At 60.4% G+C, this 56567-nt stretch carries 50 protein-coding genes and 3 pseudogenes (2 of these 53 only partly in view); 24 read left to right on the top strand and 29 right to left on the bottom strand.

Annotated elements, in window-relative coordinates:
* Positions 1-441 carry the 5' portion of a cupin domain-containing protein gene (locus ACP7EW_RS23355; RefSeq protein ID WP_426220075.1) on the bottom strand. 417 nt of this gene lie to the left of the window's left edge, so 441 of the gene's 858 nt are visible here — the first part of the coding sequence; its start codon is at positions 439-441; its stop codon lies off the left edge, out of view.
* Positions 442-586: 145 nt separating this feature from the next.
* Between ACP7EW_RS23355 and ACP7EW_RS23350 the strand changes: the two genes are divergently transcribed.
* Positions 587-1387 (top strand): alpha/beta fold hydrolase, encoded by an 801-nt coding sequence (locus tag ACP7EW_RS23350; RefSeq protein WP_426220073.1) that lies wholly within the window; start codon positions 587-589, stop codon positions 1385-1387.
* Positions 1388-1419: 32 nt separating this feature from the next.
* Here ACP7EW_RS23350 and ACP7EW_RS23345 read toward each other — a convergent pair whose 3' ends face one another.
* Together ACP7EW_RS23345 and ACP7EW_RS23340 are read right to left on the bottom strand one after the other, a co-directional pair.
* Complete coding sequence (locus ACP7EW_RS23345) at positions 1420-2208, bottom strand: aldolase (RefSeq protein ID WP_426220071.1); 789 nt, start codon at positions 2206-2208, stop codon at positions 1420-1422.
* Between the two features lie 3 nt (positions 2209-2211).
* On the bottom strand, positions 2212-2916 hold the full coding sequence (locus ACP7EW_RS23340; protein WP_426220069.1) for a haloacid dehalogenase type II: 705 nt from the start codon (positions 2914-2916) through the stop codon (positions 2212-2214).
* A 114-nt stretch (positions 2917-3030) separates the two neighbouring features.
* Between ACP7EW_RS23340 and ACP7EW_RS23335 the strand changes: the two genes are divergently transcribed.
* On the top strand, positions 3031-3876 hold the full coding sequence (locus ACP7EW_RS23335) for a LysR family transcriptional regulator (protein WP_426220067.1): 846 nt from the start codon (positions 3031-3033) through the stop codon (positions 3874-3876).
* On the opposite strand, the gene ACP7EW_RS23330 is transcribed toward ACP7EW_RS23335, so the two are convergent.
* Genes ACP7EW_RS23330 through ACP7EW_RS23320 form a run of 3 tightly spaced genes read right to left on the bottom strand, consistent with a single transcriptional unit; the run spans position 3862 to position 6777 of the window.
* Positions 3862-5058 carry an EAL domain-containing response regulator gene (locus ACP7EW_RS23330; protein WP_426220065.1) on the bottom strand — a complete coding sequence of 399 codons (1197 nt, stop codon included), beginning with the start codon at positions 5056-5058 and terminating at the stop codon, positions 3862-3864. The genes ACP7EW_RS23335 and ACP7EW_RS23330 overlap by 15 nt on opposite strands.
* A 10-nt stretch (positions 5059-5068) precedes the next feature.
* A complete protein-coding gene (locus ACP7EW_RS23325) occupies positions 5069-5452 on the bottom strand; it encodes a response regulator (RefSeq protein WP_016975699.1) in 384 nt (127 codons plus the stop codon).
* Complete coding sequence (locus ACP7EW_RS23320; protein WP_177128148.1) at positions 5437-6777, bottom strand: sensor histidine kinase; 1341 nt, start codon at positions 6775-6777, stop codon at positions 5437-5439. Before ACP7EW_RS23320 ends, ACP7EW_RS23325 begins: the two co-directional genes overlap by 16 nt.
* 281 nt (positions 6778-7058) lie before the next feature.
* On the opposite strand from ACP7EW_RS23320, the gene ACP7EW_RS23315 reads away from it, so the two are divergent.
* The 5 genes from ACP7EW_RS23315 to xylB are packed head-to-tail and all read left to right on the top strand — an operon-like array spanning position 7059 to position 13014.
* Entirely contained in the window at positions 7059-8591 is a 1533-nt protein-coding gene (locus ACP7EW_RS23315) for a sugar ABC transporter ATP-binding protein (RefSeq protein WP_426220063.1), read from the top strand.
* The gene (locus ACP7EW_RS23310) at positions 8584-9561 is read left to right on the top strand and encodes an ABC transporter permease subunit (protein WP_016975702.1); all 978 of its coding nucleotides are present in this window, start codon (positions 8584-8586) and stop codon (positions 9559-9561) included. Before ACP7EW_RS23315 ends, ACP7EW_RS23310 begins: the two co-directional genes overlap by 8 nt.
* A gap of 29 nt (positions 9562-9590) precedes the next feature.
* Entirely contained in the window at positions 9591-10523 is a 933-nt protein-coding gene (locus ACP7EW_RS23305) for an ABC transporter substrate-binding protein (RefSeq protein WP_028616135.1), read from the top strand.
* Between the two features lie 22 nt (positions 10524-10545).
* The gene (locus ACP7EW_RS23300; RefSeq protein ID WP_426220060.1) at positions 10546-11547 is read left to right on the top strand and encodes a LacI family DNA-binding transcriptional regulator; all 1002 of its coding nucleotides are present in this window, start codon (positions 10546-10548) and stop codon (positions 11545-11547) included.
* Between the two features lie 6 nt (positions 11548-11553).
* Positions 11554-13014 carry a xylulokinase gene (xylB, locus tag ACP7EW_RS23295; protein ID WP_426220058.1) on the top strand — a complete coding sequence of 487 codons (1461 nt, stop codon included), beginning with the start codon at positions 11554-11556 and terminating at the stop codon, positions 13012-13014.
* Positions 13015-13217: 203 nt separating this feature from the next.
* On the opposite strand, the pseudogene ACP7EW_RS23290 reads toward xylB, so the two are convergent.
* Positions 13218-13676: pseudogene (locus tag ACP7EW_RS23290) on the bottom strand (REP-associated tyrosine transposase).
* Positions 13677-13980: 304 nt separating this feature from the next.
* Positions 13981-14421, bottom strand: coding sequence for an Lrp/AsnC family transcriptional regulator (locus tag ACP7EW_RS23285; protein WP_038843286.1), 441 nt, complete (start codon positions 14419-14421; stop codon positions 13981-13983).
* A gap of 109 nt (positions 14422-14530) precedes the next feature.
* Here ACP7EW_RS23285 and ACP7EW_RS23280 point away from each other — a divergent pair, with 109 nt between their 5' ends.
* Positions 14531-15433 carry a DMT family transporter gene (locus tag ACP7EW_RS23280; protein WP_426220055.1) on the top strand — a complete coding sequence of 301 codons (903 nt, stop codon included), beginning with the start codon at positions 14531-14533 and terminating at the stop codon, positions 15431-15433.
* Here ACP7EW_RS23280 and ACP7EW_RS23275 read toward each other — a convergent pair.
* On the bottom strand, positions 15411-17390 hold the full coding sequence (locus tag ACP7EW_RS23275) for a peptidase U32 family protein (protein ID WP_426220053.1): 1980 nt from the start codon (positions 17388-17390) through the stop codon (positions 15411-15413). The genes ACP7EW_RS23280 and ACP7EW_RS23275 overlap by 23 nt on opposite strands.
* Positions 17391-17460: 70 nt before the next feature.
* Positions 17461-17841, bottom strand: a complete 381-nt coding sequence (locus tag ACP7EW_RS23270) for a RidA family protein (protein ID WP_038843294.1) — start codon at positions 17839-17841, stop codon at positions 17461-17463.
* A 327-nt stretch (positions 17842-18168) separates the two neighbouring features.
* Between ACP7EW_RS23270 and ACP7EW_RS23265 the strand changes: the two are divergent.
* Together ACP7EW_RS23265 and ACP7EW_RS23260 are read left to right on the top strand one after the other, a co-directional pair.
* A pseudogene (locus tag ACP7EW_RS23265) lies at positions 18169-18936 on the top strand (PAS domain-containing protein); the annotation flags it as partial.
* A gap of 3 nt (positions 18937-18939) precedes the next feature.
* Complete coding sequence (locus tag ACP7EW_RS23260; RefSeq protein ID WP_370737450.1) at positions 18940-19524, top strand: methyl-accepting chemotaxis protein; 585 nt, start codon at positions 18940-18942, stop codon at positions 19522-19524.
* Positions 19525-19613: 89 nt separating this feature from the next.
* Here ACP7EW_RS23260 and ACP7EW_RS23255 read toward each other — a convergent pair whose 3' ends face one another.
* The gene (locus ACP7EW_RS23255; RefSeq protein ID WP_426220051.1) at positions 19614-20936 is read right to left on the bottom strand and encodes an OprD family porin; all 1323 of its coding nucleotides are present in this window, start codon (positions 20934-20936) and stop codon (positions 19614-19616) included.
* Positions 20937-21308: 372 nt separating this feature from the next.
* On the opposite strand from ACP7EW_RS23255, the gene ACP7EW_RS23250 reads away from it, so the two are divergent.
* Positions 21309-22223, top strand: coding sequence for a LysR family transcriptional regulator (locus tag ACP7EW_RS23250; RefSeq protein WP_426220049.1), 915 nt, complete (start codon positions 21309-21311; stop codon positions 22221-22223).
* Here ACP7EW_RS23250 and ACP7EW_RS23245 read toward each other — a convergent pair.
* Positions 22208-22981, bottom strand: coding sequence for an SDR family NAD(P)-dependent oxidoreductase (locus ACP7EW_RS23245; RefSeq protein WP_426220047.1), 774 nt, complete (start codon positions 22979-22981; stop codon positions 22208-22210). The genes ACP7EW_RS23250 and ACP7EW_RS23245 overlap by 16 nt on opposite strands.
* Positions 22982-23240: 259 nt before the next feature.
* Here ACP7EW_RS23245 and ACP7EW_RS23240 point away from each other — a divergent pair, with 259 nt between their 5' ends.
* A complete protein-coding gene (locus tag ACP7EW_RS23240) occupies positions 23241-23522 on the top strand; it encodes a hypothetical protein (protein ID WP_426220045.1) in 282 nt (93 codons plus the stop codon).
* A gap of 37 nt (positions 23523-23559) precedes the next feature.
* Here the strand turns inward: ACP7EW_RS23240 and ACP7EW_RS23235 are convergent, their stop codons facing one another.
* Positions 23560-24429, bottom strand: a complete 870-nt coding sequence (locus tag ACP7EW_RS23235; protein ID WP_033902205.1) for an isocitrate lyase/PEP mutase family protein — start codon at positions 24427-24429, stop codon at positions 23560-23562.
* A gap of 190 nt (positions 24430-24619) precedes the next feature.
* Between ACP7EW_RS23235 and ACP7EW_RS23230 the strand changes: the two genes are divergently transcribed.
* Complete coding sequence (locus ACP7EW_RS23230; RefSeq protein WP_426220043.1) at positions 24620-25231, top strand: dTMP kinase; 612 nt, start codon at positions 24620-24622, stop codon at positions 25229-25231.
* Positions 25232-25614: 383 nt separating this feature from the next.
* Here ACP7EW_RS23230 and ACP7EW_RS23225 read toward each other — a convergent pair whose 3' ends face one another.
* Complete coding sequence (locus tag ACP7EW_RS23225) at positions 25615-31071, bottom strand: WGR domain-containing protein (protein WP_426220041.1); 5457 nt, start codon at positions 31069-31071, stop codon at positions 25615-25617.
* On the bottom strand, positions 31059-32261 hold the full coding sequence (locus ACP7EW_RS23220; protein ID WP_426220039.1) for a M48 family metalloprotease: 1203 nt from the start codon (positions 32259-32261) through the stop codon (positions 31059-31061). Before ACP7EW_RS23220 ends, ACP7EW_RS23225 begins: the two co-directional genes overlap by 13 nt.
* Positions 32262-32490: 229 nt before the next feature.
* On the opposite strand from ACP7EW_RS23220, the gene ACP7EW_RS23215 reads away from it, so the two are divergent.
* Both ACP7EW_RS23215 and ACP7EW_RS23210 read left to right on the top strand, forming a co-directional pair.
* Entirely contained in the window at positions 32491-33726 is a 1236-nt protein-coding gene (locus tag ACP7EW_RS23215) for a hypothetical protein (RefSeq protein ID WP_426220037.1), read from the top strand.
* 106 nt (positions 33727-33832) lie between these two features.
* Positions 33833-35011, top strand: a complete 1179-nt coding sequence (locus ACP7EW_RS23210) for a hypothetical protein (protein ID WP_426220035.1) — start codon at positions 33833-33835, stop codon at positions 35009-35011.
* A gap of 174 nt (positions 35012-35185) precedes the next feature.
* On the opposite strand, the gene ACP7EW_RS23205 is transcribed toward ACP7EW_RS23210, so the two are convergent.
* Complete coding sequence (locus ACP7EW_RS23205) at positions 35186-35935, bottom strand: SDR family NAD(P)-dependent oxidoreductase (protein WP_122727041.1); 750 nt, start codon at positions 35933-35935, stop codon at positions 35186-35188.
* A gap of 104 nt (positions 35936-36039) precedes the next feature.
* Here ACP7EW_RS23205 and ACP7EW_RS23200 point away from each other — a divergent pair, with 104 nt between their 5' ends.
* Positions 36040-36399 (top strand): winged helix-turn-helix transcriptional regulator, encoded by a 360-nt coding sequence (locus ACP7EW_RS23200; RefSeq protein ID WP_033902872.1) that lies wholly within the window; start codon positions 36040-36042, stop codon positions 36397-36399.
* A gap of 60 nt (positions 36400-36459) precedes the next feature.
* On the opposite strand, the gene ACP7EW_RS23195 is transcribed toward ACP7EW_RS23200, so the two are convergent.
* Positions 36460-37185: a methyl-accepting chemotaxis protein gene (locus ACP7EW_RS23195; RefSeq protein ID WP_426220307.1), complete on the bottom strand. Its 726-nt coding sequence runs from the start codon at positions 37183-37185 to the stop codon at positions 36460-36462.
* A 132-nt stretch (positions 37186-37317) separates the two neighbouring features.
* A pseudogene (locus ACP7EW_RS23190) lies at positions 37318-38073 on the bottom strand (HAMP domain-containing protein); the annotation flags it as partial.
* A 157-nt stretch (positions 38074-38230) separates the two neighbouring features.
* Here ACP7EW_RS23190 and ACP7EW_RS23185 point away from each other — a divergent pair.
* Positions 38231-39439: a multidrug effflux MFS transporter gene (locus ACP7EW_RS23185; protein ID WP_426220033.1), complete on the top strand. Its 1209-nt coding sequence runs from the start codon at positions 38231-38233 to the stop codon at positions 39437-39439.
* Here the strand turns inward: ACP7EW_RS23185 and ACP7EW_RS23180 are convergent.
* The 11 genes from ACP7EW_RS23180 to ACP7EW_RS23130 all read right to left on the bottom strand — a co-directional run bounded on the left by ACP7EW_RS23180 (position 39409) and on the right by ACP7EW_RS23130 (position 49167).
* Positions 39409-39717 (bottom strand): DUF971 domain-containing protein, encoded by a 309-nt coding sequence (locus ACP7EW_RS23180; RefSeq protein WP_426220031.1) that lies wholly within the window; start codon positions 39715-39717, stop codon positions 39409-39411. The genes ACP7EW_RS23185 and ACP7EW_RS23180 overlap by 31 nt on opposite strands.
* Positions 39714-40658 (bottom strand): HEAT repeat domain-containing protein, encoded by a 945-nt coding sequence (locus tag ACP7EW_RS23175; protein ID WP_426220029.1) that lies wholly within the window; start codon positions 40656-40658, stop codon positions 39714-39716. Before ACP7EW_RS23175 ends, ACP7EW_RS23180 begins: the two co-directional genes overlap by 4 nt.
* Complete coding sequence (locus ACP7EW_RS23170) at positions 40655-41485, bottom strand: ABC transporter ATP-binding protein (RefSeq protein ID WP_426220027.1); 831 nt, start codon at positions 41483-41485, stop codon at positions 40655-40657. Before ACP7EW_RS23170 ends, ACP7EW_RS23175 begins: the two co-directional genes overlap by 4 nt.
* Positions 41485-42261 carry an ABC transporter permease gene (locus ACP7EW_RS23165; RefSeq protein ID WP_426220025.1) on the bottom strand — a complete coding sequence of 259 codons (777 nt, stop codon included), beginning with the start codon at positions 42259-42261 and terminating at the stop codon, positions 41485-41487. Before ACP7EW_RS23165 ends, ACP7EW_RS23170 begins: the two co-directional genes overlap by 1 nt.
* Before the next feature lies 1 nt (position 42262).
* Positions 42263-43669 carry an ABC transporter substrate-binding protein gene (locus ACP7EW_RS23160; RefSeq protein ID WP_426220023.1) on the bottom strand — a complete coding sequence of 469 codons (1407 nt, stop codon included), beginning with the start codon at positions 43667-43669 and terminating at the stop codon, positions 42263-42265.
* A gap of 118 nt (positions 43670-43787) precedes the next feature.
* On the bottom strand, positions 43788-44033 hold the full coding sequence (locus ACP7EW_RS23155) for a 4Fe-4S dicluster domain-containing protein (protein WP_028616162.1): 246 nt from the start codon (positions 44031-44033) through the stop codon (positions 43788-43790).
* A gap of 38 nt (positions 44034-44071) precedes the next feature.
* Complete coding sequence (locus ACP7EW_RS23150; RefSeq protein WP_426220021.1) at positions 44072-45802, bottom strand: fumarate reductase/succinate dehydrogenase flavoprotein subunit; 1731 nt, start codon at positions 45800-45802, stop codon at positions 44072-44074.
* Positions 45799-46554 (bottom strand): GntR family transcriptional regulator, encoded by a 756-nt coding sequence (locus ACP7EW_RS23145; protein WP_426220019.1) that lies wholly within the window; start codon positions 46552-46554, stop codon positions 45799-45801. Before ACP7EW_RS23145 ends, ACP7EW_RS23150 begins: the two co-directional genes overlap by 4 nt.
* Before the next feature lie 144 nt (positions 46555-46698).
* On the bottom strand, positions 46699-47286 hold the full coding sequence (locus ACP7EW_RS23140; RefSeq protein WP_426220017.1) for a hypothetical protein: 588 nt from the start codon (positions 47284-47286) through the stop codon (positions 46699-46701).
* A 45-nt stretch (positions 47287-47331) separates the two neighbouring features.
* Positions 47332-48246, bottom strand: coding sequence for a site-specific integrase (locus ACP7EW_RS23135; RefSeq protein WP_426220016.1), 915 nt, complete (start codon positions 48244-48246; stop codon positions 47332-47334).
* 108 nt (positions 48247-48354) lie between these two features.
* Positions 48355-49167: a M949_RS01915 family surface polysaccharide biosynthesis protein gene (locus tag ACP7EW_RS23130; RefSeq protein WP_426220014.1), complete on the bottom strand. Its 813-nt coding sequence runs from the start codon at positions 49165-49167 to the stop codon at positions 48355-48357.
* Between the two features lie 401 nt (positions 49168-49568).
* Here ACP7EW_RS23130 and arnC point away from each other — a divergent pair, with 401 nt between their 5' ends.
* The 7 genes in view from arnC to ACP7EW_RS23095 are tightly spaced (each overlapping or abutting the next) and all read left to right on the top strand, a layout consistent with a single transcriptional unit that may run on beyond the window.
* Positions 49569-50603, top strand: a complete 1035-nt coding sequence (gene arnC / locus ACP7EW_RS23125; protein WP_068933143.1) for an undecaprenyl-phosphate 4-deoxy-4-formamido-L-arabinose transferase — start codon at positions 49569-49571, stop codon at positions 50601-50603.
* Positions 50600-52603, top strand: coding sequence for a bifunctional UDP-4-amino-4-deoxy-L-arabinose formyltransferase/UDP-glucuronic acid oxidase ArnA (gene arnA / locus ACP7EW_RS23120; RefSeq protein WP_426220012.1), 2004 nt, complete (start codon positions 50600-50602; stop codon positions 52601-52603). Before arnC ends, arnA begins: the two co-directional genes overlap by 4 nt.
* Positions 52603-53487 (top strand): 4-deoxy-4-formamido-L-arabinose-phosphoundecaprenol deformylase, encoded by an 885-nt coding sequence (arnD, locus tag ACP7EW_RS23115; RefSeq protein ID WP_426220010.1) that lies wholly within the window; start codon positions 52603-52605, stop codon positions 53485-53487. The genes arnA and arnD overlap by 1 nt, the downstream gene beginning before the upstream one ends.
* Positions 53484-55139, top strand: coding sequence for a lipid IV(A) 4-amino-4-deoxy-L-arabinosyltransferase (gene arnT, locus ACP7EW_RS23110; RefSeq protein ID WP_426220008.1), 1656 nt, complete (start codon positions 53484-53486; stop codon positions 55137-55139). Before arnD ends, arnT begins: the two co-directional genes overlap by 4 nt.
* Entirely contained in the window at positions 55136-55483 is a 348-nt protein-coding gene (arnE, locus tag ACP7EW_RS23105) for a 4-amino-4-deoxy-L-arabinose-phosphoundecaprenol flippase subunit ArnE (RefSeq protein ID WP_426220006.1), read from the top strand. Before arnT ends, arnE begins: the two co-directional genes overlap by 4 nt.
* Entirely contained in the window at positions 55480-55881 is a 402-nt protein-coding gene (gene arnF / locus ACP7EW_RS23100) for a 4-amino-4-deoxy-L-arabinose-phosphoundecaprenol flippase subunit ArnF (protein ID WP_426220004.1), read from the top strand. The genes arnE and arnF overlap by 4 nt, the downstream gene beginning before the upstream one ends.
* On the top strand, positions 55878-56567 hold the 5' portion of the coding sequence (locus tag ACP7EW_RS23095) for a UDP-glucose dehydrogenase family protein (RefSeq protein ID WP_426220002.1). Its footprint extends 690 nt past the window's final position; 690 of the gene's 1380 nt are visible here — the first part of the coding sequence; its start codon is at positions 55878-55880; the stop codon falls past the right edge of the window. The genes arnF and ACP7EW_RS23095 overlap by 4 nt, the downstream gene beginning before the upstream one ends.

Here is a 56567-nt window from a genome sequence, read left to right as displayed (position 1 = left end):
AATCACCATCAGCTCGAACAGCCGGTTCATCACTGCCTCGCGTCCGCAGTGTTCAGCGAAGGCTTCATCGAACAGCCAGTCCAGTGTGCTGGCGATCATCGGGATCTGCCTGAGCGGCATCACGATGGTGTCGGTCAGCGCCACGGACAGCGGGTTATCGATCCCCCCATCAAAACGCAGCGAAGCCGCCACCACCTGGGCGCCATCGGCTTTGGCCGCCACCAGCCGATGGGGCAGGGGACGCGGCACCAGCACCAAACTGGGCTCGGGAATGCGCAGGGTGCCGTCGGGCATTTCCAGGCTGGCCTGGCCATCCTTGAGCAGGTAGACCCGGCCGCGCTGCTGCAGATCGCGGGTGTCGAGGGCGCCGTGCAGCGGCCCACTGTGAAAGGTATCGGCACCGATGCCGAAGTGCACCAGCAGTGTGGACAAACGATCCATGACTCACCTGATTTCAATTAATGATCTGCTTAGACGATCTGCGCCATATCGTCGACTATTAGCCTCCATTTGTAAAACGCGCTTCGGCATCATGGCCTCACGTTCAACGCCTTGAGCGCCCACCCCCCCAACGGACCAAACGTTCATGAAAACCTTCAAGTTCTCCCGCGTCGTCGCCGCCCTGATCACCGGCGCACTCGCCCTCGGTGTCGCCACTGCCAGTATTGCCGCCCCACAGAAAGCCACCGTCGTGCTGGTGCACGGCGCGTTCGCCGACGCCTCCAGCTGGAACGGCGTGATCGCCGGGCTCAAGGCTGAAGGCTACCCGGTGGTCGCCGTGGCTAACCCGCTGCGCAGCGTCAAGACCGACTCGGACTACGTGGCCGATATCGTCGAACACACCCAAGGCCCGGTGATTCTGGTCGGCCATTCCTACGGTGGCTCGGTGATCTCCAACGCCGTGCATGGCAGCAGCAAGGTCAAAGCGCTGGTCTACGTCGCCGCGTTTGCCCCGGAAAAAGGCGAGACCGCGTTTGAGCTGTCCGGCCGTTACCCTGGCGGCACCCTCGGCCCGACCCTGGACAAACCCGTGATTTCCAAGGACGGCGTGACCGACCTGTACATCCAGCAAGACAAGTTCAACAGCCAGTTCGCCGCCGACGTGGCGCCCAAGGAAGCCCAGTTGATGGCAGCCGGGCAACGCCCGATCACCGAAGCTGCGCTGAAGGAACCGTCGGGTGACCCGGCCTGGAAAACCGTGCCGTCCTACTTCATATACGGTTCAGCGGACAAAAATATTCCCGAGGCCGCGCTTAAATTCATGGCTGACCGTGCGGGCTCCAAGGAAACCGTGGACGTGAAGGGCGCTTCCCACGTGGTAATGGTGTCGAACCCGGCGCGGGTGGTGGCGATCATCAATGATGCGGCCAAGGCCAACGCGCAGTAACCAAAAGAGTGGGGGCCCAGGCCCCCATTTTGTTATTGATCGAACAGTGAACCGCGCTGCTTCAACCGCCGCATCGCACTGTCCAGATGCGCCCGCGCACTGGCCGGGTCGCCTTCACGCATCTGCTCATACGCCACCTGCGCCACCGCCGGGTCAATCGGCTTGAGCGGCTGCCCGCTGGCCATGGCTTTCAACTGCACCTCGGCCGCCCGCTCCAGGTAGTACAGATCATCCCAGGCTTCGGCGATGTTCGGCGCAGCCACCATCACTCCATGATTCTTCAGGAACAGAATGTCAGCATCGCCCAACGCTGCAGCGATACGCTGACCTTCACGGTTATCCAACGCCAGGCCGTTGTAATCCTCATCCACCGCCGTGCGCCCATAGAACTTCAACGCCGTCTGCCCCAGCCACAGCAAGGGCGGGCCTTGCAGCAGGCACAGTGCCGTCGCATTCGGCATATGGGTATGGAACGCCGCCTTGATGCGCGGCTGCTGTTGATGCAGCTGGGCGTGGATGTAGAACGCCGTGGCTTCCGGCGTGCCGTCGCCGTCGATCACGTTGCCGTGAAAGTCACACACCAGCAGACGGGACGCAGTGATTTCCTCGAAGGCGTAGCCGAACGGATTGACGAAAAACACATCGTCATGCCCCGGCACCGTCGCTGAAAAGTGATTGCAGATGCCTTCTTCCATGCCATGCAGCACCGCCAATTGCAGGCAAGCCGCGAGTTCTACGCGGGCGTCGATGGCGGCCAGGCTATCGAGATTCAAGCGCCCGGCGCGCGGGCCAAGGGAGGAGGGCGTGAAGGTATGGGCCATGGTTCACCACCCCAAGGACTTGAACAGTTCGGGAACGCCGTCGAGGGTTGGCAGGATCGCGTCGGGTGTGTAGTCGGCCAGCAATTGGCGACCGGTGCCACGGTCGATCCATACGCAGCGAAAACCGATATCGCGCGCGGCGGCGTGATCCAGGTGCGGGCTGGCGCAGATGTGCACCACCTCATCCAGGCTCACGCCCAGCTGTTCATGGGCATAGTCGAACAGACGGCGATTGGGCTTGTAGGCACCGGCTTGCTGGGCGGTGATCACCCGGTCGATGTGGCCACCCAGTTGCGCCACATTGCCGGCGATCACGTCATCGTCGGTGTTGGAAACGATGCACAGTTTGTAGCCCAGGGCCTTCAACTGTTTGAGCGTATCCACCACTTCGGGAAACGGTGGCATTGCGCTGATGCTATCAGTGAGCGTCGCACCATCGTGGTCATTGGCAGGCAAGCCCAGCTCCTTGAGCGCGAGTTGCAGGCTCAGCCCGGCCAGGGTGCGAAAGCTGCGGTGCGGTGGGGTTTGCTCCAGGGCGTGTTCGTGGTGGTCGTAGACGCTGAGCAGCGTTTCGCGGTCGACCTGGTGTTCGCCTTTCTGATCCAGGATCCGGTCGATGGCGGCACGCAGGCCTTCATCCCATTGGATCAGGGTGCCGTAGCAATCAAAGGTCAGCCACAACGGGCGAGGGGAGTGTTCGAGTGGCATGGAGCACCTGTAAAAAGAGTGGGTGGTCGATGCAGCATAGGAAACCTCGCTCTTAGTAGGAAATTAAATTAACCTCTACATCACAGTTGAATTGTCGATAAGAAGGTTGCCGCCATGTTTGATCTGGAACTCTTGCACACGCTGGTCTGCGTGGTCGACGAAGGCAGCTTCACCCGTGCGGCCGAGCGCGTGCACCGCACCCAGTCCACGGTCAGCCAGCAGATTCGCAAGCTGGAAGAAAGCGTCGGCCAGGTGTTGCTGGTGCGCGACCGTTCGGGTCAGCAAGTCAGTGCCACCGAACACGGCGAACTGCTGACCCATTACGCGCGCCGTCTGTTGAACCTGTCCCGCGAAGCCCGCGATGCCTTGGACACTGAGGCCAGCGTAGTGCCGGTGCGCCTGGGCGTGCCCGAGGATTTCGACGCGACGCGCATGGCGTCGATGCTTTCGGGTTTCGTACGTGCCCGCCCCGAGGCGCGGCTGGAGACGGTCAGCGGCATGAGCACCGACCTGCGCCGACAATTGGAAAGCGGCGAAATCGACATCGCCCTGGTCAAGCGCGAAGCCGGCAGCGGCGAGTGCCACGCCATCTGGCCGGAGCCCTTGGTGTGGGTATGTGGCCAGGGCCAGAATATGCAACTCGACACCTTGCCCCTGGCGCTGTTTCCCCAGGGCTGCATCTACCGCCAGCGCGCCATTCGCACCTTGGACAAGGCCCGGCGCAGTTGGCGCGTGGCGTTTGGCAGCCACAGCCTCACCGGGATCCAGGCGGCGGTCACGTCAGGGTTGGGCATCAGCATCCTGCCGAAAAGTGCCGTACTGCCCAGCCACCGCATCTGCACCGAGCTTCCTCCTGTGCCGCCGTCGGAACTGGCGTTGGTCAGCGGCGCCGAGCGCCTGAGCGCGACTCACCGTGGATTGATCGAGTGCCTGCGCGAGGAGATTTCACGGAGTCTGTGAACGCTCCAGCAGCAGCCGCTCCAGGGTGGCCACCGGCAATGGCCGGCTGAACAGGTAGCCTTGGATCTGATCACAGCCGGCGTCTTTCAAGAACGCCAATTGCGCCTGGGTTTCCACGCCTTCGGCGACCACCCGCAGGTTGAGGCTGTGGGCCAGTTCAATGATGGTGCGGGTGATTGCGGCGTCCTGGGGGTTGCTGGTGACTTCGCGGATAAACGCGATGTCGATTTTCAGCGTGTCGATGGGAAAACGCCGCAGGTACGCCAGGCTTGAATAGCCGGTGCCAAAATCGTCGATGGAGATTTTCACGCCCATGGCATGCAAGCGTTGCAGGCTGGCGATGGTGTGTTGGGTGTTTTCCATCAGCGAGCCTTCGGTCAGCTCCACTTCCAGCCAGTGCGGCTCGACGCCGGTTAGCGCGAGGATACGTGCGATATCGGCAATCAGGTCGCCTTCTATGAGTTGATGGCCGGAAACGTTGACCGACACCTCCACAGCGCCAATAGCACTGCGTTGCCAGTCCGCAATCTGTTGGCAAACGGCCTCGATCACCCAGCGTCCCACCGCTACGATCAGGCCGAGGCTCTCCAATACCGGTACGAACACCGCGGGGGAAACGGCGCCATGCCCCGGTCGGTCCCAGCGCAGCAGGGCCTCAAGCGCGCAAAGCTGGCCCGTCGCAAGCTCGACTTTAGGCTGGTAGTGCACGATGAACTCATTGCGTTCCACGGCCTGGCGCAGGGCGGTTTCCAGGTCCCGACGGTCGACGTCGGGTTGCAGGGCTTGGCGTAGGTTATCCGCCCGCTCGCCGTGAGCGGTGAGCCGCAGCAGGTTGCGCACACGCAAAGACAGTTCGATACGCTCGATCGGTTTGCTGATGAACTCTTCGGCACCGCTTTCCAGGCCACTGACGCGCGCACCAGGATCACTGAGGGCCGACAGCATGATAATGGGAATACCCGCCGTAACGTCGTCACTTTTCAATTGGCTGGCCACCTCATACCCATCCATCCCCGGCATCATGATGTCCAGCAGGATCAGGTCGGGCGCCTGCTGCGCCACCACCTGCAGCGCCTCTTCGCCGCTGCTCGCGCTGACGGTCTGGTAGCCTTCGTGGTGCAACAGCGTTTCCAGGAGCTTGCGCACCTGAGGTTCATCATCAACGATCAGCAACGTGGCCATGGGTGCATTCTCATCTGAGAGGGTCGTTGTGGGTTTGCAGCAGCGTATCGATCACCTGATACAGCTCCTTGTAACGCAGGGGTTTGATCACATAGGCGTCGCAGCCGGCCAGCCGGGTCTTTTCGCGGTCTTCCTTCATCGCCATGGCGGTCAGGGCGATCACCGGAATGTGCGCCGTCAGCGGGTCCTGCTTGAGCAGAGCCGTGGCGGCCAGGCCGTCCATGCCAGGCAGTTGGATATCCATCAGGATCAAGGCCGGTTGCTGTTCGCGGGCCTGGGTCAGGCCGGTCTCGGCATCGGGCGCCCACACGGTTGTATGGCCGGCGTTCACCAGCAACAGGCGCGCCAGGCGCATATTGGCTTCATTGTCTTCAACGATCAGGACGTGGGCCATGGAGCCTCCGCCGCGCGGTGCAGTGGCAACCACGCCACAAACCGCGCGCCACAGCCTTCGCGACTGGCCACCGCAACACTGCCACCGTGCAAGTCGGCCAGTTGCTTGACCATCGCCAACCCCAGGCCCGTGCCTTCGAATTTGCGCGCCAGGCTGCTGTCGATCTGGCTGAAGGCCTTGAACAGCTTGCCCATATCGTCCTCGGCAATGCCGATACCGGTGTCGCTGACGCTCAACTCCAGGAATTGCTGCTGAGGGCTCGCGGGCAAGGCAAAGCGATACACCGGCCAATCGCCGGGAATTTGCCCGACCTGTTCGCGGGTGACCTGGCGCACCGTCAGCGTTACCGAACTGCCGTGTTCGCTGAACTTCACCGCGTTGGCCAGCAGGTTGTAGACGATCTGCTTGGTCTTGCGCAGGTCCAGTTCCAGGTGGCCGAGGTCGTCGGGACATTCCAGCTTCAATTGGATACGTTGCAGCGCGGCCTTTTCTCGCACGATCAACAGGCTGTTGGCCAGAAGGCCCGCCAGCTCAACGCTTTCCAGTTCCAACTCCATCATTCCGGCCTCGACCTTGGACAGGTCGAGAATGTCGTTGATCAACGACAGCAAGTGCTGGCCGCTGGTGAAGATGTCCCCGATGTACTCGCGCTGGGTCTCGCTCATGTCACCGACCAGGCCGTCCTTGAGCGCCTCGGAAAAGCCGATCACCGCATTCAGCGGCGTGCGCAGCTCGTGGGACATGGTGGCGAGGAACTCGGACTTCATGTGGCTGGCGTGCTCCAGTTCCAGGTTCTTTTCTTCCAGGGCGCGCTCGAAGCCTTTGCGCTCGGCTTCTTCCTGCTTGCGCGCGGTGTTGTCGGTGCCGATCAGCAGGTAACCGATGATGGTGTCATGCCGGTTGCGCAGGGCGGTCACCGAAACCATGGCCGACAGGCGACTGCCGTCCTGGCGGATGTAGGTCAGCTCGTAGATGTCTTCGATGCCGCGGGAAGCCTTGAACACCAGGGCTTCGAAACCCGGCGTAATGGGCGTGTCCAGTTCCAGGCTGAGGGCAGCGGCGCGGGTGATCAGCTCGACAGGGTCGGAAATATCGGCGGGGGTGATGCGGTTGACCACGTCGGCGGCGGCATAACCGAGCATGCGTTCGGCACCGACGTTGAAGATCTGGATCACGCCTTTTTCATCGGTGGCGATGCTGGAGAAGTAGGCGCTGTTGAAGATGGCATCTTGCAGCGCGCCGGTCTTGAGCAGGGTTTTCTGCCGTTTGAACTCGACGATTTTTTCGGCGCGCGATTGCGGCTGTTCGGGTAACGGTGTGTCCATCGCTTGGGCGTTCCGTGACGTTCAGGCCCGCCACCGTCAACCGACAATGGCGCAGAGCATGCTCACAGAAGATCGCTGGGGGGCGATGAGGAGGAGATGAGGTCCTTGGACAATAGCAGACAAACGGTAAAACCGATGCTTTGCGTGCCTATTCAATAAATTGGCTTGATGAAACGTTTCTTCACGCACAAAAACCGATAGGCAAGCGCTTGCGTAAAGAAATGTTTCTACATTAGAGTCGGACCACTGACGACAAAAATAATAAAATCAGGAGCTCATTCATGAGCCTTGAACCCTTGCTTGAAATGCAGGGCATCAGCAAAACCTTCAACGGTTTGCGCGTGCTCAAGAATGTCGACCTGAAGGTCTACCCCGGCGAAATCCATGCCTTGATGGGGGAGAACGGCGCCGGCAAGTCCACGCTGATGAAAATCCTCTCCGGCGCCTATCAAGCCGACCCCGGCGGTGAAATCCGCATTGCCGGTGAACCCATTACCTGTTTCGACCCCGCCACCGCGAAAACCCTCGGCATTGCCGTTATCTATCAAGAATTGAGCCTGTGCCCCAACCTCAGCGTGGCCGAGAACATCTACCTGGGCCGCGAACTGCGGCGTGGCTGGACCATCGACCGCAAGGGCATGGAGGCGGGGTGCGTCGAGGTGCTGCAACGCCTCGGCGCCGAATTCACACCCGCCACACGGGTCAGCAGCCTATCGATTGCCGAGCGCCAGTTGGTGGAGATCGCCCGCGCCCTGCATGCCCACGCCAAGATCCTGGTGATGGACGAACCGACCACGCCGTTGTCATCCCGCGAGACCGACCGGCTGTTCGCGCTGATCAAGCAGTTGCGCAGCCAGGGCCTGGCGATCATCTATATCAGCCACCGCATGGCCGAGATCTACGAGCTGTCGGACCGCGTTTCGGTGCTGCGGGACGGCCAATACATCGGCGAGTTGACCCGCGACGCGCTGTCGGCCGAAGTGCTGGTAAAAATGATGGTGGGCCGCGACCTGTCAGGCTTCTACAAAAAGGAACACGCCGCCTACAACCCCGGCAACCTGGTGATGCGCGTGCGCGACATGGCCGACGGCAAGCGCGTGCGCCATTGCAGCTTCGACCTGCATGCCGGTGAAGTGCTGGGCATTGCCGGCCTGGTCGGGGCAGGGCGCACCGAGCTGGCGCGGCTGATCTTTGCCGCCGACCCACGCACTTCGGGCACCTTGGAAGTGGTCGGCAAGACCGTCACCCAACTGCGCACGCCGGCGGACGCGATCCGTGCCGGCGTGGTCTACCTCACCGAAGACCGCAAGGCCCAGGGCCTGTTCCTCGACATGAGCGTGGCGGACAACATCAACGTCTGCGCCTGTGTGCCGGATGCCCATGCCGGTGGCGTACTGGATCGCGGGCATGCCTTGCAGCGTTCAAACGATGCGATCAAGTCACTGTCGATTCGCGTGGCCTCGGGCAAGGTCAATGTCGGCGCGCTGTCCGGTGGCAATCAGCAGAAAGTGCTGCTGGCGCGCCTGCTGGAGGTCAAGCCGCACGTGCTGATCCTCGACGAGCCTACGCGTGGCGTCGACATCGGCTCCAAATCCGAGATCTACCGCATCATCAATCAATTAGCCCAGGCCGGTGTCGGCATCGTGGTGATCTCCAGCGAGCTGCCGGAAATCATCGGCACCTGCGACCGCGTGCTGATCATGCGCGAAGGCCAGCTCGTCGCCGAAGTCGGCGGCGCCTCCGGCCAGGCTATTTCCCAGGAACGCATTATTGACCTCGCCACCGGTGGCGATCAGGTGGTTGCCCATGGCTGAGTTGAATATCGCGACAATTGGTAAAGCAGAACGCGCACGCGAGTTGATGCGCACGGTGGGCATGTTGCCGGTGCTGATCCTGCTGCTGGTGGGTTTTGCCCTGGCCAGCGAGAACTTCCTGACGGTGCAGAACCTGTCGATCATCACCCAGCAGGCGTCGGTGAATGTGGTGCTGGCGGCGGGCATGACCTTTGTGATCCTCACTGCCGGTATCGACTTGTCGGTGGGCGCGATCCTGGCGGCCTCGGCCGTGGTGGCGTTGCAGGCGTCGATGTCGCCGCAGTTCGGCATGTTCGGGATTGCCGCCGGTATTGGCTTTGGCCTGCTGCTGGGGTTGGTCAATGGCGGCTTGATCGCCTTCATGCGCCTGCCGCCGTTTATCGTCACTCTCGGCGCACTGACGGCCATGCGCGGGCTGGCGCGTTTGCTGGCAGATGACAAGACCGTATTCAACCCGGACCTGCCGTTTGCCTTTATCGGCAATGACTCAGTGCTCGGCGTGCCGTGGCTGGTGATCATTGCCGTGGCCGTGGTGGCGCTGTCCTGGTTCATCCTGCGCCGCACGGTGATGGGCGTGCAGATCTACTCGGTGGGCGGCAACCCGGAAGCGGCGCGCTTGTCGGGGATCAAGGTGTGGAAAGTGCTGCTGTTCGTCTACGCCATGTCCGGCGCGTTGGCCGGGCTGGGCGCGGTGATGAGCGCTTCGCGGTTGTTTGCCGCCAATGGCCTGCAACTGGGGCAATCCTATGAGCTGGATGCGATTGCAGCAGTCATTCTCGGTGGCACCAGTTTTACCGGCGGCGTCGGCACCATCGGCGGCACGTTGATTGGTGCGCTGATCATCGCCGTGCTCACCAACGGCCTGGTGCTGCTGGGTGTGTCGGATATCTGGCAATACATCATCAAGGGCATCGTGATCATTGGCGCGGTGGCGCTGGATCGTTATCGCCAGTCCGGTGCGCGGACCTGATTCCTACAACAATCACAAGAGAGACCCGCATGAACCTTAAACGTATCTTTCCCGTCATTGCCTTGGCTGCCCTGATGTCCCAAGCCGTCGAAGCCCGTGAGTTGAAGGCCCTCGGCATCAGCATGGGCTCGCTGGGCAACCCGTATTTCGTGACCCTGGCCGATGGCGCCACGGCGCGGGCCAAGGAGCTGAACCCCAACGTCAAGGTCACCTCAGTGTCGGCTGACTACGACCTGAGCAAGCAGTTTTCGCAGATCGACAATTTCATTTCGTCCAAGGTCGACCTGATCCTGATCAACGCCGTCGACCCCTCTGCCATGGCCTCGGCCATCAAGAAAGCCCGTGACGCCGGCATCGTAGTCGTCGCCGTGGATGTGGACGCCAAGGGCGTCAACGCCACCGTGCAGACCGACAACGTCGAAGCCGGCAAGCTGGCCTGCCAGTACCTGGTGGACAAGCTCTCCGGCAAGGGCAATGTGATCATCCAGAACGGCCCGCAAGTCACCGCCGTGACCGACCGCGTCAAAGGCTGCAAGGCCGCGCTGGCCGCCGCGCCGGATATCAAGGTGCTGTCCGACGACCAGGACGGCAAAGGCTCCCGCGAAGGCGGCTTGAACGTGATGCAGGGTTACCTCACGCGCTTCCCGAAAATCGACGGTCTGTTCGCGATCAATGACCCACAAGCCATCGGCAGCGACCTGGCGGCCAAGCAGCTCAAGCGCAGCGGCATCATCATCACCTCGGTGGACGGCGCGCCGGATATCGAGAATGCCTTGAAGACCGAGACGCAGATCCAGGCGTCGTCCAGCCAGGACCCCTGGGCCATGGCGCAGACCGCAGTGAACGTGGGCAATGACATTCTCAATGACAAAGCCCCGGCCGAAGCGGTTACCCTGCTCACGCCAAAACTGATCACCCGTGACAACGTCGCGACGTACAGCGGTTGGTCGAGCAAACATTGATCCACTGAGAAGGAACAGCGTCGTGGTCACCATGGATGACGTGGCAAGCAGGGCGGGGGTGTCGACGTCGACGGTGTCCCACGTGTTGAACGGCACCCGCAAGGTCAGCCCGGCCACCGTACTGGCGGTGCAGCAGGCGATCCAGGCGTTGGGCTACATCCCCAACACCCTGGCGCGCTCGCTGGCCCGGTCGAGCACCAACACCATCGGCGTGGCGATCTCGGCGTTGTCCAACCACTATTTCAGCGAGACGGTGCACGCGATTGAAACCGCGTGCGCCCAGCACGGCTACATGATGCTGTTTGTCGACACCCATGATGATCCGGAGCAGGAGCTGAAAGTGGTCATGGCGCTGCATCATCGGCGGGTCGATGGGATTGTGCTGGCGCCTTCCAACGGCTCAAAGGCCCTGGATTATCTGCGCACCAACGAAATTCCAGCGGTGTTGGTGGACCGCATGATGAGTGAAGACTTCGACCAGGTTGGGGTGGAGAATGCCCAGCCTACCCAGGCGCTGGTTGAACACCTTATCGCCCATGGCCATCGGCGGATCGGCTTTATCGCCGGGCGTGAAGGTTTCAGCACCACCGATGAGCGTGTTACCGGTTACCGCGCCGCATTGCAGGGGGCGGGGCTGGTGTTTGATCCGGAGCTGCTGGTCAATGGCGGCTCCAATACTGAGCCTGCGCGCCAGGCCACGGTGCAGTTGCTGGGCCTGGCGGCACCGCCGACGGCGATCATGGCCGGCAACAACCTGATGACCCTGGGCGCCATGCAGGCCCTGCGTGATGCGCAGATCGACGTGCCAGCGCAGATGGCGCTGGTGGGTTTTGATGATTTCGACTGGGCGGATTTTTTCGTGCCGCGCCTGACCTTGATCGCGCAGCCCGTGCAGGCACTCGGTGTCCAGGCGGTGAACCTGTTGTTGCAACGCATGGCATCGCCCCACGCGCCGACCCAGAGCCTGCGCCTGGCGCCGACCCTGCAATGGCGTCATTCATGTGGCTGTAATGGAGTGGAATGACCCCGTATGAGCAATCCCGTTTCCCTCGGCATCGACCTCGGCACCTCGGAACTCAAGGCCATCCTCATCGACCTCGACGGTACGGTGCTGGCCCATGCCGGCGTGCGTTTGAGCGTGTCGCGGCGTCATAGCGGCTGGTCCGAGCAAGACCCGCAGGATTGGTGGCAGGCCTGTGTGCAAGCGCTGGCCCAGTTGCGCACACATGAGGCATTTGCGCGTGTGGCCTGTATCGGCCTGTCCGGGCAGATGCACGGCGCGGTGTTGTTGGGGGCGGATGATCGGGTGTTGTACCCGGCGATTCTGTGGGATGACTCCCGTGCGGTCGCCGAGGCCGAGCAGTTGGGCCCGGAATTCTCCGGCATCATCGGCAGCTTGCCGATGGCCGGGCTGACGGCGCCGAAACTGCTGTGGCTGCAACACCATGAACCTGAAGTGTTCAGGGCCATTGACTGTGTGCTGTCGCCCAAGGACTACCTGCGGTTGCGCCTGAGTGGCGAGCGCATCAGTGAGATGTCGGATGCTGCCGGCACGTTATGGCTGGATGTGGCACGACGCGCGTGGTTCGCGCCCATGCTGCGCGCTACGGGACTTGCGCCGGAGCAAATGCCCCGGTTGATCGAAGGCGGTGCCGCGAGCGCTTGTTTGACGGCGATGGACCTTGGATTGTCGGCTGACGTCGTGATTGCTGGCGGCGGTGGCGACAACCCGGTGGCGGCTGTCGGTATCGGTGCGATCAATGCTGGCGACGGCTTCATCACCCTAGGCACCAGCGCAGCCATCGTCGCAATCACCGACCACGCCGCCGGCAACCCGGCCAGCGCCGTGCACAGTTTCTGCCATGCGCTGCCCAGCCGTTGGTACACCATGGGCGCCATGCTCGCCGGGGCCAGTTGCCTGCGCTGGGTCACACGGCTGACGGGCACTGCGGATGAACAGACGTTGCTCGACCAGGTGCAGGCGCAATTGCCGATCGAACAACCCGTGCCACTCAGCACGCCTTTGTTTCTGCCCTACCTCGCCGGAGAACGCACCCCCCACAACGACCCACTGCTGCGCGGCGGTTTCATGGGCCTGGGCCACGACTGCACACCCGCGATGCTCGGTTATGCGGTGATGGAAGGCGTGGGGTTCGGTTTGCTGGATGCGCTGCGCGCCGTGCAATCGGCCGGCGCCGACGTCGGGGCCTGCGCCTTGGTGGGCGGCGGGGCGCGCAGCGAGTATTGGGCGCAGTTGCTGGCCAACATCCTGCAGCGGGAGATCTTCACGTTACACGGCAGTGAGTTGAGTGCCTGCATCGGGGCTGCGAAGTTGGGGTTTCTGTCGATCGGGCAGGGGGAAGGTTTGTTGCAGGCGGGGATGGCGGTGAAGGCGCGATATTTTCCGGATGCCAAGCAGCAGGTGGTACTGGAAGTGCGTTACCGCAAGTTCCAAGGCTTGCTTACTGCGGCAAAAGCGCTGCATGACTGACGGCTGCCGCTTCCTGTGGCGAGCAGGCTTGTTGTGGCGAGCGGGCTTGCCCCGCGTTGGGGCGCGAAGCGGCCCCTGTCAAGACCACCGCAGTGTGTCAGGCAATACCGCATTGCCTGGACTTGGGGCTGCTTCGCAGCCCAACGCGGGGCAAGCCCGCTCGCCACAACAAGCCTGCTCACCACAATAGGTTTATAAACACTTCATAACCAGGCCGCATCCCATAATGGATAGTCACCAATGTGCTCAACCAACTCCGCGCGCAGTGGGTTGGCAATGATGTAACGAGCCATTTTCAACAGGTCCTCGTCCGCGCGTACAGCCCGGTCGTGGTAACCCCGCTGCCAAAACTTTTCCTGACTGCGACGGGCTTTGTTAATGCTCAAGGTACTGCGTGACTTGGTCTGGCGCATCACATCAGGAAGCGTTGCGTTATTGAGGTCAAACAACCAGTGAAAGTGGTCTGGCATGACCACCCAGGCGAGGGAGTTCACCAGACCCGCGTCATGGGCTCGCTTGAATTCAGCGACTAATAACCGCCCTAGCTTGAAATCGTTGAATAGGGGCTGGCGTCGATGCACTACAGCAGTGACCAGATAAGATCAGCCTGATTCTGAATAGCGACCACGACTTAAAAGATGAGAGTTGGGCTGGCGAGGCAATCCGTTGCTCCTTTGAATGGATAGGGATTTTTCACGCTAGCAGCGCAGATGACTCTGTCGCGTTGAGTTCAGTGTCTTTGTGTTACTTCAGTTCTGTGGTGAGCAGGCTTCCTGTGACGCACGGGCTTATTGTGGCGAGCGGGCTTGCCCCGCGTTGGGGCGCGTAGCGGCCCCTGTCTGACCACCGCAGTGTGTCAGGCGAAACCGCGTTGCCTGGACTTGGGGCTGCTTCGCAGCCCAACACAGGGCAAGCCTGCTCGCCACAACGAGCCGGCTCACTATAGGAAATCTGTTTCTTTATTCATCAGTCCCCCAGCGGCGGCAGACGGCGTTTCACCGGGGTTTTCTTGACGATTGCAGTGTTGGTTTCGGCGTAGGCATTCAGCTTGTCGAGCAGGCTGTCCAGATGATCCATGGTGCGCACATGCAGGCGTGCGATGAAGCAGTCGTCGCCGGTCACCTTGTCGCACTCGGTGAATTCGGGAATCGCCTGGATCTGCCGCTCCACCTCATGCAATTTGCCGGGCAGGGGGCGGATGCGCACGATGGCTTGCAGCAGGTAGCCGAAATGCTTGGGGTCGATGTCGACGGTGTAGTGGGTCAGCACGCCGCGTTCTTCGAGACGGCGCAAACGTTCACCGACGCTGGGCGAAGACAGCCCGGTAATGCCGGCCAGGGCCTTGAGGGACAGGCGCGAGTCGTCCATCAATGCCGCGATGAGTTGCTGGTCGATGGTGTCAATCATGGTGTCCACCTAATAAGTAAAGGCAATCCAGCAATTTGGCCTTTTTTATGCGCTGGAGCCGCTGCTGAGCAGATTGCCATAATTGAGCCTCACTTGAGGAGCTTCAATCATGAACACATCCATCCGTCGCGGGTCGTGGGAAATGATCGCCGCCATGCTGATCTCGGGCACCATTGGCTGGTTTGTATTGGTGTCTGGCGTGTCGGTGATCGAAGTGGTGTTTTGGCGTTGCGTGATCGGCGGGCTGACGCTGTTGCTGGTCTGCGCACTGCTGGGTTACTTGCGCCTGGACCTGCTGAGCTGGGCCAAGCTCGGCCTGGCGATGCTCAGCGGCGTGGCGATTGTCGGCAATTGGTTGCTGCTGTTCGAATCCTATTCCCGTGCGTCGATTGCCATCAGCACGGCGGTGTACAACGTGCAGCCGTTTATGTTGGTGATGCTGGCGGCGGTGTTCCTGGGAGAAAAGATCACCGTGCAGAAACTCGCGTGGTTGAGTGTGGCGTTCCTGGGGATGCTCGCGATTGTCACCGCCCATGGCGACCAACCGACTGGCGACGACTACTTGGTCGGCATCGCCCTGGCGCTAGGCGCGGCGTTTCTGTACGCGATTGCGGCGCTGATCATCAAGCGTCTAAAAGAAGTGCCGCCGCATCTGATGGCGTTGATCCAGGTGACCACCGGCGCGCTGTTACTTGCGCCGATGGTGCCTTGGAACAGTCTGCCGGCCACCACCAATGCCTGGACGGCTTTGGTGACGCTGGGTGTGGTGCATACCGGTTTGATGTACGTGCTGCTGTACGGCGCGATCCAGAAACTGCCCACGGCCATTACCGGTGCGCTGTCGTTCATCTACCCGATTGCGGCGATCTTCGTCGATTGGATCGCCTTCGGGCATCGCCTGGGTTGGCTGCAATGGCTGGGTGTGGCGGCAATTCTGCTGGCGGCGGCGGGGTTGCAGCGGGGCTGGTGGTGGCCCCGCTCCCAGAGCGTCAGTGCGTACCCTGGAAAATGATGTTTTCCGGGTTGAAGTGCTCCACTGCGCTGCCCGGCTGCGGCAAACCGAGGATATGCCCCTTGATCTTGCCCACCACGTGCATCTCGCACGGCTTGCAGTCGAACTTCAGGGTCAGCACTTCATCGCCGTGAATCAGTTGCATCGGCGCGACCTTGGTTTTCACGCCCGTGACACCCTTGGCCTGTTTAGGGCACAGGTTGAACGAGAAGCGCAGGCAGTGCTTGGTGATCATCACCGGCACTTCACCGGTTTCTTCATGGGCTTCGAAGGCGGCGTCGATCAGCTTCACGCCGTGACGGTAATAGAAATCACGGGCTTTCTGGTTGTAGACGTTGGCCAGGAACGACAGATGCGCTTCCGGATAGACCGGCGGCGGGGTGGTCTCGGCTTTGCGTCCACCACGCGGGTGAGCGGCCACACGGGCAGCGGTCAGCGCTTCGATCACTTCGCGGCGCAAGGCCTTGAGCTGTGAGTTGGGGATGAAGAACGCCTGCGGCGCATCCAGTTGGATGTCGGTCGCGTGGTATTCGGTGGTGCCCAACTGGCCGAGCAGGTCGCGCAGGGTGTCCAGCGCCTGTTCCGGCTTGTTGGCCACGCCGAACGGGCCGGGCAGGGTGACGCTGGCACTGATGCCTTCTTCGCTGGTGGCGGTGACTTCCAGCTGTGCTTCGCGCAGACGAGCAGCCCAGGTCAGGCCGATACGGCGTTCGGATGAAGTCTTGAGCAGAGCCTGTTGCCAGTTGTGGTCCAGGTTACGGTTCAGCGGGTGGTTCGGGCGCAACTGGTGCAGGCCGGCCGGCATTTCATTCGGCTCGACGCGGTAGCGGTAGCGCTTCTCGCCATCTTCCTCGAACTCGCCTTTAGGCTCCGCGATGTTGGCGCGGAAACCCACCACTTCGCGCTTGATCAGCACGTTCAGGCCATCGCCATTGGACAGCGGCTCATGGGTGACCACTTGCAGGTCACGCTTGCCGGCTTTTTCCACCACTCCCACCGGCAGGCCGGTGAAGGTTGGAGTGTCGAAGGCGCCGATGTCGACCTTGCGATCGGTAACAAAATAGTCGGTGCTGCCACGGTGGAAGGTTTTTTCCGGGTCCGGCAGGAAGAAGTGCGCGGTGCGGCCGCTGGAGGCGCGAGCCAGGTCCGGGCGGTCTTCAAGCACGTCATCCAGGCGCTGGCGGTAATAGGCGGTGATGTTCTTCACATAACCCATGTCCTTGTAACGGCCTTCGATCTTGAACGAACGCACGCCCGCTTCGACCAGCGCACGAATGTTGGCGCTCTGGTTGTTGTCTTTCATCGACAGCAGGTGCTTTTCAAAGGCCACGACGCGGCCCTGGTCATCTTTCAAGGTGTACGGCAGGCGGCAGGCCTGGGAGCAATCGCCCCGGTTGGCGCTGCGGCCGTTCTGTGCGTGAGAGATGTTGCACTGCCCGGAGAATGCCACGCACAAAGCGCCGTGGATGAAGAACTCGATGGCGGCATCGGTTTCGTCGGCGATCGCGCGGATTTCCTGCAGGTTCAGCTCACGGGCCAATACCAGCTGCGAGAAACCGGCCTGGTCGAGAAACTTGGCGCGGCCCAGGGTGCGAATGTCGGTCTGGGTGCTGGCGTGCAGCTCGATGGGCGGAATATCCAGCTCCATCACGCCCAGGTCTTGCACGATCAACGCGTCGACGCCGGCGTCGTAGAGCTGATGGATCAGCTTGCGCGCGGGTTCCAGTTCGTTGTCATGCAGGATGGTGTTGATGGTGGTGAAGACGCGCGCGTGGTAACGGCGGGCGAATTCCACCAGGGACGCGATATCGCTCACTTCGTTACAGGCGTTATGGCGCGCGCCGAAGCTCGGGCCGCCAATATACACGGCGTCGGCGCCATGCAGGATCGCCTCGCGCGCGATGGCGACATCGCGGGCAGGGCTGAGCAATTCCAGGTGATGCTTGGGCAAGGACATAGTTTTTTTAGTCAGGCTTGTCACGGTTGAGGCGCGCATTGTAGCTGTGAAATGCCTGACCGGCACCCACTCAGGCTTGAGCGGCCATCGCAGTGACTTCCACGCGCATGCCCTCTACCGCCAACGCGGCAACGCCAACCGCCGCACGCACGGGCCAGGGCTTGGCAAAGAAGCGCTTGTAGACCTCGTTGAAGGCGCCGCGATCAGCCATGTCCGTCAGATAAATGGTCAGGTGCATCACCCGGTCCATGGAGCTGCCGGCCTTTTCCAGGGCGACTTTCAATGCTTGCAGGGTGCATTCGCTTTGCAGGGTGATATCCCCCAGCTCCAGGCTGCCATCGGCGCGGGTCGGGATCTGGGTGGACACCAGGATGCCGTTGAAGCCGATCACATCCGAAGAAATCGAGTCGGCATCGGGATCCGGGGTGTAGTGCAGGTCGTGGTTGGCCATGGGCGCCTCTCATTGGCAGGTTCAGAAAGGCGCCCATGGTCCCCGAAAAATACCGCAGGGGCAAACTACGCCCAGCGGCGGAACAATACGCTGGCATTCTCGCCGCCAAAGCCGAAGCCGTTGGATCAGTGCGTTTTGCAGGCTGGCCCTGCGGCGAGCAGCGGCATGCGGGAGCGGTTCGCACTGCTCGACGCAGAGCCTTGAGTTACGGGGCCTCCAGCAATAATTTGGCGCCAAAAAATAAACATTTCTAGCGCATAAAGTCGCGTATTTCCCAGCCGATAGCCAATCAAGAAATCGGTTTTTCCGGACGGTTGAGGGTACGTCATGTTCAATAAAGCACTCAAAACAGAACTGGCGGCCAGGACGGCCGAATACACTGAGTACAAAGGACTGATTGTCGCGCTGGAACGCTCCATGGCCGTGATCGAATTCGACCTCAATGGCAAAGTGTTGCGGGCCAACGATAACTTTCTCAAGACCTTGGGCTACAGCGCGGATCAATTGACCGGCAAATCACACCGCGACTTTTGCTTGCCGGCGCTGGTCAGCAGTTCGGCCTACAGTCAATTCTGGAGTGATTTGAAAGCCGGCAAGTTCGTGTCAGGCACCTTCAAACGGGTTCATGCCAACGGCAAGACCATCTGGCTGGAAGCGAGTTACAACCCGGTCCTGGATGAACGCGGACACGTGCTGAAAGTGGTCAAGTACGCCTTGGACGTCACCGACAAAGTGGAGGTGGAAGCGGCCACCTCCAGCAAACTGGTCGCTCTGGACCGGGCCATGGCCGTGATCGAGTTCGATCTTGGCGGCCAAGTATTGGACGCGAATACAAACTTCTTGAACGTGATGGGGTATTCGCTGGCGGAACTCAAAGGCAAGCACCACCGCTTGTTTTGCGAGCCGACCCTGATCAACAGCCACGAATACACCGACTTCTGGCGCCGCCTGAACAATGGCGAATTCTTTACTGGGCAATTCAAGCGCCTGGGCAAACATGGCCGGGTGGTATGGCTGGAAGCCAGTTACAACCCCGTCTACGACGGCGACGGCAAGCTCATCAAGATCGTAAAGTTCGCCAGTGACATCACCGAGCGCGTGGAAAAGTTCGAAGAAGACTCCCGGGGCGCGTCGCGGGCCTACCATATTTCCTCTGAAACGGAACGCTTTGCCGAGCATGGCACCCAGGTGATCCAGGAGACGGCCAGTGAAATGCGCCGCATCGCCGACAACATCGGCGCCTCCGCGCGGCTGGTGGGGCAGTTGGGCGATCGTTCCGAGCAGATTACAGCCATCGTCAACACCATTCGCGGGATCGCCGACCAGACCAACCTGTTGGCGCTCAATGCGGCGATCGAGGCGGCGCGCGCGGGGGATCAGGGGCGAGGCTTTGCGGTGGTGGCCGATGAAGTCCGGCAACTGGCCGGGCGCACCAGCCGCTCGACGGCGGAAATTGCCGAGATGATCGGCATGATCCTCTCGGAGACCCGTGACGCAGTGACCAGCATGAATGCCACCCAGGAGGGCGCGCAACGCGGAGTCAGCCTGGCTGATCAGGCGGGTTCGGTGATCCTGCAGATTCGCACCAGCACCAGTGACGCGGTGGAGGCGGTGAGCATGTTCGCGTCGAAGCTGGATGAGTCAGAAGTCATTCCCAAGACCGCAGTGGGTTGGGTCGGCTGATTTAGCGAGGGCGCTAGCTGTGAAAAGCTCGCGTGCTAGGAGGGGGCTTTCTGTGGTGAGGGAGCAAGCTCCCTCACCACAGGAGATGACTAGAGCAAGGTGAACGGATAGTCGACGATCAGCCGCAACTCATTCAGGTCACCATCACGTTGGTCGGCGTTCGATGCCACGATCGCATCGCGGACACGCAACGACAGGTTTTTCGCCGGGCCACTTTGGATCACGTACTTGGCCTCCAGGTCGGTTTCGTGGTGCGCGCCGTCGGCGCCGTAGTCGCCCACATAGGCGCTGTGATCCGGTGTGTGGGTGCCATTGATGTCCGAACCGTTGATGTAGCGGCCCATGAAGCTCAGCCCTGGCACGCCATAACTGGCCATGTTCAAGTCATACCGAATGCCCCAGGACTGTTCGCCCGGCCCGTTGAAGTCCCCCCACTGCACCGAGTTGGCCAGGTACACCGAATCGCCGCCTTCGCCCGCGCCGTTGTTGCCGGTGCCGATGTAGTCAAACGGCGTGTCGCCATGCACTTTCTGGAACGACAGCGTCAACGTGTGCGCCTGCAGGAACGAGTACGCCGCCGCCAATGAGTAGGTGGTGTTGTTGATCGCGCCGGCCTTGGCGCTGCCAGTATCGAGGGTGCGATAGAGGTTGCCGTCCAGCGCGAGTGACTGGTCATGGGCCAGCGGGATCACGTAGTTGAGGTTGGTGTAGTACTGGCGCCAGATGTCTTCCAGTTCACCGGCATAAACGGTTGCGCTCAGGGACGGGCTGAAGGTGTATTTGCCACCGACGAAACTGGCACTGTTGGCGGCGATATTGGCGTAGGTCGCGTAGATATCGTGGTCATGGTTGCTGGTTATGCCGCTGTTGGTGCTGGTGAAGTGTCCGGCTTCCAGGTCCAGGCCGGCGATTTCACTGCTGGTCAGGTCGAAACCGGTGGCGGTCTGCGGCAACAGGCGGGTGCCGCCGGTGGCGAAGACCGGGGCGGTGGGTTGCATGTCGCCGAATTTCAGTTGGGTCTTGGAGACTTTGATCTTCACCGCCGCACCCACGGAGCCGTAGGCGTCTTCGGGGTCGCCATGCCGGTCGGTCGGCAGGTTGCCGGTGCCGGCGTCCGCGTGAGTGGCATCCAGTTTCAGCCCGCCGTAGGCGTAGGCATCCACGCCGAAGCCGATAGTGCCCTGGGTGAAGCCCGAGGCGTAGTTGAGCATCGCGCCCTGGGTCCAGTCTATGTTATCGGCCCGGCCACCTTCGCGATTACGGTTCATGTAGTAGTTGCGCAACAACCCGGTGACGCTGCTGCCTTCGATAAACCCCTTGGAGTCCGCCTGGTCGGTGACCGTTTCGGCAAACGCCAATTGACTGATACTGGCACACACGGCCAGTGCTAACAGGCTCGACTGTTTAATCATGTTGTAACTTCCCCGGAAGAATGAACGCGCGCACAGAAACACCGCACTGATTGGAGGGTGCATAAAGTTGTATGGGCAGATGTTTGCAGGTGAGCTGTTACGGTTTTTATTGTGTTCGGCGTGGTTGCCGAGCTTGATTCTAAGCCCAGTCTGCGGGGCCTGCAGCGGGCCAAGGGATGAAACTCGATTAATTAAACTTCACTATTTTTAATCGACTGCGGGTGTAGCGTGGACGCTGTCTTAGCCGCTCTGCTTCGACAAAATCCTTTGGTTGCCGCCGCAGATTCTGCGGCGGATTTTTTTGCGTGGCCGGGTTAGTTGAACTCACCTATGCTGCGCCACACCATTGGCATCCACCCTTCGAGACGCTGCATGAGCCTGAAATCCACCCACCTGCCAGCCTTGATCGCGTTCGAATGCGTGGCCCGTCATATGAACTTCGCGCGGGCGGCGGCCGAGATGGAGGTCACGCCCACGGCGATGTCCAAGACCATCAAGCAGCTCGAAGCGCAATTGGGCGTACGCCTGTTCAACCGCACCACGCGCAGCGTGGCGTTGACCGAGTCGGGCAGCCAATTGCTCGACACCTTGGCCCCGGCCCTGGAGCAAATTCGCTTCTCGGTGCAGCAGGTACACGACACCGCCAGCCGCCCGTATGGCGCGTTGAAAATCAACAGCTCCTACGTGGCCTACGCCTCGCTGATCGAACCCCATGTGGCGGCGTTTCTCGCGCAGTACCCGGACATCAGCCTGGATATCGCCCTGGACAATGGCTTGAGCGACATCATCGGCGCAGGCTTCGACGCCGGTATCCGCCTGGGCCAGGCCTTGCAGCGTGACATGATCGCGGTGCCGCTGGGGGCGTCGCAGCCGATGGTGGCCGTGGCCACGCCCGACTACCTGGCACGCTCGGCGCCGTTGAACACACCTGAAGACCTGCTGGCCCACGACTGCATCCATCAGCGTTTGAGCAGTCGCGGGCCGCTGATGGATTGGACGTTTCGCATCGGCAAGGCCAATGTCGAGCTCCAGGTGAAGGGACGCCTGGTGCTGGATGAGATGCGCACCACCTTGTCGGCGGCGCGCCTGGGGTGTGGCGTGGCCCTGGTGTTCCGGCCGTTTGCCCAGGCGGACATCACCAGCGGCGCGTTGGTCGCGTTGCTGGAAAAATACGCCGCGCCCGCCGAGAGCTTCCACCTGTATTACGCCAACCGTGCGCAAATGCCCGGAAAGCTCCGGGCATTTATCGACTTCTTCCAAGCGCGTAACCGTCAGGCCACCGAGTAGCCGCCGTCGGCCAGCAGGGCGTGACCGGACACGTAGCTGGCATCTTCCGAGCCCAAGAACGCCACGACCGTCGCCATCTCTTCAGCCGTGCCGAAACGACTGGCCGGCGTGCTGGCGGCGAACGCCTGCTGGGCTTCCACCGACGGCCAGATCCCGCGATGGTGGAAGGGCGTTTCGATCAGGCCTGGGCACAGCGAATTCACCCGCACCCCTTGTTTGAACCACTCAATGGACGCGGTTTTGGTCATGCCCACCACGGCGTGCTTGGTGCCGATATACAGCGCGGCATTCTCGAAACCGATCACGCCGCCCATGGACGCATTATTGATGATGCTGCCAAAGCCCTGCTCCAGCATCACCTTGGCCTCGTACTTCATGCAGTTGAAGACGCCGCGCACATTGGGTTCGAACACCCGGTCGAAACGCGCATTGTCCTGCTCGATCAGCGGCGCGAACATGCCTTCGGTGCCGGCATTGTTGAAGGCGATGTCCAACTGGCCGTAGGTGTCCACGGCAAACTGGACCATGGCAATGATGTCGGCTTCGCGGGTCACATCGACCACGATGGCGGCGGCAATGCCGCCCTGGGCGGTGATCTCGGCAACCACCTCGTCCAGCTCGCTCTGGCGGCGGGCAGCGGCAACGATCTTTGCGCCGCGTTGAGCCAGGACAACGGCGGCCGCACGGCCAATGCCAGAGCTGGCGCCGGTGATCAGCGCGACTTTGCCTTCAAGCTGGCGGGAAGTGGATAAGGTCATGGAAAGCTCCGTTTGTGTGCTGCGCAAGGCGGTGTGCTTGCGCTATGGGCACAGGTTACGGCGGATGATTACCTTGGAAAATCCACGCAATAGTTAACGAGTTATGAGCTTTAGGTTCATAGTTTGGCCGTCATGGAATAAAACCCGTGACCAGGACGTTTGGAGAGGAGAACCTTTCTACCTCAAATTGGCCTTAACGATGCCGGATGACACAAAAACAAGGCAACGCGTTGCCCGTGAATTCATTTTAGAAAAGCACATGGACGCCATTGAGCGAGCCTCAATCAAAGGCAACTTCTCCATCAGTTTCAGGTCGGCTGGCCGTGCCACACTCCTGGCTTTAGAGCGTGGCGCAGCGGCCAAGGGCCATAACATCCTGGAAAAAACCATCAAGCAAAGCTCCCTCGCCAAGGCATATGGTCCAGACAAGGCCAACGACTTGCTGCTGAGCCTGCGCACTGCCGGGCTGGAGGGTTATGTGGGTCATTGGGACCCGACGGGACTTCCCGGCATTGTAAGGCTGGGGCGGCGTGGCGAGTGAAGAGGAGGGGGGATCCCCCCTCGTTCTGGCGTGAGTCTTACTCTTTTACATCCATGAACTCTTCCGCCCACGCCACATAGTTTTCCGGCAGCGTGTAGGTGTGCGTCAACTCGGTGGCGCTGAGGTTATCGGTGCTGTGGGTCAACTGGCGTTGGGCACGCAGGCTGTCATAGGTCGCCTTGATCGCGGCAAAGTAGGCACCGTGACCGGCAACTACCACGCGCACGCCAAGACTCGCCAGGCGCTTGGCATCATTGAGCTTGGGATTGCCATAAGTCACCAGCATCAGCGGCACCGTCAGGTTCTCCGCGATCTTCTCCAGATGCTCGAAGTCCGCTACACCGACCATGCAAATCCCATCGGCGCCGGCTTTCTGATACGCCAGGGTGCGCTCGATGACGGCTTCGGTCGGCAACACACCGGCATTGGTCCGGGCAATGATCGACAACTCAGGATCAACACGGGCTTCCAGCGCGGCGCGGACCTTGCCGATGCCTTCTTCGATGGAGATCAAGTCGGTGGACTTGCGGCCAAACTGCGCGGGCAGCAACGTGTCTTCAATGGTCAACGCGGCCACGCCGGCACGCTCAAGTTCTTCGACGGTGCGCATCACGTTCAGCGCGTTACCGTAGCCGTGGTCGGCGTCGGCAATGAACGGCAGTTGGGCGACACGCCCGATACGGGTGGCTTGCTCAACGAACTCACTCAGGGTGATCAGCGCAAAATCGGGAGCTGCCAATACCTGCAACGACGCAACGGAGCCACCTAGGATGCCGACTTCAAAACCCAGGTCAGCGGCAATGCGCGCCGACATCGGGTCAAAGACGGAGGCGGTTTCAACGCAGGTTGGGGTGGCAAGCAATTCACGGAATGTGCGGCGCAGGGCTGAGTGAGAAATCTTTGGCATGGGCTTTCCTGGTTCTGGTCATCGTCTTGTGACGATCAATGTCTATTCGTGGTGGGGTGAGATTAACATGCGGGTGGAGGGGAGATGATGACGTTTCAGCATTAGGGTGCGGGCTAATGCAAGGATGAGCTGATTGAATTCCAGAAATGCAGTTAGAGTGGTCAGCATTGCCTCAAGTGCTGTGTGAAAAATGAACTCTCCGCTTTTTGTTTCTCTGGACGGGCCTAAAGGCACCGGCAAAACCACGCTGCTGGAGGCCGTAACGGCAGCGCTGAGGGCAGACAATAAGAAAGTCATCCGACTGTGCGAGAGAAAAAGCGATCCGTACAGAAGGGAAACCATGGCGATTGTTAACGAACTGGCCAGGAATTCTTCGCAGGACATGGAATGGGCTGTGTGCGAACGCTTTGCTGACAGTCGTAGCTGGATTTCCCGGAACGTGCTGGCTCAGCAGCCGCGGGGCAGCATTATCCTGATGGATCGCTGGTATCCGTCTGACGCTGCGTTTCGACACACCATCCCATTTGCAGAGATTCTCCAGATGAATCTGGAGCGAAACGTGCGAGTGCCGGATCTGCATGTCGGAGTCGTTACCGCGCCGGATATTTCATGGGCAAGGGCAACGGCACGATCACGTGGATTGGGTGGCACTGTGATCCACAAGTACTCAGAGCATGTCGTGTGTACCGAGAGGTTCGAGAGAGCCGTTGCGGATCATGGTTGGGTGCTGTGCCGTAATGAAGGTACGGTCGAAGATGCGGTGAAGCAGGTGGTGGCTGAGATCCAGAAAATAGTGCGGTGATATGAACAGCCAGATACGTAATTTAACAAGTGGGCGATGTCAGATGTTCATGTATCGGTCAAAGCGCTGTTATAGCTGGTTAGCTTTCTATGAATGGGAGTGGGTGTTCATCTATAAGTGTTCATGAAGCTTGTTCGTCAAGTACAACGGCAGCAGCGTCTGCTTGGAGATGGGCAACCTCAAATAGGAGGGAAAGACATTGCCGTGGTTCACGAAGAGTCCCGAAATCGCTATGTCCAGCGCCTTGCTCAAATTGTGGAGCCGAATGTTCATAAATTGATGCTCATGACAGACAGCTCTCTAGGGGGCCGCCCCCTTTTTCGGACCGCTGCAGCGCGTTCAGATTGAACGCGCTTGTCTGATTCATGCTGGACCGACTGAGCTCACCCCGAGGTGATTGAACCCGCCTGCTCTTGATACCCTTTGCGCAGTTTCTCCGCGATCAGCTTTTCCGCTTCACGCAAAGCACGTTCAGGGCTGTCGAGGGACTTGATCAGGGTCTGACCCTTGGTGCCGATACGGCCAAAATGCACCGTCACCTCGGCCTCTGCGACACCAATACGCCAGAACTTATTGGAGTTGCCTTCACCGAAGGTGAACTCGCGCATCAAGGGTGACGCCTCAGTGGTGGCAGCCCGTTCGGCCTCGATCTCGACGCTTTCCTCTACCTGTTCCGGTTCTGGCAGCGCAGGGGCTTCCTCACCTCGCAGGAGCGATTCGATGCGATTGAGTACGTCCTCCGGATCGCGCAGCCAGTCATGGCTAAGCACGTCGATGATCTTCCAGCCGAAACTGCGCAGCACCGTCGGGCGGAAGATGTAGCGCTCACGCACGTCCGTGGCCGCTGCGGTGTCGCCGTCCAGCAGCACGCCGAGGCTGAAGTGTTCGCCGCTGGCGTCACTGATCGCCAGGTCACAGCGGAACTGCGAACGCCCGACATATTCCTGGACCGAATGCCCGCGTTTGCGCAACGCGGCGGCGAGGGCGCTGCGCAGGTGGTCCTTGGGCAGGCTGACGGCAAAGGATTGCTTGGCGCCTGGGTTGAGGTTGGCGAGGATGCCTTGGGAGCGCGGCGCATCCCCAGTGGCACTGGCCTGGGCAAACTGCAGGAACGCACGCAATGCAGCGGCACCATCGTTGTGGGTGTTGGTGATGGCCTCGGACTCAATGCTGGAGACGATCGCCATGCGCTTGCGGGCGCGACTGAAGATCACATTCAGGCGTTTTTCCCCGCCACGCTGGTTGATCGGGCCGAAGTTCATCAGCATCTTGCCGTTCGGCCCTGGCGCGTAGCAGATGCTCAGAATGATCACATCACGCTCGTCCCCCTGGACGTTTTCCAGGTTCTTGACGAAAAGGCCATTGAATTGCCCGGCATCTTCACGCACATACTCGCGCTCAAGCCGTGTGGCAAAGGCCGAGTCGCTGCTGGCCAAGTCTTCCAACGCCTGCTCGATGGCGCCTTGCTGGGCCTCGGAAAACGCCACGATGCCCAGGCTCAGGCCGGTCTCGCGTTGCAGCAGTTCACGCACCAGGTTGGCGATATAGCGTGCTTCGGCCAGGTTGCTGCGGCTGAGATAGACACCGTCGCTCATCTTCAAGAAGCTGATCGGGCTTTCCAAAAGCGTGTCGGCACCTTGGATCACGGCCTCGTTATCCGTGGAGTCCAGCGCGGCGCGGGCCGGGGCAGGGCGCTCGATACGACGGTCGGGAATGGTGATCAACCGCCCTTCATAGAACGCTGCGTTGGAAAAACTGATCAAGGCTTCGTGGCGGCTGCGGTAATGCCAGGCCAGCAGGGTCGCCGGCAGGTTACGCGCGGCTTGGCTGAGCAGACTGTCGGCATCAAGGTTGATAGCGATCTGTTCGCCGTCCTCCATGGCAATCAGTTCGTTATCGTCCTGGTCGCCGGCACTGGAGAAGAAGTTGGTCGGTGGTAACTGCATCTCGTCACCCACCACAATCACCTGCTGCGCACGGCTCAGGGCCGGCACGGCTTCTTCGCTGGGGATCTGGCTGGCTTCGTCGAAAATCACCACGTCAAACAGGTCCGGCGTCAATGGCAGGGTGTCGGACACTGACAGTGGGCTCATCAACCAGATGGGCTTGAGGTCGTTGATCACCCGGCCACTGTCACCACTGGCCATTTCACGAATGGAGCGATAGCGCATGGTCTTGCCCAGCTCATGCTCCAGTTCACGGCGACCCTTGGCGTAGGCCTTCTTGAACTCGCGCGCCTGGGCGTCCAGTTGCGTCACCGACATCGCCGATTGCTTCACATGCTCCAGAAACCGCTGGTGCAGCGTGGCGCTGAGCACGTGAGCGTTGCTTTTGAGCAGGTTGCTTTCTGCCTGGCTGACCCGGCGCGCGGCCAAACTCAAGGCCGGGCCATCGAAGCGAGCCAGTTGCGGGTTGGCGCGGTACAGGCGGGTCAGGTTTTCCTGGGCAATCAAGCCGTCCAGTGCACGTTGCGCCAAGGCGTACTGTTGCACGACCGCCAGGCAGACAGGATTGGCCTGGTGCAGCTCATTGAGCAGGGGCAGGGTATCGGGCAGTTCGTCGAGTTCTTCACGCAGATCGCGCAAGTATTCCGCCAACTCGCCCAGGCTTGGCGCGGGGTCGAACACACAATGTTGCGCGACCAGCTCGGCCAGGCGCGCCAACGGCTGACGCAGGCTAGCTTCCTGGCGCACGCCGGGGAGGGCGTCCGGGTTACCCCGCAGGCTCTCAACCCACTGGCGCAACAGCGGTGATGCGCTGAGCTGCTGGAGCAGGGCTTGCAGGTTGTGCACGAACAGGTCGATGTCCGGGATGCCATAACGGCTTTGCAAGCGTTGCTGCTCGGCGTGTAACTCGGCCGTGGCGCGGTGCTCGCCCGCCAGGTTGTCGAGCACACTGCGCAAACTCGGGCGAATCGCGTGCTGGCTGAAGTCGTAGCGTCGTTGCAATTCACGGCGCAGCCGCCACCAGGAGGGTTGCAGCCAACGCAGCGGCGAGCTTTCCAACCGCTGTACCAGCTCAAGGGCCGCCTGGGTGTCTTGCGGCGCCAGTTTTTCACGCCAGTGGTGGGTGGATTCGCGGGCGTTGTGTTGCTGTACAGCCAGTGCCTGCAACGCCGCCTGTTCCGCATGCAGCGCTTGAGAGCCTGATGAGCCTGGCTCCAGCAGATCGAGGTGCGCGGCCAGGTTGGCGCTGGTCAGTTGCTCGGCGGCCTGGGTCAGTACGCACGCATCTGCCAGGCGAGTATTCCCGGACAGTAGGCTCGACGATGACTCCAGAAACAGTTCGACACTGTCCATCAACCCACTGGCTTCATCCAGGAACGCCTTGAGTTGACCATACGCATGTTCATGGATAATCAGGCTTGAGGCCAAGCGGCTGAAAGGATGCCGTGCAAAGCTGTCGAGGCCGAAACGTTCTTTGATTGCCTGATACATGCGGCCGGTCAGCTCGCTTTGGGCCTGCCAATGACGCCACTCGGGCAGACGCTCCAAGGCTTCGGGTGGTAGCTTGGCAACCACGGGCGGCAGCTCGATCAGATGACGCACCAGCTCGCGTACCGAGCATGCCAAGGACTCCGGCACGCCCGTCATGGCCTGTTCAAAACGCTCGATCAAGCCCAGCTGTTGGCTCAGGCCGGCCAGTAAGGTGTCGCGCCGCGCTTGCAACTGCGGCGACTGGGCATCGCCGGCGATCCAACGCTCATAGCACTCGCGCAGGTTACCCACGAAGGCTTTCTTATCGGTCTGGGAGTCATGGATCAGGCAGCACAAGTCGCCCAGTTCACTTTGTTGCAGGCGATGGAATACCACGTCCAGCGCCGCACGTTTCTCACAGACAAACAGCACTCGCAGGCCGCGACCGGCGTAGTCCGCGATCAGATTGGTGATGGTCTGGGATTTGCCCGTGCCCGGCGGCCCCTGAATAATGAAGTTGCGCCCAGTGCGGGCCAGGCTGACGGCAGCATTTTGTGTCGCGTCGCCGGCCACCACGTTCCACTGTTCGGGTAGTGGGATAGGGTCGGGGGCCTGGACCTCGACATCGCGAGGCTCGATGGAGAACATCCGGTCAAACGCTTCGTTCTGCGCCGGCTCGTCGATCAACTGCGCATAGTCACGCACCAGCGACATCTTGCGATAGTTGAAGTTGGCCAGGGTCACCTGGGTCAGGTCGATGTCCCAGGCGTAGCGATGCCCCTGGTTCTCGGGCAGGGCGAAGGTGCTGTTTTCGGCGCTGCTCGCAACCATCTGAGGATGTTGATTGCGCAGCACAGGTTTGGCGCCTACGGCCAGGCGCAGCGGCAATTCGCTGGGCAGGACCTTCTGTTGGAACCATTGCAGGCCCAGCGGACGGAAATCTTCGCGGTCGTAGCTGAAATCCGGTTTCACCAAAGGCATCGCCGAGCGCTGGCGGGCACGACGGCGCTGGAAGTGGTGCAGATGCTGCACGGCCTTTTGGTGGATCAATTCGATTTGCGGTTTGCTTTGCAGGCGTAACTCGACGCCGGGTTCGGTCAGTTTGATCTGGCGCGCAATATCGACGTGGATGTCTTCCAGCGAAGTCTTTTGCAGGTCGACGGTTTCCGGCAACTGGATATCGTAGAGCTGACGCAGTTGATGGCGCAGGACCGGGTTGAATTCGGCCTCGGTTTCGTCGCACTGCAACACGAACTGGTCACGCACGCCTTTTTTGCGACTCAACTCCACTGGAAGCCACAGCAGCGGGGTGACGATGCGTTCTTCCGGCGTGTCCTTGAGGTTGTGCCAGCGCATGAACGCCACCACCAGGCGCAGGTTGCTGAAGCCAAATTCGGCACGGTCGCGGCGGGTTTCCTGGATGATGCGCTCCAGCGACGCCTGCAACCAGGTCTGGTCTTCAAAGCGCAGCCACTGTTGCAGGCCAACGGGCTTGCCGCTCAGCACTTGTTCGGAGAACCCGCCGAAGGTCGGCTGCCAGGTGCACAGCGCTTCGGGCCGGATGCTTTCAATGCGCATCACCAACGGCACGCTGGCCACGGTCAGGTTGACGTTGGCCTGGGTCGGCCGGAAATACAGCAGGCGATTGCGCCGCGATAGGTCAAACAAGCGGTTGCGCAGATGTTCCAGCACCACCGTACGCCGCGACGCCGGGCCTTCGGCCTGGGCCAGCACACGCTCGACATCCAGGCTGGCCGGCTGTTCGCGCCAGGACTCGAGGCGCCGCGCCAGCGAGCCCACATCCGTGGCACGTTCGTGGCGGTTGAGCTCCGTCATCTCGACGATCAGGTTGGCCAGCACCGGGTTGAGCCGGCCATTGAGCTGGAAAAGATTGCGACGGTGCCGGGCAAACGTCTTGAGGTCATTGATATCGGTAAAATCCAACCCGCACGCCAGGCACGCCAGCAACTGGCCGAGCTGGAATATGTCGGTGATCTCATCGTGGTGCCCGAGACGATGCTCCCAGCTGTGCAGGTCCGGAAGGAACACCGGGTGGTCGATGGCTTGATGCAGATCCTCCTGGACTTGCAGGTCGGTAATGGCCACGCCACTTTCCGAATCCCGAGTCAGGCGGACTTTGCCGACGACGTTCAGCGCCGATTCCGGATTGGGCTGCACTTGCTTGATCGCATCCAGCGCCAGCCGTGGCGGCACGCCTTCAGGGTTACGCAGTTGCAGCGTGCGTTCCGGCCCTTGCAGCACATCGAGATAACCGAGCTGGGCGACACGTCCCAGTTCGTGCAGCTGTGCCACCTGACGCAGCAGTGGCAGCGCCAGAAACAACACATCGTCGATGGGCACGGCGGCGCCATCGTGGCTCTGCAGTAATTGAGTGAACGTGACGGGTTGGATTACTGGGTCCATGTGTCGACCTCCGCTTTGAGCGCGCGAACGAGCGGGTCGAGCTCACGTTTGGGTAGTTTGATATCGCGCTTGAGCACGCTGATAAAGTCATCGGCGCTGCCGAGTTTCTTCGCGGTGCGCGCGGCGTGCAGCAGAGCCTCATCCCGCAAGTCGCGGTCCACCAGGCTCAGGTCTAGCATGATGAAGTGCAGGTATTCATGGATGCTGGTGTCGATGCGCTCGGCATTCAACGTCGTCAGGTCGAGCGGCGTTTCGTTGTCTTTCCAGTCCGGGAAAAAACCACGTACCTGATTGAGCACAACCTCGGATTGCAACACCGGGGAGCCGATGAAATGGGCCATAAAGCCGCGGGTGAGGGCGGTCAACTCGACCTGGTCGGTCACATCCAGGCGATTGAGCGACAAGGGCCCGCGCAACCGGCGATCCAGCCAGTTATCCGTCTGCGGGAGTTGCTGCCACCAGCTGTCCACCGCCTGGGAGCGCAAAAACGTCTCCGGATGGGAAACGCCCTGGGACAGCTGCGCATCCTTGCCATCCAGCTCGCGGGCCTGCTTCAAGTAACTGGCCGCATCGACGCTGACGATGCCGGTGTGAATCTTGACCAGCGAGGTAATCGACGCCTCTGACCCATTGGCCACCAGTGCCGCGCCGCGGTCGGCATAGATTTCAGTGTGCAGGCTATATAGACGTGCAGTCTGTTCCAGGCTGGGCGGCGTATTCACGTCGGCCATGGCGTGATTGAGAATCCGCTCGGCGGTGAGAAAGTCGCCACCGTGCTCCGACCACAGCCGATAATGAGCCAGCTCATGCCCGAGCAATGCCAGCAATTCCTGGGCGTCGAGACGCTCAAGAATCGGCCCATAAAACACCACATGCACTTCATCGGCCAGGTAATACAGGCTCGCGTTCATCGCGCCGTCGCCAGCCTGGTAAAGGGTGGCGGGTGCCTTGATCTGCAAACACTGCAATGCGGTTTCACAGGCCTGATAAGCCTGCGGATGGGTCTCGGGGCTCAAGCGATAAGTATCACGCAGCAATTGCGCACGTACATCCTGGGCGTGTTCCTGCTGAACACCCAAGGACGAAGCCCATTCCCACACGGCAGGTTCATGGGTTTTCAGGTAGTCGACCACACGCTGGTGGTATGGCAATGGCGTCAGGCTGCTGATATCCAGCGCAGGGGTACTCATCGTGTTCAAACGTCCTTGAGAGGATACGGCTCCATACACTGCGTGGGCAGCAGAGACTGGGTTGGTATCCCGGTATCAGTGATCGGCAATAAACGCGGAGCATACCTAGGAGGCGGGGAAAATACTTGTGAAACTGAATACGGGAATCATGTGAGTGAGTGCAACACGCCATTTCACTTCTTGATCCAAGCATCCCAGTGCAAGCGCCTCCCGCGACGACGAGGTAATTTTGAATTTACGAAATAGTGGCCACTTGATACTGTTTCGACTTGGGGATGCCTCGGTTTCGCTCTTTGATCGAGGTGGGGCCGGCAGAGCCGCATTACGTAACTACCAAATCCAAACAGTAGGTCATATGTTGTCAATACAAGAGTTTGAAGCGATTGAGCGCCCACAATCTCACAGCTACATCTTGTTCACCCGAGGTGCGCCCTATGTGGAATTGGGTTGGGAGGTATATCGAAAATTCAAGCACGCTGTCGATAGTGTGCTGGAATCGCTTGGGGAAAGGTTTGGGGTGAGGATCTATCAACATGACTATGAATTCTTGGAGTATGCAGACGTCTTCATTTGGTGGTTCAGCTTCAAGGAGGAGGATGATTGCAAGAGAGTTGGAGTAATGAATACCCTGAAGGCCGAAGTCGAGGTACTCTTTCAAAGCTTCGAAGGCATGCGGGACAAGAAAATATTAAGTCAACATGAGCAAGAGTTCTATATCGATCCTGCGTTTGGAATTTATTATAGCGAACTGGTCGTCGGGGCGAGTTTTGAGCTGAAGCATATTCAAGCGCCCGTTAAGAAGACGCACACCAAGCCTGATCTGGACTTGGCACCCTTTGAGCAACCCATTCGGGTTGACGATTTCAAGGCACTTATTGGCGCTTACGTAAGCCATGGTTCCATGGAGGATTTGGAGTATTTCAACGCGCCGAGTGGTTTCTTTTCAACCCGGCGCTCGGCGGACGGCAAAGCACCAAACAAATTTCTCCGCGAGGAGCTTCTGCCCTCTCTACGCTTTATTAATCATCAGAAAATTCCTGACTCAGCAGTCCTGCAGTTTGGTTTAGAGATGGATAATTTCGATCTCAAAGTAATTGATGAAACTAAGGCGACCATTGTGGAGATCACTTGGGCTGCTCCAGAGGGTGACTTTGAGTTACTGTCGTGGAGTGACCAGCGTGGTGTAAGTAATTTTCCAATGAAGAATTTAGCGAAGCTAAAGTCAATGGCTGATTCAATCCCGGCAAAAATCGCGGGAGCTATCAAGCGCAAACATGACAAGAATTACCCAGACAAAAGAACTTTGTTAGTTGTCATCCCCATCGAGTACACGTACCAAGGAGAAAGGGCCTTCATCGAGGAAATGCTGAAGGAAGTCAGATGCCTAGTGCTAGGCGGTAAGCGGAATTTTGACGAAGTGCTTCTTCTCTGCGGCAAAAAGTTTTTTACTGTATTCCAGAACTGAGAAACCCTTATAAGGTTTTTCAGTTTAGGAGAGGAGGGGGAGGTAATAATGAAATCCAACTGCTTTTACAGCCCGAGAAATCAGACAAAAAGGGGGGAGCCGCACATTGCCAGCTGAAAACCAACTAACAGAACCTGAAAACCGAAACGACCAAAACGACTCCGTCACGACTAAAAGGGCCTTCGTATTCACCGATGAGATGCGTCGGCGGATAGTGGAATCGGAAAAAGAACACCTCCGCCACAAGCGCCGGGAGAGGCGGTTTGAGTTCAGCTGGATTTCCTGGTTTTGCGATGAATTCCCAAATGAGGAGGTCTATAGGCCGGCCCTCGCAGAGCGACGCAACACTCGCCAGGAAATGACGTATCACCGGTTTCGACAGGTGACGAGTTGGTCGTTCTGGTCACGCATGAAGTCTAGCGCCGGTATTAAGCTGGCAGCGGTAGGGGGTTTGGTTGCCGCATTCCTTCAAGCCGCTCCCCCGTTGAAAGGCACGGAAGCGGCGGTCGGCCCCTTGAGCTGGTTGCTGGTCGGCGGGGGCTTTTACTTGCTAGCGGTGATTTGGTTCGAATGGAAGTGCCCGGCTCTGCTAAAGCGCACACTCGCGGGGAAAGATGAATACCTGGGTATTGAAGGGCGGCGATGGCTGCTCGCGCTTGTTGAAGATGAGCTGCGGCGCTGGTGGAGCATTGAACCCTATAACCTGGAGGTGGGCAGAATTAAGCCAGAGTCCGATAAATACCAGCTCGCGCTTGCAATCACTCGGCATGGTGAAACTCCAGCCTTCGGTGGCTTTGGTGAGTTCGCATCCGCACGGATCGAGTTTGCACTGGGTGAGTACGCCCAGCTCACATCAACAGCGATCTGGCGAAAGGATTTCAAGCCGTACGAGTACCAAGAATTCAAGCCGGGACATCGAATTTGCCCGCTGAATACGCCACTGCGTAACCTCCACTTGAGCGTCATGGATAAGAGCGAGATGCAAATGGCTAAGGTGGGCAAAGAGGACGACTTGGTGGTGTCCTGGTTCAACAATTCACTGGATTTTCAATCGCGGCTAGGAACCCCTCGAAATCTGATGGTATCTGCATATGCAGAAGGTCTCATCTATCTGTTTCGTACCGACGCTTCTGCATTGACATTTACTCGAATAATCGCGCAATGGCAAAACACGATGCGCCCATTGTGCCGACTCATTCTCATCAGTCTATTCATGGCGAGCGCCGGCTGCGTCGCCTGGTTTGTCTTCCTGCAGCTCAAGATACTGGTACCCATTCTTACCTGAGCAAGCCACCAAATTGAATGACTCGCCATAAACACGAAGGACATAGTCCATTGAAAGAGTGGCCGCCAAAACGCACTATATTGAATTTAACATAATATACATTATGCGTAATATCGTATTACGTAATCAGGGGCAGTGCCCATCAGATTTCAACAGGCAAAACCCCTATCTCACTCAAACCTGAGCAAAGCCTCCATCGACAAACATTTCACTGCCGGTCATGAAGCTGCTCTCATCCGATGCCAGGAACAACGCTGCCGCTGCAACTTCTTCCGGCTTGCCAATGCGGCTCAACGGAACCTGCGCGGTCATGTCGTCGATGATTGCGTCTTTCTGGCCTGTACCTGAAAGCGCCAGGTCCAAGCCCGGTGTCGAGATCGGCCCTGGTGAAAGTACGTTGACGCGAATGCCTGTGCCTTTCAGGTCCAGCGCCCAGCTCCTGGCGAAATTACGCAGCGCCGCTTTGGTGGCGCTGTACACGCTGAATGCCGGTGTGCCCATGGTGCCTGTGGTCGAACCCGTGAGGATCACCGAGCTGCCGGCGCTCATCAGTGGCAAGGCTTTTTGTACAGTGAACAGCGTGCCTTTGACGTTGATGCCGAAGGTACGGTCAAACGATTCCTCGGTGATCGAGCCGATCGGCTGGAAATCCCCCAGGCCTGCATTGGCAAACAGCACATCGACCCGGCCTTTGGCGGCTTTGACTTGGGTAAACACGCGATCGAGGTCGTCCAGTTTTGAAATATCGCCTTGTATGGCGATGGCTTCAGGGCCGATCAGTTGCAGCGCCTTGTCCAATTCCTCTTGTCGACGGCCTACAATGACGACTTGAGCGCCTTCCGCCGCGAAGCGAATGGCGGTTGCCAGGCCGATGCCGCTGTTGCCACCGGTAATGACTGCGATTTTTCCGTTGAGCCTGCTCATGGTGAACTCCAATGAATAAGGTTGAGGCCCAACTGTAGATCTACGCTATTCTTTTGAATAGTATGCACCTTTTGGTAAGTACCCTACGTGGAGTCAGCTCGATCATGGCCAACAACTCATTCAATTGCGGGCTCGAGGCCGCCCTGGCGGTGATTGGCGGTAAATGGAAGCCGCTGGTGCTGTTCAACCTTGCGCAAAATGTTCATCGATATGGGGAATTAAGACGCGCGATTGGCGGCGTGACCGATAAGGTGCTGATCCAGCAACTCAAGGAATTGGAGCGCGACGAGATCATCTCCCGCGTGGATTTCCAGGAGATACCGCCCAAGGTCGAGTACTCGCTGACACCGTTCGGGCGGTCCTTGGCGACGGCGTTGGGCGGGCTGTGCCAATGGGGTACGGAGCATATGCAAACCGTTGAGCGTATCGCTGAGCGGCGTACGGCCACCCTCTCCCAGTCTTGAGTCCCCTGCCCTGACAGCCAACTCAACTAAATGACTATTTAATTGAGTTAAATCAATAAGTTACATCTGAAACCGATCAACCGACTGCGACAACTTCCCGGCCAGGTTGGACAGTTCATCAGTGGTCGACGCCGTCTGCCCGATCACTCGGCTATTGCTCTCTGACATCCCCGCAATCATCTCCACCTGGTGCGCAATTTCATTGCTGGCCAGGCTCTGTTCGCCGATGGTCCGGGAGATATCGTTGACCATTTCCGTGGTGTTCAACGTCGCTTGGAGAATCTCGCGAATCGCCCGCTCTACCTCGGCAGTGACCGCCATGCCTTTGTCCACCTGAGCAACGCCCTCCTCCATGCTGGTCACCGCTTCCCGGGTGTTCTGCTGGATACGCCCGACCATGGCGGCAATTTCCTGGGTCGACGCGCTGGTGCGTCCGGCAAGGTTGCGCACTTCATCAGCAACCACGGCAAATCCGCGCCCCTGCTCGCCCGCACGGGCGGCCTCAATCGCGGCATTCAGGGCTAGCAGGTTGGTCTGGTCAGCGATCCCCTTGATCACCTGGATAATGCTGAAAATGGCCTCGGACTCCTTGTCCAGTGTGCGGATCACCTGGGCCGATTGCTGCGCGGAACGGGCAATGCCATCCATGTCACTGACCACCTGATGAATCACCCGGCCGCCGTCCTTGGCCAAGATTTGCGCCTGGTTGGCCATGTCCAGTGCGCGTCCAGCATGCCGGGTGATTTCCTCGATGCTCGCGGTCATTTCACTCGCGGCAGCGGCCATGGTGCTGGCGGCGGCGCTCTGTTGCTGGCTGCTGCCGGCCACTTCATGGCAGCCACGGCTCAGTTGCTCGCTCATGCCATTGACGCCATGGGCGTTGCTGCGCACCACGTCGATCATGCCGCGCAGGTCCTTTTGCATCGTCGCCAGGCTGCGGATCAAGGCGCCGGCTTCGTCTTTGCGTTGGGGCTCGACGATGGGTTCGCTCAAGTTGCCACGCGCGATGCTGGCGGCAATGCGGCTGGCCGCTTGTAGTGGGCCCATGATGCTGAGGATCACCCAACGGCCCTGGGCCAACAGCAGTAGAAGACTGGCAATCAACACCACGCCCAGGGTGACGTTGGCGTTGCTGATGGTCTGCCGGGTGCCCATGCTGGTCTGCTGGTTATTGGTTTCGATCAACTCGCTCAGGCCCGCCATTTGATCCTCCAGCTGGCTGAACGCGGCATTGAATGTGCCTAGTTCCCCGCGCGCGGCTTCAGGATTGTCCAGCGCCAGGGCGACGATGCGCTCGCCGGTGGCGATGTAGTTATCCAGGCTGGGTTTGATTTTTTCCAGGCTTGCCTTGAGCGTAGCGTCCAGCGGCAACTTGAGGTTGTCCGCCAACACTTGCCGAAAGTGCTCGGCATGCTCTTTCAAAGAACTGTCGACCTCGGCCTTGCTGCTGGTGCTTTTACCCAGGCCCACCAGCATCGCCGACAACACGTCAGCGCGCAGGGCGTCGTGCATCATGTCGGCTTCCATATGGTTGCGCAGCACTGCCATGCTCACTTCGCTGTCTTGCACGGCAGTGCCCATCCGGGTATTTCCCAGGTAGCCGGCCAGGCTCATGATCAAGGCGGCGAGCAATCCGGTCGCTATCAACAGCATCAAGCGTAGTTTGATCGTCATGCTGGTATCCCCGTGCCTGGTCAGCCGGTTGGGAACCCAACCGCAGAAGCCCCGCTGCTCATGTTATCGGCCATCCCTACTGCTTATTGAAGCCTAAGTTTGCGGATCTGCGCGTATCCCTTAAGCTGACCGGCCCTTGCTCCGCCCGGACCTGCTCATGTCTCGAAGTATCGCCCACCTTGCCCTCCTGCTGGGCTTGATCACTGCCGTCGGCCCGTTCGCCATCGATATCTATCTGCCGGCGCTGCCAACCCTTGGCGCGAGCCTGCACGCCTCGCCGGCGTTGGTGCAGATGAGCCTTACCGTGTTCTTCGTCATTGTCGGCGTATGCCAGTTGTTCTACGGACCGATCAGTGATGTGTTCGGGCGTAAGCCGCCGATTTACGCCGGCCTGGTGATTTTTGCCGTGGCCAGTGTCGGTTGCGCACTGGCGCCGACGATCGAATCACTGATCGCCTTTCGGGCCCTGCAGGCGTTCGGTGCGTGCGCGGGCATGGTGATTCCGCGCGCCATCGTGCGTGACCTGTACACCGGGCATGAAGCCGCGAAACTCATGGCGTTGCTGATGCTGGTGATGAGTGTTTCGCCGATCCTTGCGCCGCTCGCTGGCAGCCTGGTCATCTCCTTGTGGAGCTGGCGCGAAGTGTTTGCCGTGCTGGCGGTGCTCGCAGTGGCGTGCTTAGTGATGACCATCGTGCAACTGCCAGAAACCCATCCCGCCGAACGGCGCTTAGGCAAGACCCTGGGCAACGCCTTCAGCAGCTACGTCGCGTTGCTGCGTGACCCGGTATTCATCGGTTTGTCGGTGGTGTGCGGATTCGGTTTGGCGACGTTCTTTGTGTTTATCGGCAGCGCGCCGTTCGTGTACATCGAACATTACGGCCTGACGCCCACGCAGTTCAGCCTGGGGTTTGCCGTGAACGCTGCGTCGTTCTTCGCCATGAGCCAACTCACTGCGCGCCTCAGCGCACGCTTTGGCCTGGCGCCGCTGATTCGTTGGTCGGTGGTGGCCGTGGCCGCGGTCATGAGCGTGCTGGCATTCACCACATTATGGATCGATAGCCTGGCCGTGATGATGACGTTGCTGTTTATCGGCTTTGGTTTTCTCGGCCTGCTGTTGCCGGCTGCCGGCGTGTTGTCGCTGGAGGACCACGGCGCGGTGGCCGGTTCTGCATCGGCCTTGCTCGGGGCAATCCAGATGATCACGGCAGCCGTGTCCATGACGCTGGTCGGTGTGTTTGCCGATCACACACCAGCGCCGATGCTGATGGGTATTGCGCTGTGCGCTATCGCCGCGATGCTCACCACCCTGTGGACCTTGCGCCGCCTGCCGGCTCACTTGGCCAGCGCCCCGCCCTCCTCCTGATCATTGCCCATGGCGGCCAGGTACGCCCAGGGATAAATCCCGCGCTGGTGACCATCGCTGAACACCAGTTGTACGCCATAACCCTGAGGGTGGATTTGCACCACCCTCACCGCCTCCGACACCCACGGCTGGCTGCCCCGCAACCGCAACGCCTGGCATTGGGAGCACGGGCATTCGCGGCGCAGGCGTGCGTGGTTAATCCACTGCGCGCCTTCCCTCCATTCCAGGCGCAACCGGCCGTCGCGGCCTTTGCCGATGGCGTGCGGCGCGGCGGTCATTGCAGTTGCGCCAAGGCAATCCGCACGGCCTTGCGCACTTCCGGATCGCCATCGTCGGCGGCATCGCGCAAGGCCGTCAGTGCTTGACGATCACCCAGTTCACCCAGTGCCAGAGCGGCTTCCTTGCGCAGGTTGCTGATGCTGTGGCCCAGGGTCTGGATCAAGGCGTCCAGTGCGGGTAAATACCGTAACCGGCCCAGGCTGCGCGTCGCACGCAGACGAACCTGCCAGTACTCATCGGCCAGCGCGGCGACCAGCGCACCCCCGGCATTGCGGCTACCGACTTTGCCCAAGGTGGTCGCGGCTTCCTCGCGTACTTGCCACGCCGGGTCCAGCAACGCTTGGTGCAACGCCGGTAAGACCAGGTCATCACTCGCCAAGCCGAGTGCGCCGGTAGCCGCGCGGCGGACTTCGGTGTCGGGATCACTGCTGGCCAAGGCGGCCAACGCCTCAAGCGCGGGTAGATGTTTGAGCCAACCCAGCACCCCCACCGCTTCACGGCGGACACCCGCATCAGCATCCACCAACGCCAGCAAGGCCGCCGGCGCAGCGGCTTCCAGGCGCAATTCACGCAGGGCACGGAAGATGGCGGTGCGCACGCTGATATCGGCGTGCCCGGTCCAGGGCAGCAGCAACCTGCCCGCTTCGGCAGTCTTCAATACGCTCAGGCTTTGCGCTGCTGCTTCGCGCACTGACGAATCGGCATCCGTGAGGGCTTCACACAAGGCGTGTACCACTTCGCCGTCTTCCCAGGCTTCGAGCAAGGTCGCGGCCTGGGCGCGCACTTCTACGCTGGTGTCGTTGCGCAGGCTGTCCACCAGCCATTGCACACCGTCGGGGTCTTCAAGATCAGCCAGATCAATCAGGGCAATGCGGCGCATGCCGGCGTCCGTGGCTTGCAGACGTGGGCGCAAGGCTTCTATTTCCGGGTTATAGGTCATATGGCAAATCGCGGTGTTGAATGATCGGTGGGCAACCCGAGCGGATTCAGGCGTGGCAACTGGCGGCCATCTTCATGGTGCAGCAGTGCCAGGCAATGACGCTTGAGGTGAGTGAATTCGGGGGTGGTCATCAGTTCAGTGTGGCGCGGGCGCGGAAAGTCCAGCTGGAAATCCTCGATGATGCGGCCCGGCCGTGGGCTCATCACCAGGATGCGATCGGCCAGGAACAGCGCCTCATCGATATCGTGAGTGACAAATACCACGGTGGTGCGGATATGCGTCCAGATATCCAGCAACAAGGCCTGCATCTTCATGCGGGTCAGCGCATCCAGTGCGCCAAACGGCTCATCCATCAGCAACAGGCGTGGCCGATTGACCAGCACACGGGCAATTTCCACACGCTGCTGCATGCCGCCGGAAAGCTGGTTCGGCCAACGCTCGGCAAAGCCTTCCAGCCCGACCAGCGCGAGGATTTCATCCGCCGCCGCCAGCCGTTCAGCCTTGCCCACGCCGCGCATTTTCAAGCCGAACGCGACGTTCTCACGCACGGTGCGCCACGGGAACAGCGTGTGCTGCTGAAACACCATGCCGCGCTGCTGGGACGGGCCGACCACCGCCTGTCCATCCATCTGTAACGTGCCCTGGCTCGGCACCAGGTGCCCGGCCAGCGCGCCAAGCAAGGTCGACTTGCCGCAGCCCGACGGCCCCAGGATGCACACGAATTGCCCTGGCTCGATGCTGCACTCCAGCGCTTTGACTGCCTCGAACGCCTGTTCACGCTCGCCGAGCACAATCGACAATCCACTGATTGTTATACGACCTTCCATCAGGCTTTACCTCGCGGGCGATGCCAAGGGGTGAACACGGCGCCCAGGCGTTTGACCAGCCAACTGCTGCCCATGCCCAGCACGCCGATCAACAACATGCCGACCACGATGTCGGCATAGTTCTGGATGGTGTACGACTCCCAGGTGTAATAGCCGATGCCGAACTGCCCGGAAATCATCTCCGCCGTCACCAGGCAGAACCACGAGGTGCCCATGCCGATGGCCAGGCCGGTGATGATGCTCGGCGCGGCGCCCGGCACAATCACCTCCAGCAGGATTGCGCCGCGCCCGGCCCCCAGGCTGCGCGCCGAAGCGATCAGCCGGGGGTCGACGCCTTCGACGCCATGCACGGTGTTGAGCAGGATCGGAAACAGCGCGCCGGTAAAGGTGATAAACACCATCGACAGCTCCGACGATGGAAACATCAGGATTGCCAACGGAATCCAGGCCACTGCCGGAATCGGGCGGATCACTTCCAGGGGCGGCAGCAGCACGTCTTCAGCCCATTTCGAGCGGCCGATGGCGATGCCCAGGCCAACGCCCACCAGCACCGCCGCCAGGTAACCTTCGAAGACCCGGGTCAGGCTCGCACTCAGGTGCTGGGCCAGCTTGCCCGAATCCACCAGGCCCAGCGCTGCCTCCACCACAGCGCCCGGCGTGGGCACGTTGGCAAATGTCACCAGCCACAGGTTCCAGTGATGACTGGCCGCGAGCTGCCAGAACAGCAGGCACGCCAGCAAAGAGGCCGCGCGCGGCAGCCAGCGATAGGTCGACATATCAGCGACCGGCCACGGCCTGGGCGCCGGCGCTGGTGAAATCGAACACCTGGCCGCCCTGGGCGTCCGCGAATTGCTGGGCTTGGCCCTTGAGCAGGAATGCACTCAATTTGCCCTGGCGATCAGTAGCGAACCAGGCCTGCTTGGCCAGCAGCTTGATGCCGCTGTCTTCGGCCTGGGCGTAGACCGCACGCACCTCCTTGCCGTCCTTCTTCAAACGGGCCAACGCACTGAAGGCTGACTCAGCCGACGCGTAGTCACGCACCTTGGGTTCGCCTTTCACCCAGATTTGCGCCACGTGCTTCCAGTCGGTAATCGGCTTGCCGGTCAACGCATCGTTGGCCGTGAGCGGGGCCCGGGCGTAGTTGGCCAGCTGTGCCTGATAGTCCAGGCCGGACGCCTTGAAGGCGGCGCGGATGTACTGGTCGTCGATAAAAGTATTGAGGTCCAGGCCGCGGTCGGCTTTTTTCAGCAGCTTGAGGGTGTCGATGGCAGTGGCAACGGCCTGGCGGTATTCCGGTTTCCAGCTCAGGTCACGGGTTTGCACGCCCAGCGGGCCATGGAACAGGTAGTTGACCTCAGCCTCGACGCCGGTGACTTTCTCGATCAGCTCGCTGTATTTCTCAGGCTCTGCCGCCAGCAGTTGATTGGCTTCGATACTGGCACGCAGGTAGGCAACCACCACTTCAGGGTACTGGCGGGCGTAGCTTTCATCCACCAAGGCGCCGTGGAAGGTGGGTGTGTTGGACTGCGAACCGTCGTAGATCTTGCGGGCGAAACCACGGTTGGGAAACAGCTCGGCAAACGGCACGAAGTCGGCATGCGCCTCGATTTTATTGGCCTGCAACGCCGAGCCAGCCACTTCCGGCGCCTGGGCGATGATGTTCACGTCCTTGAGCGGGTCCCAGCCCTGGGCGGCGACAGCCCGCAGCAACATACCGTGCGCAGTGGAGGCGAAAGGCACCGAAATGGTCTTGCCTTTCAAGTCTGCCAGCGACTGCGCGCTGGACTCGGTCGGTACCACGATGCCATTGCCGCTGCCCTTGATATTGCCCGACAGCACATTGATAAACAGGCTGTGCTTGCCCGCGCCCTCAAACGCCACGCCATTGAACGCGCCTGGGAAGTCGGCCATGGCACCGAAATCCAACTTGCCGGCCACCATCTCATTGGTCAGCGGTGCGCCACTGGTGAAGTTCTTCCACTGGATATCGTAGGTGGCGTCTTTGTACTTGCCGTCGTGGGGCAAGTACTTGTCCAGCAGGCCCAGCTCACGGATCAGCAAGCCGCCGGCGGCGCAGTTGATGGTGGTGTCCTGGGTGCCGATGGCGACCCGGATGGTTTGTGCCTGTACCGACAGGCTGACGGAAGCCAGCACCAGGCTGGCAAAGGTTGCGCGCAAGAACATTGGGTGTTTCCCCTCGAATCATGGTTATAGGATCGTCTCCGCCGTGATCAGGCACGGTGGGAAACGAGGGGTACGGCAGTGGCGTCCGGTGTTGGCGGATGGCTTGGAGTCGTAACGCTCAGCGCAGCAGGTACGGGATCTCGACCTTGACGGCGCCGGTGGGGCAATCCTTTTCGCAGGGCATGCAGTACCAGCATTCGTCGAACGCCATGTACGCTTTCTGCGTCGCGGGATTGATCGCCAACAGGTCCATCGGGCACACGTCGACGCACACCGTGCAGCCTTTTTCGGCGATGCACTTGTCTTCGTCGATCGTTACCGGCGCGTTGGAGCGAAAGAATATTTCCTGGGGTTGGTAGGCCATTTCACGGTGTCCTGGGCGCTTTTGCGCTCTCTATAGGGTCAAGCAGCATCAGCCCCAACACGCAGGCGGTCGTAGGCTTGCATTTCTTCGGCGTCCAGCGGGATCACATAGGGCTCAACGGGTTTCTTGAAGCTGACCATCTGCCCGTCATCGCCTTTTTTCAGGTGGCAATGGCAGAACCAATCCGTGTCATTGCGCAGCGGGTGATCAACGCGATGGTGGTACAGGCCCCAGCGGCTCTCGGCGCGGTACAGCGAAGCGCGGGCGGCCATTTCGGCGCAGTCGCGGATCACGCTGGTTTCCATGGCGCGCATCAGTTCGTGGGGGTTGTGGGCTTTCATCTGGTCGAGGTCGCGCTCGATATCGCTGAAGCGCTGCAGGCCGATTTCCATCTTGCGGGTGACCTTGGGCGGTTGCAGGTAATCGTTCACGAAGCGGCGCAGCTTGTATTCGACCTGGGCCGGTGGCAGGCCGGTTTCACGGTCCAGTGGCGCGTAGACTCGGGCCTGTTCGGCGGTGACCTGGTCGGCATCTACGGCGCTGAACTCACGTTCGACCACGTACTGCGCAGCATTCGTGCCGGCGAACCAACCGTAGGTAAAGGCGCCGAGCATATAGTTATGCGGCACCGCCGCCATGTCCCCGGCCGAATACAGGCCTTTCACCGACGTCTCCGCACGCTCGTTCACCCACACACCAGAGGCCGAATGTCCGCTGCAAAAGCCGATTTCGGAAATGTGCATTTCCACCATGTCGCTGCGGTAATCGGTGCCGCGATTGGCGTGGAACTGGCCACGGCTCGGCCGTTCATTGCTGTGCAGGATGGTTTCGATGTTCTGGATGGTTTCCTCGGCCAAGTGGTCGAGCTTGAGGAACACCGGGCCGTTGCCGCTTTCGAGTTCCTGGTGGAACTCCCACATCATCTGGCCGCTCCAGTAGTCGCACTCAATAAAGCGCTCGCCCTTGTTATTTGCGGTATAGCCGCCCAGCGGGCCGGTGACGTAGGCGCAGGCCGGGCCGTTGTAGTCCTTGATCAACGGGTTGATCTGGAAGCACTCCAGGTTCGCCAGTTCGGCCCCCGCGTGATAAGCCATCGCGTAGCCGTCGCCAGCATTGGTGGGGTTTTCATAAGTGCCCATCAGGTAGCCCGACGACGGCAAGCCCAATCGGCCCGCCGCGCCGCAGCACAGGATCACGGCCTTGGCCTTGATCACCTGGAAGTCGGCCGTACGGCAATCAAAGCCCATCACGCCGTTGACCGTGCCTTCGCTGTCGGTCAGCAAGCGCGTGCACACCAAGCGGTTAGTGATGGTCACCCGTGCGCGTTTGAGCTGGCGGTAAAGCACTTTCTTGATGTCATGCCCCTCAGGCATCGGCAGCACATAGGCGCCCATGTGATGGACCTTTTTCACCGCGTAGTCGCCGGTCTCGTCCTTTTCGAACTTCACGCCCCAGCGATCCAGTTGCTCGATGGTCTCGAAACTGTGGGTGGCATAGGCGTACACCGCCGCCTGGTTGACGATGCCGTCATTGGCGATGGTGATTTCCTTGGTGTACTGCTCCGGCGTCGAATGGCCGGGGATGATCGCGTTGTTCAGCCCGTCCATGCCCATGCTGATCGCACCGCTGCGCTTCACATTGGCCTTGTCCACCAGCAACACACGCAACGCGGGGTTGGCTTCTTTGGCCTTGATCGCCGCCATCGGCCCGGCCGTGCCGCCGCCGATCACCACGATGTCGTATTCCAGCTCCAGGGTTGTGCGGCTCACGGGCGGCTTCCTCGTTCACGGTCGATGCGCAGGCGATACTGGAAGGCGTCGCCACGGTAATACAGGTGTTCAAAGTCCACCGGCTGGCCGTCGGCGGTGTGGGTCAGGCGCTCGATGTGCATGATCGGCGAGCCCGGCTCCACATTCAGCGCCTGGGTCAGATCGCTGTCGGCCAGCACGGCGTCGATGGCGACGTCCGCATGCCCCAGTTGCAGGCCGCAGTCGTTTTCCAGGATCAGGAAGATATCGCGGGTGACCAGGTCGGCATTTTCCAGGCGCTCGCCGAGGGGTTGCGGCAGGTAGGTGATTTCCAGCGACACCGGTTCCCGGTTGATCAGGCGTACCCGCTTGATCTGTGCCACGACCGTGCCCTCCTCCACGCCCAGGCGCTCGGCCACCTGCTTGTCGGCCGGAACAAAACGGAAGCTGCGCAGGCGGTTGATCACCTCGTAGCCGCGTTCGGTCATGGATTCGGCCAGACCCTGCAAGGTGCTGACGTTCTGGTAGGCCTTGGGTTTGGAAACAAACGTGCCCTTGCCGTGGATCTTGTAGATCAGCCCTTCTTTCTGCAGGTCGCCCAGGGCCTGGCGCACGGTAATACGGCTGACCTTGAAGCGCGCGCCCAGCTCGCTTTCGGAAGGCATTTGGGTATTGGGCGCGTATTCACCGTCGAGAATGCGGCTGCGCAACAGGTCGCGCAGTTGCGCATGCAAGGGGATGCTGGACAGCGGAGAAAGGCTGGAATCGTTCATCAAGGTCACTTGTCATAACGAGTTATGACGTGATCTTAATCAGCCTAAGCCTGCCGTTGGAAATATCGTTTGCGCATAAGCTTAAGGTCGATTTTTCCCACGGCGGCCATGCCTCTGGCATGTATGGCCAGCTACCAAATCGGGTCAGGCGTTTTCGCTTGAGCGGGTACAGGTCCTGGTGGTGACCTGCTTGATCTGCCAATTGCTGAAACCGATCGTTCGCGTCGTTTTGACTTCTCGCCGCACAAGGCGCACCGGCGCAGCGTCTTTCCTGAGCAAGCCATCGGATAAAATGTTCACCCCCAGCGCGCCACCCAACAGGCCGAGTACCAGGCCAATGACGTCGATGAGTTTATCCAGCGATCGATACAGAGGCTGGCTGAATGAGGAAATGTCCGATCCCGGTACGAGGGCATCACATTGCTTACCCGCCGAGTGGGCCTGAACGCATTGCTTTCGGTGAGTATCCGCGTTGGTTTTATCAATCTCGGCTTGTGTGTGTCGGGACTGTTCATCTTGGTAAGCCTTGAAGTCGTCGAGCTTGTCCCACAAAAACGCCGGTGGCACTGCCGACAGCAAGACCAGTAACAAACCCAAGAGGATATTTTGTCGCGCCGCAGTGGAGCCTTTCCACACGTTGCCGCTTCGAACGCGTTGACAGATACAGGCCGTCAGCACGGCCCAGACAGCCACCGCCACTACCGTCGTCCACCAAAACTCCACAAACGTCATGTCGTCACATCTTCCCTGGTCAAGTGAGGCCCTAGAGCCGGAAATTCACAAATCAAACCGATCCACCGCCCTTCGCCGCTCATTGTCGTCACGCACGTCATAACTGGCGGTGGTCTGGATATTGGTGTGGTGCGCCAGTTTCTGCGCGATCGACAGGTCATGCTCCTCGATCACCCGCGTGATGAACGAGCGGCGGAAGTCATGGGGCATGATCTTCACGCCCACCTGTTCGCCGCGCTGGCGGGCGATGTAGTAGATCGCGTGCTTGGTGATGCGCTCGCGGGTGATATGGCTGCCGCGGCGGATGCGGTTGAACAGGAAGCTGTCGTCCTGTTCGCCTTCCTTGAGCTGCTCGCGGCGAAACGCCAGCCACGCCTGCAACTTGGTAAACGCCCAGTCCGGCGCATACTTGATCAGCTCTTTGTTGCCCTTGCCGATCACCCGCAGGCTGCGCTCTTCGAAGTTGATCTGTGCCAGGTCGAGGTTGACCGACTCTGACTTGCGCATGCCGGAACCGTAGAGAATGCCGATCACTGCGGCATCCCGCAGGCCTTGAGGCCGTGGGTCGGCGGCGCAGACTTCCATCATTTCGCGGATCAAACTACGCCGCAGGTTGCGGCCCTGGCTCAGGCGCGTGCCCGGTGCAGCCTTGACGGTGCGCATGCGCAGCAGGTGTTCCTGGCTGATCAGGTTCAGGCGCCAGGCTTCATTCATCACACCGCGTACCGCGTTGACGTACAACGATGAGGTATTCGGCGCATAGCCGTCTTCACGCAGGGCGGCGACCAGGGCAATCACGTGTTCGGGTTGCAGCAGGTGCCAGTCGATGTCTTCGAGGTTGATGTCCTCGAAGCCCAGGCGGTCGGCCGCGTCTTGCAGCACGTAGCGCATGGTCAGTTGGCTGGAGGGCGCCAGGCGGGTGAGGTAAAGGGTCAGCGGGTTGCGGATAGACTCAGTCAAGTTATGTCAGCCTTTGGCTTAAATACCTCGAACAAGCCTTTGATTAATCGAGGTATTTAGTGAATTGGCGAAGGCTGAGTCTAACCCAGGAGTGGCCCTGGCACAAAATCACGGGGCGGTGTCGTCATCTTCGGTAGCGTCCTGCGGCTGGACTTGGGTCTGGCTCCAGTCGCTGTCCTGCTTCTGCATCAGCGCGAACCAGTGCTGGCGCATGAACGTCAGGTAGGCGTCGGGGGCCTTGGCAAAATCCTTTTCGTCGCCGTAGCAACCGGGCAATGGCAACTCGGTGCCCTGCTCCTTGTACTGGCTGACCAACGCCTGCTGCCCGGCCACACTGCAATCCTTGGGCAGCGGCATGCCACGCAGGGCGCCCGCCTCCTCGTCCCACCAGGCCGCACCGACCCGGTCGACACCGCGCAGCCGGTACTTCTGCGACTTGCCGACATGCATGATCAGCTTGAATTCGTTCGGGCTGACATCACTGGTGCAAGTGCGCGAATAGCCCACCGTGGCCTGGGTGATGCCATCGCCAGTCAGGTCGGTGACCTTGGTCGCAGCCCGGTCAAAGCGCAGCGAGGCGTCGAACTCGCAATGCTGCACATCGTCGTAGAGCATCCATACGCGCTTGGGGCGGTTGCCATCGATCAGGTACTGGGCCGCGTACACAAACGCCGACTGAGTGCCGTCGTCGTCACGCTCGCTGACCTGCTCGGCAAGCACCAGCAGGTTCTTGCCTTGCTTGTCGTCCCAGGTGTAAGCGGCGATCTGCTTGCCACGCACCTCGACACCGTCCGGCACCTGGTCAATGCTTGTGAGCGCGACCCCGTCGTCGGCTTGTACGGTGCTGACACACGCCACGCTCATCAACAAACCCATCAACACTGGCCGCAACTGGCCCCGTAAACGCTGCACGCTATTCATCCGATCACCCTGGCAAGAGACGGCTTACTTTACCGGCACTTGGGGCGTATTGCAGAGAAGATTCTTCACTAAATTGGGTGGCCGAGGTCGCGCGTTCAAGTTGAACCAAACGCACGCCGAACCGTTCCTATTTCGCCTGCCAACTAAGCGTTAGTTGCCTAGCTGAACCCTAGCTGTCTACCTGTCAAATAAACGAGTTTTTCATCTGCCTTTCATATCTGTTCCACATTTTTACGCTTAATCTTGAACACAGCACTTCATAGCCAACCGCGCTATATCGTCTAACCTCTTGATTACGCTTCACCTTTGGTTCCGCTTTTTAGCCTGCGGCCTGGACTTTCGCCTAATGATTGCTGCTGTTTCCATGCTCCAAGTTGCTCTAACCCCGAGGTCATGAATCTTTGAAACCCTACCCTATTCATTGCGTGTCGATCGTTATCCCGGTCTACAACGAACAAGAGAGCCTGCCTGAATTGCTGCGTCGCACCACTGCAGCCTGCAAGCAACTGGCCTACGAATACGAAATCATCCTGGTGGATGACGGTAGTCGCGACAATTCGGCCCAACTGCTGGAAGACGCCGCCGCTGAAGACGGCAGCAACGTGGTCGCGGTGATCCTCAACCGCAACTATGGCCAGCATGCGGCGATCATGGCCGGTTTCGAGCAGTGCCGGGGCGAAGTGGTGATCACCCTCGACGCCGACCTGCAAAACCCGCCCGAAGAAATCCCGCGCCTGGTGGAACAAGCCGCCCTCGGCTACGACGTAGTGGCCACCGTGCGCAACAATCGCCAGGACTCGGCTTTCCGCCGCTGGCCTTCGCGCCTGATCAACCTGGCCGTGCAGCGCTCTACTGGCGTGGCCATGACCGACTACGGCTGCATGCTGCGCGCCTACCGCCGCACCATCGTCGACGCGATGCTGGCCTGCCGCGAGCGCAGCACCTTTATCCCGATCCTGGCCAACGGCTTTGCCCGACACACCACCGAGATCCTGGTGCACCACGCCGAGCGTGAACACGGTGAATCCAAATACAGCGCCATGCGCCTGATCAGCCTGATGTTCGACTTGCTGACGTGCATGACCACCACCCCGCTGCGCCTGCTCTCCATCGTCGGCTTCAGCCTGGCGGCCTTGGGCATGCTGTTTGCCCTGGCGTTGATCGTCATGCGCCTGGCCTTTGGTGCCGACTGGGCCGGCGACGGCTTGTTCGTGCTGTTCGCGGTGCTGTTCGTGTTCACCGGCGGCCAGTTCATCGGCATGGGCCTCTTGGGTGAATACCTGGGCCGCATGTACAGCGATGTGCGCGCCCGCCCACGCTTCTTTATCGAAAAAGTGCTGCGCAACCAACCGGCAGCACCGGCTCCCGTGGTCGTCGTTGACGGCCTGGTGTCTTCCCATACCTCTACTTCTTCTGCTGATCAGGTCCAATCATGAGTTCAAAAGCTGTTGTATTCGCGTACCACGACATTGGTTGTGCAGGCATTGAAGCGCTGCTCAACACCGGTTACGAAATTGCTGCTGTGTTCACCCATGCCGACGACCCGAAGGAAAACAACTTCTACGGTTCCGTTGCCCAACTGTGCGCACGCAACGGTATCCCGGTGCACGCGCCGGAAGACGCCAACCACCCGCTGTGGATCGAGCGCATCGCCAAGTTGAACCCGGACTACATTTTCTCGTTCTACTACCGCAACCTGCTGAGCGAGCCCCTGCTGGCTACCGCCCGCAAAGGCGCGTTCAACCTGCACGGCTCGCTGCTGCCCAAATACCGTGGCCGCGCCCCGGCCAACTGGGTGCTGGTCAACGGCGAAACCGAAACCGGCGTAACCCTGCACCGCATGGTCAAGCGTGCCGATGCCGGCGCGATCCTGGCCCAACAGAAAGTCGTGATCGACCGCACGGATACCGGCCTGACCCTGCATGCCAAACTGCGCGAGGCCGCCAGCCACCTGCTGCGCGATGCCCTGCCGCAACTGGCCCAAGGCAAATTGGCTGAAACCGCCCAGGACGAAAGCCAGGCCACCTACTTCGGTCGCCGTACCGCTGCCGATGGCAAGCTGGAGTGGAAAAAACCGGCTGAAGAACTGTTCAACCTGGTGCGTGCCGTGACCCAACCGTATCCGGGCGCTTTCTGCGCGGTGGGCGAGCACAAGCTGATCGTATGGCAAGCCGAAGTGGTCAAGGGCAACGAAGGCCTCGCGCCGGGCCGTGTGATCAGTGTCAACCCGCTGCGCATTGCCTGCGGTGAAGACTCCCTGGTGGTCAAGTTCGGCCAGCGCAACGACAACGGCCTGTATCTGGCCGGCCCGTCCCTGGCCAACGAATTGGGCCTGGTCGACGGTTCCGTGCTGCGTGGTGCCGAGTCTGGCCGCAAGCCACGCCGTACTCGCGTGCTGATCCTCGGCGTGAACGGCTTTATCGGTAACCACCTGTCCGAGCGCCTGCTGCGTGACGACCGTTACGAAGTCTACGGCCTGGACATCGGCTCCGACGCCATCGAGCGCCTGCGCAGCCACCCGAACTTCCATTACGTCGAAGGCGACATCAGCATCCACACCGAGTGGATCGAGTACCACATCAAGAAGTGCGACGTGGTCCTGCCGCTGGTGGCCATCGCCACCCCGATCGAATACACCCGTAACCCGCTGCGTGTGTTCGAGCTGGACTTCGAAGAAAACCTCAAGCTGGTGCGCTACTGCGTCAAGTACAACAAGCGCGTGATCTTCCCGTCGACCTCCGAAGTCTATGGCATGTGCCAGGACCAGTACTTCGACGAAGACACCTCCAACCTGGTGGTCGGCCCGGTCAACAAGCAACGCTGGATCTACTCGGTCTCCAAGCAACTGCTGGACCGTGTGATCTGGGCCTACGGCGCCAAAGGCCTGAACTTCACGCTGTTCCGTCCCTTCAACTGGATGGGCCCGCGTCTCGACCGCCTGGACTCGGCGCGTATCGGCAGCTCCCGTGCGATTACCCAACTGATCCTGAACCTGGTGGAAGGCACGCCGATCCGTTTGTTCGACGGTGGCGAGCAGAAGCGTTGCTTCACCGACATCGCTGACGGTATCGAAGCCCTGGCGCGCATCATCGATAACGACAACGACGCGTGCAATGGCCAGATCATCAACATCGGCAACCCGGAGAACGAAGCCAGCATCCGTCAACTGGGTGAAGAGCTGCTGCGTCAGTTCGAAGCGCACCCGCTGCGTGGCAACTTCCCGCCGTTCGCCGGTTTCCGCGATGTCGAGAGCAAGGCGTTCTACGGCACCGGTTACCAGGATGTGGCCCACCGCAAGCCAAGCATCGAAAACGCCAAGCGACTGCTGAACTGGGAGCCGACCGTGGAGATGAGCGAAACCATCGGCAACACGCTGGACTTCTTCTTGCGCGAGGCCATGCTCGAAATCGCCCAGTCTACCGAAGTGCAGAAATAATGAAGGCAGGCTTGCGCATTGACGTCGACACCTACCGCGGCACCCGTGAAGGTGTGCCACGGTTGCTCGAATCCCTGGATGAAGCGGGGGTTAAAGCGACGTTCTTCTTCAGTGTCGGGCCGGACAACATGGGGCGCCACTTGTGGCGTCTCATCCGCCCGCAGTTCCTGTGGAAGATGCTGCGTTCCAATGCCGTCGGCCTCTATGGCCTGGATATCTTGCTGGCGGGCACCGCCTGGCCAGGCAAGCCGATCGGCCGGGACCTGGGGCATTTGATGCGCCAGGCCAAGGCCGCCGGGCATGAGGTGGGCCTGCATGCGTGGGACCATCACGGCTGGCAGGCCAACACCGGGCGCTGGAGCGAGGCACAGCTGATCGAACAAATCCGCCGTGGCGTCGACACCTTGAATGACATTCTCGGCGAGCGCATCGACTGTTCGGCCGCCGCCGGTTGGCGTGCCGACGAGCGCGTGGTGCAAGCCAAGCAAGGCTTCAATTTCCGCTACAACAGTGATTGCCGGGGCACCTGCCTGTTTCGTCCAACCTTGGCCGATGGCAGCGCGGGCACCCCACAAATTCCGGTGGACCTGCCGACCTTCGACGAAGTCGTCGGGCCGGTGGTGGCTGCCAAAGACTTCAACACGTTCATCCTCGACCGCTTTGCCGCGTCGAAGCTCAACGTCTATACGATCCACGCCGAAGTAGAAGGGATTCTGATGGCCAATGATTTTCGCCAGTTGCTCGCCCAGGCAGGGCAGCGCGGCATCGACTTCAAACCGCTGGGCGACTTGCTGCCGGCGGACCTGACCACCCTGCCCCAGCAACAGCTGGTGCGCGGCGCCTTGCCCGGCCGCGAGGGTTGGCTCGGAGTGCAACAGGCATGATCCGCCGTTGGGCCCTGCCCCTGCTCCTGTTGGCGTTTGGCGTGTTTTACCTGCTGCCACTGACCACCCATGGCCTGTGGATTCCGGACGAAACGCGCTACGCGCAGATCAGCCAGGAAATGCTGCTGACCGGTAAGTGGGCGTCGCCGCACTTCATGGGCATTCGTTACTTCGAGAAACCGGCGGCGGGCTACTGGATGATCGCGCTGGGCCAGGCGATCTTCGGGCAGAACCTGTTCGGTGTGCGCTTTGCGTCGGCCTTGAGCACCGGCTTGAGCATTGTGCTGGTGTACCTGATGTCACGCCGGCTATGGAATGACCCGCAAAAAAGCCTGATCAGCACCGTGCTGTACATGAGTTTTGTCAGCGTGGCGGCCCTGGGCGGTTATGCCAACCTCGATCCGCAGTTCACCTTCTGGGTCAACCTGACCGGTGTGGCCTTGTGGTTTTGCTTTGACAGCACCACCCGCAATGGGCGACTCGGTGCCTGGGCGCTGTTGGGGTTTGCCTGCGGCATGGGCTTTATGACCAAGGGTTTCCTGGCGTGGCTGCTCCCCGTATTGATCGCGCTGCCCTATGCGATCTGGCAAAAGCGTTTCCGCGAGCTGCTGGGTTATGGCCTGGTCGCTGTGGTTGTAGCGATTGTGGTCAGCCTGCCGTGGGCGCTGGCCGTGCACCTGCAAGAGCCCGACTACTGGAACTTCTTCTTCTGGCATGAGCATATCCAGCGCTTTGCCGGCGACGATGCCCAGCACGCCGAGCCGTTCTGGTATTACCTGCCGCTGCTGGTTGCGTTCTGCCTGCCGTGGGTGGCGTTGTTGCCGTCCACGCTCAAACAGGCCTGGCAGGACAAGCGCAGCGCAAAGATTGGTTTTGTGTTGCTGTGGCTGCTGATGCCCCTGGCGTTCTTCAGCCTGGCCAAGGGCAAGCTGCCCTCGTACATCATGCCGTGCCTGCTGCCGTTGGCGTTGTTGATGGGCAACACCCTGGCCGACAAACTGGCCCAAGGCCGTGGCCGTGCATTGCGTATCAACGGTTGGCTGAACCTGATTATCGGCGTAGTTGCATTGCTGGCGCTGACTTGGGTGCAACTGAAGAAGCCGGTGTACGAGCACGGCCAGGAAACCCTCAGCCTGGTGCTGGTGTTCACCTTTCTGTTCGCCTGGATCCTGGTCAACCTGCTGCAGGCCGCGCGACCTCTACGCCTGTGGGCCGCGCCGGTATTCGGCAGTTGGCTGATGGTCGCCTTGTTGCCTGCCGCATTGCCGCATTCGGTGGTCTACAACAAGACGCCTGACCAATTCATCATCGACCACCTGCAGGAACTGCAGCCAGCCACGGCCCTGCTGAGCAACGACCTCGGCGCAGCGTCGGCCTTGTCGTGGCGCCTGGCACGCCCGGATGTGACGCTTTACAACACCGTTGGCGAAGTCAAATACGGCCTGGCCTACCCGGATGCCACGCATCACAAGATTGACACCACCCAAGTCCAGCAGTGGATGAGCGAGGCGCGCAAGCAAGGCCCGGTCGGCGTGGTGATGCGCGTCAAAGGTGACGATGAAATCGCAGAAGTGGCGCTGCTGCCCAATGACGGCAAGCGGTATGAGCAAGGCAATATCGTGATCCTGATCTTCCCGCAGGTGACGCCGTGATCACCCTGCTGCTGTTATTGGCCGCTTGCCTGCTGACCTGCATGGGCCAGGTGTCGCAGAAATTCGCCGTGGAAAGCTGGCGCGATGCGCCCCAGGGCTGGGCGCTGAAGCTGCGTTCGCCGTGGTTGTGGTCGGCGCTGATGTGCCTGGGCCTGGGCTTGCTGGTGTGGCTGCTGGTGTTGCAGCGCCTGGAAGTGGGCATTGCCTACCCCATGCTCAGCCTGAACTTTGTGTTGGTCACGCTGGTGGCGCGGTTTGTCTTTCATGAGCCCATCGACAGCCGTCATTGGCTGGGCGTGGTGCTGGTGATCGGTGGTGTGGTGTTGTTGGGGCGCCACGTATGAGCCGGGTCCAAGGTTTTACCCTGGCCCTGGGCAGTGTCGGCCTGGTCAGTGCTGCCCAGTTGGGCATGCGCTGGAGCATGACGCGCTTGCCGCTGCCCAACGAATGGCTCAGTGCACAGATCGATCTCGGCGCCCTCGGCGTGGTGAGCCTGGCGATCCTCGCCTACGCGCTGTCGATGCTCTGCTGGCTCGGTGCGCTCAAGCACCTGCCGCTGGGCCGCGCCTACTCACTGTTGAGCATCAGCTACGCGCTGGTGTACCTGCTGGCGGCCAGCCTGCCGGTGTTCAACGAACATTTTTCCGTTTCAAAAACCCTGGGGGTGGCGCTTGTCATCCTCGGTGTGCTGGTTATCAACTCTCGTCGTGCTAGCGCTACAAGTCCCAGGAATGCCCCATGAAAATCAGTGTATTTGGTAGTGGTTACGTCGGTCTGGTGCAGGCCACCGTATTGGCCGAAGTCGGTCACGATGTCATCTGCATGGACGTTGACAAAAACAAGGTCGAGTCTTTGCAGAAAGGCCATGTGACGATCTTCGAGCCGGGGCTGGCAGCGATGGTCAAGGAAAACCTGGAAAGCGGGCGACTGCACTTTACCCATGACGAGAAACTCGCGGTCGAACACGGCGAAGTGCTGTTTATCGCCGTGGGCACGCCTTCGGATGAAGACGGCTCGGCTGACCTGAAGTACGTGCTGTCGGTGGGCGATGCGGTCGCTCGTCATCGCAAGGAGCCGGTGATCCTGGTGGAAAAATCCACTGTGCCCGTCGGCACAGGCGATACCCTGCGCGCGCATATCGAAAAAGCCCTTCACCTGGCTGGCCAGCACCTGGAGTTCGATATCGTCTCCAACCCGGAATTCCTCAAGGAAGGCTCGGCCGTGGCCGACTGCCGCCGTCCGGACCGCATCATCATCGGCTGCGAGCGCGAAGAAGTGCGCGAGGTGATGCGCGACCTGTACGCCCCCTTCAACCGCAACCATGACCGTATCATCTTCATGGATCTGCGCAGCGCCGAGCTGACCAAATACGCCGCCAACTGCATGCTGGCGACCAAGATCAGCTTCATCAACCAGATCGCCGAGCTG

It is taken from the genome of Pseudomonas sp. DWRC2-2 (assembly GCF_049897885.1).
Taxonomy (GTDB): Bacteria; Pseudomonadota; Gammaproteobacteria; order Pseudomonadales; family Pseudomonadaceae; genus Aquipseudomonas; species Aquipseudomonas azotoformans_A.
The sequence above is the reverse complement of the archived record's forward strand: the minus strand, read 5'-3'. Positions and strand labels throughout refer to the sequence as shown.

Coding starts and splice junctions, on each gene's coding strand:
- ACP7EW_RS23240 (WP_426220045.1), top strand. CDS start 23,241: ATGGACGCCATTGAGCGAGCCTCAATCAAAGGCAACTTCTCCATCAGT.
- arnT (WP_426220008.1), top strand. CDS start 53,484: ATGATCCGCCGTTGGGCCCTGCCCCTGCTCCTGTTGGCGTTTGGCGTG.
- ACP7EW_RS23255 (WP_426220051.1), bottom strand. CDS start 20,936: ATGATTAAACAGTCGAGCCTGTTAGCACTGGCCGTGTGTGCCAGTATC.
- ACP7EW_RS23175 (WP_426220029.1), bottom strand. CDS start 40,658: ATGACCTATAACCCGGAAATAGAAGCCTTGCGCCCACGTCTGCAAGCC.
- ACP7EW_RS23160 (WP_426220023.1), bottom strand. CDS start 43,669: ATGTTCTTGCGCGCAACCTTTGCCAGCCTGGTGCTGGCTTCCGTCAGC.
- ACP7EW_RS23305 (WP_028616135.1), top strand. CDS start 9,591: ATGAACCTTAAACGTATCTTTCCCGTCATTGCCTTGGCTGCCCTGATG.
- ACP7EW_RS23180 (WP_426220031.1), bottom strand. CDS start 39,717: ATGACCGCCGCGCCGCACGCCATCGGCAAAGGCCGCGACGGCCGGTTG.
- ACP7EW_RS23315 (WP_426220063.1), top strand. CDS start 7,059: ATGAGCCTTGAACCCTTGCTTGAAATGCAGGGCATCAGCAAAACCTTC.
- ACP7EW_RS23270 (WP_038843294.1), bottom strand. CDS start 17,841: ATGGCCAACCACGACCTGCACTACACCCCGGATCCCGATGCCGACTCG.
- ACP7EW_RS23350 (WP_426220073.1), top strand. CDS start 587: ATGAAAACCTTCAAGTTCTCCCGCGTCGTCGCCGCCCTGATCACCGGC.
- ACP7EW_RS23130 (WP_426220014.1), bottom strand. CDS start 49,167: ATGAATAGCGTGCAGCGTTTACGGGGCCAGTTGCGGCCAGTGTTGATG.
- ACP7EW_RS23220 (WP_426220039.1), bottom strand. CDS start 32,261: ATGAGTACCCCTGCGCTGGATATCAGCAGCCTGACGCCATTGCCATAC.
- ACP7EW_RS23330 (WP_426220065.1), bottom strand. CDS start 5,058: ATGGCCACGTTGCTGATCGTTGATGATGAACCTCAGGTGCGCAAGCTC.
- ACP7EW_RS23235 (WP_033902205.1), bottom strand. CDS start 24,429: ATGCCAAAGATTTCTCACTCAGCCCTGCGCCGCACATTCCGTGAATTG.
- ACP7EW_RS23155 (WP_028616162.1), bottom strand. CDS start 44,033: ATGGCCTACCAACCCCAGGAAATATTCTTTCGCTCCAACGCGCCGGTA.
- ACP7EW_RS23325 (WP_016975699.1), bottom strand. CDS start 5,452: ATGGCCCACGTCCTGATCGTTGAAGACAATGAAGCCAATATGCGCCTG.
- ACP7EW_RS23335 (WP_426220067.1), top strand. CDS start 3,031: ATGTTTGATCTGGAACTCTTGCACACGCTGGTCTGCGTGGTCGACGAA.
- arnD (WP_426220010.1), top strand. CDS start 52,603: ATGAAGGCAGGCTTGCGCATTGACGTCGACACCTACCGCGGCACCCGT.
- ACP7EW_RS23345 (WP_426220071.1), bottom strand. CDS start 2,208: ATGGCCCATACCTTCACGCCCTCCTCCCTTGGCCCGCGCGCCGGGCGC.
- xylB (WP_426220058.1), top strand. CDS start 11,554: ATGAGCAATCCCGTTTCCCTCGGCATCGACCTCGGCACCTCGGAACTC.
- ACP7EW_RS23310 (WP_016975702.1), top strand. CDS start 8,584: ATGGCTGAGTTGAATATCGCGACAATTGGTAAAGCAGAACGCGCACGC.
- ACP7EW_RS23225 (WP_426220041.1), bottom strand. CDS start 31,071: ATGGACCCAGTAATCCAACCCGTCACGTTCACTCAATTACTGCAGAGC.
- ACP7EW_RS23280 (WP_426220055.1), top strand. CDS start 14,531: ATGAACACATCCATCCGTCGCGGGTCGTGGGAAATGATCGCCGCCATG.
- ACP7EW_RS23140 (WP_426220017.1), bottom strand. CDS start 47,286: ATGACGTTTGTGGAGTTTTGGTGGACGACGGTAGTGGCGGTGGCTGTC.
- ACP7EW_RS23165 (WP_426220025.1), bottom strand. CDS start 42,261: ATGTCGACCTATCGCTGGCTGCCGCGCGCGGCCTCTTTGCTGGCGTGC.
- ACP7EW_RS23230 (WP_426220043.1), top strand. CDS start 24,620: ATGAACTCTCCGCTTTTTGTTTCTCTGGACGGGCCTAAAGGCACCGGC.
- arnF (WP_426220004.1), top strand. CDS start 55,480: ATGAGCCGGGTCCAAGGTTTTACCCTGGCCCTGGGCAGTGTCGGCCTG.
- ACP7EW_RS23320 (WP_177128148.1), bottom strand. CDS start 6,777: ATGGACACACCGTTACCCGAACAGCCGCAATCGCGCGCCGAAAAAATC.
- ACP7EW_RS23205 (WP_122727041.1), bottom strand. CDS start 35,935: ATGAGCAGGCTCAACGGAAAAATCGCAGTCATTACCGGTGGCAACAGC.
- ACP7EW_RS23285 (WP_038843286.1), bottom strand. CDS start 14,421: ATGATTGACACCATCGACCAGCAACTCATCGCGGCATTGATGGACGAC.
- ACP7EW_RS23185 (WP_426220033.1), top strand. CDS start 38,231: ATGTCTCGAAGTATCGCCCACCTTGCCCTCCTGCTGGGCTTGATCACT.
- ACP7EW_RS23200 (WP_033902872.1), top strand. CDS start 36,040: ATGGCCAACAACTCATTCAATTGCGGGCTCGAGGCCGCCCTGGCGGTG.
- ACP7EW_RS23195 (WP_426220307.1), bottom strand. CDS start 37,185: ATGGCCGCTGCCGCGAGTGAAATGACCGCGAGCATCGAGGAAATCACC.
- ACP7EW_RS23145 (WP_426220019.1), bottom strand. CDS start 46,554: ATGAACGATTCCAGCCTTTCTCCGCTGTCCAGCATCCCCTTGCATGCG.
- ACP7EW_RS23275 (WP_426220053.1), bottom strand. CDS start 17,390: ATGTCCTTGCCCAAGCATCACCTGGAATTGCTCAGCCCTGCCCGCGAT.
- ACP7EW_RS23170 (WP_426220027.1), bottom strand. CDS start 41,485: ATGGAAGGTCGTATAACAATCAGTGGATTGTCGATTGTGCTCGGCGAG.
- ACP7EW_RS23245 (WP_426220047.1), bottom strand. CDS start 22,981: ATGACCTTATCCACTTCCCGCCAGCTTGAAGGCAAAGTCGCGCTGATC.
- arnA (WP_426220012.1), top strand. CDS start 50,600: ATGAGTTCAAAAGCTGTTGTATTCGCGTACCACGACATTGGTTGTGCA.
- ACP7EW_RS23250 (WP_426220049.1), top strand. CDS start 21,309: ATGAGCCTGAAATCCACCCACCTGCCAGCCTTGATCGCGTTCGAATGC.
- ACP7EW_RS23340 (WP_426220069.1), bottom strand. CDS start 2,916: ATGCCACTCGAACACTCCCCTCGCCCGTTGTGGCTGACCTTTGATTGC.